This is a genomic window from Streptomyces macrosporus (genome assembly GCF_039533145.1).
GTDB classification, from domain to species: domain Bacteria; phylum Actinomycetota; class Actinomycetes; order Streptomycetales; family Streptomycetaceae; genus Streptomyces; species Streptomyces macrosporus.
In genome coordinates this window covers 104,883-161,110 of record NZ_BAAASZ010000008.1, presented here as the reverse complement: position 1 = coordinate 161,110, position 56,228 = coordinate 104,883, and the positions used below count along the sequence as shown (strand labels likewise).

Genomic DNA, 56,228 nt, shown 5'->3' with positions numbered 1-56,228 from the left:
CGAGCTGCTCGACTTCGCCTGGTGGGAGCTGCGCGGCGGCGACATGCTCTACGAGCGCCAGTTGCGGTACATGATGATGACCGACCCGCTGGAGCTGTACACGCACTTCGTCCGCGCGGGCTACCGGCACGAGCGCCTGGACGCGCTGCTGGAGCACCTGGCCGGGCTGGTCACGGTGGACGCCGTCGAGCAGGTGCCCAACCGCCGGCTCGCCATCGCCAACGCCTCGCGCCTGATGGGCATCGACCGCGACATCGACTGGGACCGGCTCATCGGCGCCACCTGGCTGGGGAACACCCCCGAGCCCTGGGTCATCGACTGGATGACGGCCTACTCCGTGACGCACACCGTCTTCCACATCACCGACTGGGGCGCCCGGCCCTCCGACCTGCCGCCGCGCATCGAGGACCACCTCCGGCTCTGGCTGCCGGTGTGGCTGGACGTGTGGCGGGAGGTCGAGGAGTGGGATCTCTTCGCCGAGCTGCTGATCGTCGGCGCCTGCCTCGGGGAGCCGTACCTCGATCCGGCCGCGTGGGACGCGCTGGCCTCCGCGCAGCACGAGGACGGGCTGGTCCCCCGGGACGGCAAGGAGGTCGGCGAGGACCCCGCCGAGCGGTTCCGGGACCACCACCACCCCACCGTCGTCGCCGCCGTCGCGGGCACCCTGGCGCTCTCCCGCGCCGCCGGCCGGTGACCGCCCTCGCCGCCGCCGGTTCCGGAGCCGGGCCCGAACCCGGCTCCGGGCCGGCGGCGTCCGCTCTCGGCGGCATCCTGGAGACGACCGCCACCGCCGCGCCTGGCCCGGCGGTGGCGGTCGTGGCGCTGCGGGCCGGGGAGTCGGCGACGCTGTGCCGGGGCGCGGCCCCCGACACCCGCTTCGAACTCGGCTCGGTGACCAAGACGTTCACCGCCCTGCTGCTGGCCGACATGGCGGCGCGGGGCGAGGTCGGCCTCGACGACCCGATCGGCGCCCACCTCCCCCGCGCCCTCCTCCCCCACGCCCTCCTGCCCGACGCCTTCCTGCCCGAGGGCCACGGCGACCGGATCACCCTCACCCACCTGGCCACCCACACCGCGGGCCTGCCCAGGCTGCCGCCGGGGCTGATGCTCATGGCCCTGCCCCGCTGGTACACCAACCCGTACGAGACCTTCACCCCCGACCACCTGCTGCGCGCGCTTCCCCGCACCCGGGTGCGCCGCCCGCCCGGCACGCGGGTGCGCTACTCCAACTTCGGGGTCGGGCTGCTGGGCCGCCTGCTGGCCGACGCCGCCGGGACGGACTACGGCGACGCGCTCGCCTCCCGCGTCCTGGAGCCGCTGGGGCTGGAGGACACCACCTGCGACCCCTCGCTCCCCCAGGCCACCGGCCACCTGCGCGGGCGTCCCCGCCCGCCCTGGCTCATCCCGGGCCTGCCCGGCGCGGGCGCGCTGCGCTCCAGCGCCCGTGACCTGAGGCGCTACCTGGAGGCCCTGCTCTCCCCGCCCCCGGCCGTCGGCGAGACGCTGCGCACCGCGCTGTACGAGGTCACCCGGCCGCGCGTCACCGAGCCCGGCGGCGACCGGATGTGCCTGGTGTGGAAGCGGCGCACGCTCCCCGCGGACGACGGCGGCACCCACGACCTGCTGTTCCACTCGGGCGGCACGCGCGGCTTCACCTCGTTCGCCGGCTTCTCCCCCACCGCCCGCACCGCCCTGGCGGCCCTCGCCAACGGCTCCCCGACGCTGCGCGGCACGTTCATCCGCACCGCGTACCGCGTCCTGCGCGGGCTGACGGTCGAGACGCCCTCGCGCCGTCCCGCCCGGTGACGCGGCCCGCACCGCCGCGCCGGGCGCGTGCCGCGTCGCGTCGCCGAGGGCCTCCCGGTCGCGGATTCTCCCGCACCCCCCGTGGAGCTCGCCGGCCCGTGTCGTCAAGATGAGGGCATGACGAACCACCGGGGGCAGCCGAACGAACCGACGAGCTACGAGCTCCAGCCGCCGCGGAGCAATCCGTACGCCGTGCCCGCCCAGGTCCCGCACGAGCCGCAGGGCTCGCCGGCACCGCACCGGCAGCCGGAGCAGCCGTCCCGGGACCGGACGGACCCGGGCGCCGGGCGGCTCATCGCGGGGCGCTACCGGCTGCTCTCCAGGCTCGGGCACGGGGGCATGGGCACCGTGTGGCGGGCGAAGGACGAGACGATCGACCGCGAGGTGGCGGTCAAGGAGCCCCGCCTCCCGGACCACCTGCCCGAACGGGAGCGGGCCAACGCCTTCGAGCGGATGCGCCGCGAGGCCCGCGCGGCGGCCCGGCTCGACCACCCGGCGGTGGTGACCGTGCACGACGTGGCCGTGGAGGACGGCCGGCCGTGGATCGTCATGGAGTTCGTCCAGGGCCGGTCCCTCGGCGACGTGCTGGCCGAGGGCACCCTGGACACCCGCGAGGCCGCCCGGATCGGGCTGGAGGTGCTCGGCGCGCTGGAGGCCGCGCACCGGGCGGGCATCCTGCACCGCGACGTCAAGCCCGACAACGTCATGCTGGGGCCGTACGGGCGGGTCGTCCTCACCGACTTCGGCATCGCCCGGATCGAGGGCGAGACCAGGCTGACCGACACCGGCGGTTTCGTCGGCTCGCCCGAGTTCGTCGCGCCCGAGCGGGTGTTGGGACGCCGCCCGGGGCCGGCCTCCGACCTGTGGTCGCTCGGTGTCGTGCTGTACGCGGCCGTGGAGGGCGTGTCGCCGTTCCGCCGCGCCAACACGCCCGCGACGCTCCAGTCGGTCCTGAACTCCACCCCGGCGGCGCCCGCCTCGGCCCGGGGCCCCCTGGCCGAGGTCGTCAACCGCCTGTTGGACAAGGAGCCGGACCGGCGGCCGAACGCCGCCGAGGTGCGCCGGCTCCTGGAGGAGGCCGCCAGGCCGCCGGCCCCCGCGCCGACCCACGTGGTCCAGGGGGGAGGCGGTGCCGCCGGCGGGGTCCGGATCGGCAGGAAGACGCTGTTCGGCGTGGGGGCGGGGGTCCTCGCCGCGGCGGTCGTGGCGGGCCTGGTGATCGCGGACCCGTTCGCGGGACCGCTGCCGGACGGCTGGCAGACCCGCGAGGAGAAGGCGTTGGGCGCCACGCTCGCGGTGCCCGAGCACTACGTGAGGTCGACGCCGGACGAGATGGACGACGGGCACTGGGTCGCCTACCACGATCCGAGCTACTCGCTCTCCGTCGAACTCGGCCTCTTCAAGAAGGCGGAGGACGGTCTCGACGAGATCGCCGGTTCCGCCACCGCCGAGGCGTACTCCGACGTGGAGGCCATGGAGGACACCGACGACGGCGACTTCTCCTTCATGGCGGAGGACCCCGCGCCGGAGGGGGACACCACCAAGACCTCCTACCGGGAGCGCGAGGCGGCAGAGAGCTCCGTCACCTACGCCGACAAGAACCTGGACTCGGAGAACCCGCGCCCGCGCGAGGCACGGGTCTTCTACTACCGGACCGAGTCCGGCGACATGTACCGGCTGTGGATCGACTATCCCGGCAAGGGCGACTTCACCGCCCGCGGCCGTGAGGTGGCCAGGACCGTCATCGACAACCTGAGCCTCGATCGCCTCTGACGGCCGGTCGACGGCCCGGTCGACCGGGCGCCGTCCTCGTCCCCGTACTTCCTCCACGGAGTCGTGTCGAATTCGCAACGCGAGCGAGCTGGGACGGCACCCTGCGTGACGGTAGCCTGCGATCGGCCGAGGCATGATCGTGGTCCCCGCGCGGTCGCCGCACGTCCTCACAACCGGGGGGGGGGCGGCCCACGCGCGCGGGCGGGAAGGAGCGGGCGCATGAGCGAGAGCCGGACGAGCGATCAGGGGGAGAAGCCCGGCAGGACGCGTCTCACCTTCTCGGACTGGCTCGAAGCCGGCGTCTGGCTCGTCGTCATCGTCGGGTTCGGGAGCTGGCTGATCAGCGGTTAGCCGACCGCGGTCCGAACCGTCCGCACCGGCCTCCGACCCGCCCTCGACGCGCGAGGTGGCCGCCCGCGCCGGTGCCGTCGCGCCGCCCGCTCGTGGCGGGGGCCGGCCGGCACCCGAGCGCCGGGGGCCGGCTCCCGCCCGCGCTCATCCACCCGGCTGCGAGGCCGCGTCCGCGGGGAAGATCCGGGCCAGGTGGTAGTCCAGCACCGCCCGTGCGTCCGCCAGTGAGCGGCGCCCGTGCAGGACGTCCACGCCCAGGCCCGTGGCCCCCGCCACCAGGAGGTCGGCCTCGTGCCGCCGGTCGATGCCCGGCGCCGCGCTCCCGGCCGCCCGACCCGCCTCGATGATGTCCGCGACGAGCCGCTCCAACGGCTGCTCGGCGGAGAGGAAGACCGCCGCGAGCGACGGATCGGTCAGGCTGCGGGCGTAGTACGCCTCGAACACCCGGAGGGCGAAGGCGCGTTGGTCGTCCAGCGGCAGGAACTCGTCCAGCAGCCCCCGCAGCAGTCCGCGCGGGTCCGTCATGTCGTACCGGATGCGCGCCCTGGCCAGCCGCTCGTTCTCCTCGTGCAGCAGGCGCAGCGCGTCGGCCAGGAGGGCGTGCTTGCTGTCGAAGTGGTACTGGACCACCCGCAGCGACACCCCTGCCTCGGCCGCGATCCGGCGCATGCTCGCCGCGTCCAGCCCCTGTTCGGCGGCGATGCGCCACACCGCCTCGGCGATCCGGCGCCGCCGGCGTGCTCGGGTGTCCGTCGGTCGCGTCACGGGCGGCGCGGTCGGGGTGCCCGGGGCGGGCAGGCGCCGTTTGCGGCGGCGGACCGCGGTCAGGAGCGCAGTTCGGCCAGGCGTGCCAGGGCGTCGCGCGCCGACTCCGCCTCCTCCTCCGTGAGCGGGATTCCGGCGGCCCGGTCCAACAGGGTCCGGGCGGTGTCGTCGTCGCCGAGCCGCTGCGCGATGTCCGCGCGCAGCACCAGCAGTTGCAGGTGCCGGCCGGGGGCGGGGCGTTCGTCCTCCCGGCGCAGCACGCGGTCGATGATCCTCGCGGCGCCCGGCAGGTCGCCCTTGGAGTCGGCGAACAGGTCGGCCAGGTGGAGGGCTCGGGCGAAGGTCTCCTCGGGAGCCGGGCGGTGGCGCCCGTCCTCGTCGATGCGTCGGCCGACGCGGACGGTGTTGCCGCCGGGGTCGGTCATCAGGAACTGCCGCATCCCATAGGACATGTCCTTCAGCGGCCCGATGCGCGGCAGCCCTCGGGCGGGGATCTTCCCGTACGCCGCCTTGAGGCCCGCGCGGAACGCCGCGTGCAGCCCGTCGACGTCGTCCGTGAGGACGTAGCAGCCGGAGTAGGACCGGGCGGGGTCGTACCGCTTCATGCCGAAGAACTGGAGCTCGACGGAGCCGCGTCGAACGGCCGCGTACGGATAGGGGCGCTTCTGGAGGAAGGTCGTCTCGAAGCCCAGCGCGGTGTAGAAGTCGACCACCGGCTGGATCTCCCGGCACGGGAGGAGGGGGATGGTCTTCTCGGTCACGCGCCCAGGCTAGTCAAAATTGACCAGAGACTCCGGGGAATTCCGGCACCCGAGCTTCGGGCGACGGGCTTCGGGGGTCGAGCGCCTTTCCCGAGGAATGGGTGGGTTCGCAGAACCCACCCTCCCGCCCTGCGGTTTCACACTCTTCGCGATCGGGTCGCCACGCAGAGCGTCCGCGGTGTAGCGTGCGGGACGACAGACGAAAACGACCCCCGCCGGTGCGCCAACACCGAACGAGGGTCTGACCATCAAGATCGATCGGACCTCGATCCCATGGCTATCGCCAACCCTAGCGCCGCCGCGCGCCCGCACGCCCATCCCATGGCCGCTCCCGGCTACGGAAAGCGCTCCGCCCCCGACCAACTCCCGCGCCGACGGGGCGACTTCGACCACCTCCCGCCCCGCGAGGCGTCCATCGCCGCGTACCTCGACCGATTGCCGGACGGCGCCGCCATCGACGTCAAGACGCTCGCCCGCGAGCTGCCCGACCACGGGCAGCAGGCCGTGCGGTCGGCGCTGAACGCGCTCTCCGAGGCCGGTCACCTGCGGCGCTTCCGGGAGACCGTGGGCGAGGGCCGCACGCAGTGGGTGTACCGGACGTACTTCTCCCGCACCGCCCGCGACGACGCCTGGTGGGCGGCCCTCCACCGGGACGGCGTCCCGCCCACGGCCGAGCCCGAGGCCGAGCCCGGGAACGAGCCCCGGGAGACGGCGTCCGGGAAGACGGCGTCCGCCCGGCCCCGGCGCTCCGAGGCGTACGAGGTGTTGGCCTCCCTCGGGCGCGTCGACGCGCGGATGACGCTCTCGGCCGCCGAGTGCGCCGCGCTGGAGGCGTCGGCCGCCGTGTGGTTGGCGCGCGGGGCGAACGGGGAGCAGATCGTCCGGGCGTTGACGGCCGGGCTGCCGGAGACCGTCCACTGCCCGGCGGCGTTGGCCCGGCGACGGCTGACCGACAAACTGCCGCCCGAGCCGTCCCGGCCGTCGCACGCCCCGAGGACCGGAGTCCGCCGCGTGATGGAGTGCACCGGATGCGGGCGCCCCGGCCGCCCCGAGGCCCTGCCCGGCGGGCTGTGCCGCGTCTGCCGGGGCGTGCCCTCGCCGCCCCCGGCGGGCCTGCCGGCCGCCGACGTCCGCGCCCGCGTCCAACGGCTGCGGGCCGCCGCCCGCACCCCGGCGGCGGCCGCGGGGTGACCGTTCCGGCCACGTGTTCCGCCCCCCGTTTCCAGTACGCTCGTACTAGTACACACGTACAACTCCGAGCGAGGACGGACCCATGGCGTACGTGTTCCTGTGTCTGGCGATCGTGGCCGAGGTGGTGGGCACGAGCCTGCTCAAGGCCACCGAGGGCTTCTCCCGTCTGTGGCCGACGGTGGCGTGCCTGACCTCCTACGGAGCGGCGTTCCTGACCCTGTCGCTGGCGATCCGGAGCGGCCTGAACGTCGGGATCGGGTACGCCGTGTGGTCCGGCCTGGGCACGACGCTGATCGTCGTGATCGGCGCGCTGTTCCTGGACGAGCCGGTCACCGTGGCCAAGGTCGTCGGCGTCGCCCTGGTGATCGCGGGTGTCGTGGTGCTCAACCTCGGAGGTGCCCATTGAGCGGCCGGCGCGATCCCGAGGGGCGGCGTCGCGCGATCGTCGAGGCCGCCTGCGCGCTGATCCCCGAGGTCGGCGTCGGCGGTCTGACCCACCGTCTGGTGGCCGCCCGCGCCGGCGTGCCCCTGGGGGCGACCACCTACTACTTCAAGACCCTGGACGACCTCAGCGAGGCCGCGCTGGAGCACATCGCCCGGTCCTCCGCCGAGGACCTCCGCGCCTGGGCCGAGGCCCTGCGCGGAAGCGCCGACGTCGCGGCGACCGTGGCGGCGCTGACCGAGGAGTACCTCGCGGACCGCCCCCGCGCGCTGGCCGAGATGGAGCTGTACCTGGCCGCCGTCCACCGGCCCGAGCTGCGACCGCTCGCCCGGGCCTGGTTCGACGGACTGGTCGACGTCCTGGGCGGACACGCCGGTCCGGTCGCCGCCAAGGCCGCGGCACACCTCGTCGACGGGGCCCTCCTGCACGCCCTGAGCAACGAACGACCCCTGGACACCGAGGGGCTCGCCACCGCGCTGAGGGCCCTGCTGCGCCCCGCCGCGTGACGCCCCCGGCGGCCACCGGGGGCGAGGGCGCGGCAGCGTCCCGTCAGCCGCCGAAGGAGAGCGGGATGTCCTTGTCCCTCAGCGCCTCGACGGCCGGGCCGTACATCCGGGTCTTGATCGTGCCGAGGGTGGCGCTCGCCTTGGACGTCAGGGCGCCGGCGATCTCCAGGGCGGTCTCGCGGACGGCGCCCTCGGGCACCGCGCGGTCGACGATCCCGGCGGCGAGGGCGTCCCGGCCGCCGTAGCGGCGGGCGGTGGTCATGGCCTCGTGGGCGGTCTGCGGGGTCAGACGGGCCTGGATGAGGGCGGACATCCCCGGTGTGAAGGGGATGTGGATGTCGGCCTCGGGCAGGCACCAGTAGCCGCGGTCCTCGCGCATCACGCGGAAGTCGTGGGCCAGGGAGAACATCGCGCCGGCCGCGAAGGTGTGGCCCTGGAGGGCGGCCACGGTGATCACGGGCAGGGTCAGCGTCCGCGCCAGGAGCGCGTGGACGCTCGCCGCGTAGTCGTGGGCCCGGTCGGCGTGGGCGAAGAGCCAGTCGAGGTCGAGGCCGTTGGAGTAGAACTTGCCCGTCGCCGTCGTGACCAGGGCGCGGGCGCCCTCCGCCTTCTCCACCTCGTCCAGGTGGGCGTCGACCGAGGCGATCCAGTCCGGGTGGAAGCGGTTCTCGTTGTCTCCGAGGTCGAGGACGAAGACGTCGTCCTGGCGCTCCAGCGTGGGCATGAGCAGCTCCTTCGGGCAGGGGACGGCACCGTCCGCTCGCCGCGGACGAGAACCTACCGGCCGGTAACCATATGGGCGGCATACTACCCAGAAGCCCCGGACGCCGCCGCCAGTCCGCGGCGGGACCGCGCGGTGGCCTCGTCCCAGGGGTGGAACAGCTCGATCGCCGGCTCCGAGAGCGTCACGTCGGCCGGGGCGCCGAAGGTGGCCATGGTGCTGGACATCGACAGCTCGCCCAGCGGGGTGCGGACCCGCAGCGGCACCTGCACCGGGCTCGGCGGGGCCGCCGGACCCCCGTCCCCGGCCTCCTCCTCGCCGGGGAGGGCCGGATACCGGCACACCTCCTCGTACAGCGCGCGCAGGTCCGCGTCGCCGGTGGCGTTGACCCGGCGGAGCAGCCGCTCCAGGAACAGCGACCGGACCTGGCCGAGGTTGGCCAGGCGCGGGGCCGGCCCCTCGGGGTGGAGGGTCAGGCGGAACACGTTCGGCCGCGGCTCCAGCAGGCGGGGCGGGACGCCGGCCGTGAGGACGGACATGGCGCGGTTGCCGGTCACCACGTTCCAGCCGCGGTCGACCACCACGGCGGGGTACGGCTCGTGGGTGGTCAGCATCGTCTCCAGCGCGGCGCGGACCGACTCCGTGCCCGCGTCGTCCGGACCGCTCTCCCGGTACTCCGGCGCGTGACCGGCGGCCGGCAGCAGGGTGTTGCGCTCCCGCAGCAGGGCCCCCACCCGCGACGTCCGTTCCGCGTCCATGGCCGGGAGGGTGGTCGGCCGCCGATCACCGCGGCCGTGACCTCGGAGGTCATCGAGTCCGTGCCCCGGCGGTGCCACGGTCCTCACGACCGCGCCCCAGGGAGCGAGGAGATGCGCACGAGCACCCGTACGGCCCGTACGACCACCGCGCCCGCCGCCGTCCGACGCCCCGCCGGGGCCGGTTCCGCGCCGGACGCGCCGCTCCGCACCGTCCCGCGGAGCGACGCGTGGAGCACCGCCGTCTTCGGCGTCGTCCTGCCGGCCGGGGCGGGCTGCTCGACGGACCGCTGGGGCTCCCCGCCACCTGGTCCGTCCCGTTCGGGATCGCCATGCTGGGCGGGGCCGCCGCGCTCGCGCTGATCGCCGGGTACCCGCGGATCCCGTCGCGCCTGTCCGCGACCGTGGTCGTGGGCAACGCGCTGTCCTGCGGGGCGCTGCTGGTCCTCACGTTCGCGGACGTGCTGCCGCTCACCGGTCCGGGCATCGCCTTCATGCCGGTCGGAGCGGTGGTGGTCGCGGTCTACGCCGCACTGGAGTACGCGGCCCGCCGCCGCCCGGAGAGCGCCGGGCCCCGACGCACGGCCCCGCCGCCTGCCGAGGACCGCACGGTCCGCCCGCCCGGGGTGCATGGCATCGCCCAGGCGAGGAACCGGTCTACTCGACCGTCTGGCACGCCACGCCGGGCCGCCGCCCGGCCGGCAGGGACGAGGAGACCCCATGGGGCAGAACCAGGAACCGCCGCGCCGGGAATGGCGCCTGCCCGACCCCCGCCCCGGCCCCCATCCGGACACCGCGATAGAGCAGATCGCCGAGCAGCTCCGGACGCTGGTGCGCGCCCAGGAACGGTTGCAGGGCGTGCTGGGCGCCGTGATGTCCATCAGCCGGGAGCTGGAGCTGCCCGTGGTGCTGCGCCGCGTCGTCACCGCCGCGATGGAGCTGGTCGACGCCCGCTACGGAGCCCTCGGCGTGCTGGACGAGGAGAAGAAGGCGCTGGCGCGGTTCATCCCCGTGGGGCTCAGCCCGGAGGAGGAGGCCGCGCTGGAGGGCGTCGAGCTTCCCCACGGGCACGGCCTGCTCGGGCACCTGATCCACAACCCCGAGCCCCTCCGGGTCGAGAACATCCCCTCCCACCCGCACTCCGCCGGCTTCCCGCCCGGCCACCCGCCGATGCGCACCCTCCTCGGCGTCGCGATCAGCGCGCGGGGCGAGATCTACGGGGACCTGTACCTGTCGGACAAGCGCAACGGGCTGCCCTTCGACGCCCTGGACGAGGACATCGTCGTCGCCCTCGCCGGCGCCGCCGGGGTGGCCATCGAGAACGCCCGGCTGTTCGGGCAGGTCCGCGCCGGCGCCGAGGGCTTCCAGCGCATGCTGCTGCCCCGACTCCCCGACCTGCGCCCGTTCACCGGCGCCGCCGTCTACCGGCCGGCGACCGCCCCCGAACAGCTCGGCGGCGACTGGTACGACGCGATCCTGCTGCCCGACGACGCCTGCGCGGCCGTCATCGGCGACGTCGTCGGGCACGATCTGAGGGCCGCGGCCGCCATGGCCCAGACCCGCAACATGCTCCGCGCGCTGCTCTACGACCGGCGCACCCCGCCCAGCCTGGTCCTCGGCGCACTCGACCGCACCCTGCACGCGATCACCGACAACCCCGTGGCCACCGCCTGTCTGGCCCGCGTCGAGCCCGAGGAGGACGGCTGGACGCTGCGCTGGAGCACCGCCGGGCACCTGCCGCCCCTCCTGGTCCGCCCGGACGGCCGGACGCGGTACCTGTACGCCGAACCCGGTCTCCCGCTGGGCGTCGACACCGGGCAGCCCCGCCCCGACCACACCCGCCCCCTGCGGGGCGGGACCACCGTGGTCTTCTTCACCGACGGGCTGGTCGAACATCCCGCCCGCCCCATCGACGTGTGCATGGACGAGCTCGCCCGGGTCGCCGCCGCCCACGCCGACCGGTCGCCGGACGAGCTGTGCCGCGTCCTGGCCGACAACCGCACCAGCGACGGCCACGACGACATCGCCATCCTCGCCCTGCGCCTCCCCGACCGCCCCTGACGGCCCGCCGGCCGCGCCACCCGGGCGCCGGACGGGGCGGGCGGCGCGGCTCCCGGACCCCCGTCCGGCCCGCGGCGGCACGGGGCGGGACGGGACCGGACGGGACCGGGAGCCGGCGTACGGTCACGACTGCGGCGTCATCAGCGTCCCCCACGAGGTGTCGGTGACGGTGCCGTCCGGCGCGAAGAACACCCGCACCTCGTACAGGCCCGCCACGCCGCTGAGGAAGTCCGGCTCGCCGTGGTGCCACACCTGCATGCCCGCCCGCTCGAAGTAGGCCACCGCCGCCTCGCGCATCACCCGGGGACGGTCCTCCGGCGGGGTGAGGCCCTGGAGCCACCCCGCGCCCGCCCGGATCTCCTCGGCGGCGGCCCCGGGGTCGACGGCCGGGGCGGGCAGCCGCGGGTCCACCACGGCCAGGAACAGGTCGCCCAGCGAGGTGAAGACCCGGCCCGAGACGCGGGCGCCGGTGCGGGCCAGGGCCACGGCGACGGACTCCGGCGCCGCGTACGGGGCCAGGTCCAGGCGTCCGGGGGCCAGTTCGGGCAGGTCGGCGCCGTCCGGCAGCCCGGCCGCCCGCCGCAGCGCCTCGCGGACGTCCTCGGTGCCCGGGGCCCACTCGAACCAGCGCTCCTCCGGTGCGTACCGGCCCAGCGGGCGGCACGCCAGCCCGCCGCCGGGGAAGACGAGCAGGCCCGCCGCCTCGTCCCACAGCGGGGCGCGACCGTCGAAGGCCAGGTGCTCGCCGGCGAACTCGATCATCCCCCGCGTGTCGCGCAGCGAGAAGGCGATCTCGCGCGTCACGACCGGCAGCAGCGCCCGCGGGAACATCCGGACGAGGGACTGCGGGTCGGGGGTGGGATCGATCAGGTGCTGCTCGGGCGCCGCCGCGGAGAGCGGGACGCCGCCGTCCGGACCGGTGACCTCCACCGCCGTGACCGTGCCGCCGTCCAGCCCCACCACGACGCGGTCGCCGTCGGGCAGCGTGCCCACCACGGCCCCCGGGCCGTACTCGGGCTCGACGCCGTGCCGGGCGAACCAGCCCCGCACCGCCGGGAGCGCCGGCCCCGGCAGCATCGCGGGCCCGGCCCGCAGCGCGTGGGCCAGCCGCGCGGGACGCGGCTCGGCCCGCGGCACGGCGGGGTCGTCGACGACGAGGAAGGCCCAGCCCCGCTCGTTGACGGCCGTCACCGCGGCGCCGCGCCCGTCCAGCAGGCCCATGCAGATCAGCAGCAGGTGGTCGGCGGCCAGCCGGGCGTTGGGGAAGCCGTTGAGGTCGAGCAGGGGCTTGGTGAGCTCGGACACCCCCTGGCGCTCGCCGATCGCGCGCAGTTCGCGCGAGGCGGCGGCCCCCGGGGTGTCGGCTATGCCGTTGTTGGCCCAGGCCCACAGCCAGGTGCCGTCGGCGGCGTAGCTGGCGACGAGCTGCCCGGACAGGGCCACACCGGACCGGCCCACCAGGGGCGCCTCCAGGTCGAACCGGGTCGGGCCGTGCGGCACGAGCCGGTCGAACAGGTCCATCTGTTCGACGGTCCAGGCGAGGTTGGGGCGGGCCAGTGCGAGCAGTTCGTCGCTGAAGGAGTCAGGGAGGGTGGTCATGGTGACAATCGTGGTCGAGTCGTGGTCGGGTGTCGGTGTAGACGGGCCGGGTGTCGGTGTACACAGGGCGGGACTCGCCCGCCACCGCCCCCGGTTCCGCTGTCGGTGGCCGCCCCTACCGTGACGGCCATGGATCACGGAGCATCGCCGTCCCCGCACCCCACGCCGTCCGTCGACGAGTCCTGGGACCGGATCGAGGCCTGGCTGGCCGAGCACGCCCCCGTCACGTACGGAACGCTGCGCCCGCCCGCCCGCGAGGAGGACGTCGAGGCCGCGCAACGGGAGTTGGGCGTGGCCTTCCACCCCGACCTGATCGCCTCGCTGCGCCGCCACGACGGCACCGCGCGACGGGACGACCGGCGGAACGCGGAGGACGTGCTGGAAATGCCCCGGCCGTACGGGCCCCTCGCCGGGCTCGACGACCTCGTCCACGGCACGCTGTTCCTGCGGAGCTTCGGCGCCGACCCGGCCGAGGACTTCGGCGCCGACCCGGCCGAGGACTTCGGCGCCGATCCGGCCGAGGACTTCGCCCACGACGGAAGCGACCGGGAGGAGGACGCGGGTTGGCGGCGCGCATGGCTGCCGATCACCCTCGGCATCGGCCGGGACACCCGGGGCGGACTCTTCCTCTCCTGCCGCGAAGGCGCCCGGTACGGGGCCCTGGGCCGGTACTCCGACGAGGAACCGCCGAGCTTCACCCCGTGGACCTCGCTGCGGCGGTTCCTCGCCGCGCTCGCCGACTCCCTGGAGACGCGGCGCCCGATCGACGGCGCGGTCCCGGTGGCGTTCGACGGCAGGCTGCTGTGGGAGGACGTCCCCGAACCCCTGGTCGAGCCCCGCTCGGCGCTCGCCGAGGCCGAACGGCACGCGGAGCCCGAGCCCCCGGTCCGCGAGTACACCGCCGAGGTGCCCCGTCCGGGGCCGGACGGCGGGAGAGCCATCGCCTTCTTCCTCCGGCGGATCACCGCCCCCACCCCGCCGGACCGGCCGGACGTGGTCTTCGTCGAACACCTGGAACCGGCCGAGGTGCTCCGCCGCGTCGGCGTCGTCCCCCACACCCTCCGCGACCGCTCGCGCGCCCGGGCCCGCGCCGCCGGGGAATCCGCCTGGGCCGCCTTCCGCCCCATGGTCCGCGCCGGCGCCCTCGGCACCTGGTCCTGCCTCCTGGACGAGACCGGGGAACCGCAGGGCCGCCGCCCCGAGGTCCTGCGCCGGCTCTCCACGGGCACCCGTGCCGTCGCCCTGTGGCGACAGGGCCGCGGGGAGGTCCACCTGGCGGCGTACGAGGACGGGCGGCCGGTCCGGACCGAACGCCTCCACCGCCGCCCGTCGCCCTCCCGGCCCGGCCGCCCCCACCGGGCGGTCCTCTCCTCCTCCCTCCCGCCCGAGGAGGACGAACCCCACGGCCCCTACGAGGAGATGCTCGACCTCGTCCGCGAGACCTGGGGCATCGACTTCCACCCCGGCGAGACGGACCTGGGGGTGCTGCCCGGCGGACTCGTCCTGCCCCTGCTGGACGACCTCCCGCAGCCCGCGCCGTACTCCACCGTCCACCACCTCGACCTGGGACCGGCCGTCGAGCGGGCCGACGAGGCGACCCTGCGCGCCGCGGTGGCCGCCCAACTCCGCCGCCTCGCCGCCGAGACCGGCATCGACGCCCATCCCGAGATCGCCGACGCCCTCCGCCTCGTCGACGCCGGACGGCCCCCGACCGTCACCGACGACGACCCGCTGGGGGTGCGGCTGCGGACGCTGAACGCCGAGGCCCACGCCGCCCACCGCTCCCTCGTCGGCCACGACCGGTGGACGCGGCCCGGTTTCCGGCCCGCGATCACCGAGAAGGACCGGCGGGCCTGGACGAGCCGCGCCCGGGCGGGTCGGGCGCTGCGGCTGTTCCTCGAACAGCCGCCCCACGTCGCGGGGGCCGCCGTCCTGGAGCAGAGGACGTCCCCCGACTGGCGCGCGGAGTTCCTCCACGACCTCGACCACGCGCGTGGAGCCCGCGCGGTCGACGGGTGATCCGCCGGCCGCGCCCCGCCGGCGCGCGGCGGCGGTGACGCCCGCCCGGAGGGGCACCCGGCGGAAGGGATCACCGGCAGGCGACCGAACTCCCGGACACCGGGCGCCGGCCGCCCCCCTCGATCCCTCCCACGGCAGCCGGGCCGGGCGGCGGCGCCACCACGGGTTCTTGCCCGCCAGGGCGTCGGACGGCAGGCCCAGGGCCTCCGCGAGGGCCCGCCCGCCGTCGTCGCGCGTCACCCGCCCGAACCGCTCGTCCAGGTCGGCGACGGCGCGGCGCAGCGGTTCGGCGGCCGGCCGCGGGAGGACGTCCGCCAGGACGCCGACGGGTTCCCCGCCGTCCGGTCCGAGATCGCGCAGGGCGGCACGGAAGGCGTCGGCGAGCGGCGTCGGAACGGGCTGCTCCCGGACGGCCTCGCGGATCACCTCGACGCGCACGCCCGGCAGCCGGGCGACGGGCACCTCCACCGCGTCGATCCGGTACCCGCGCTCCCCGCCGGCCGGCGGGCGAGTTCCGGCTCGTCGGGACGGTCGGGGACGCCGTCCCGGGCGTGGAGGCTCAGGCTCCACGCGACGTCACCGCGCAGGACCTCGTACTCGCACGAGACGAGGGCGTCCCACGCCCGCGTATCCGGGTCGGCGTCGGCGCCGGACACCTCGACCGTCTCCGGGTCCGTCCGGAAGCACTCGGCGAGCACGGACGCGAGCTTCTCCGGGCTCGGCTCCTCCACGGTGAGGAGGGTGTACATCACGGTGCCGGTCCTTCCCGTGCGCTCCACAAGGGCGGTGCCCCCGAGAAGATAGCCGGGACCGGCTCGTCGGTGGCAGGTGCCGAGCCGCGCTCTCGGGCCCTCCGGGCCGGACCGGGGCCGGGCGGGGAGACTCCGCCCGGCGGGCGGGACCGTGGGGTGCGCGGCGTGGACGGCCCCGCGCTGCGCGCCCTTCGCCGTGGAGGCGACCGACCGCTTCCCGGCCCGTGCCCGGCGTGGGACGGGCACCCCGCGGAGCGGAACGCCGTCGAGGAGGCCGAGCGTCCGGAGCCCCGCCGCGCGGGGCCTCAGCCCCGCAGCCCGCCGAGCCGTCCCTCCAGCAGCACCAGCAGGTCGGAGAGGATCGCGGAGAGGTCGGACCGCTGCGCCTCGGTGAGGCCGGACAGCAACTCGGACTCGTACGCGAGTTGGTCGGGCAGCAGCCGGTCGATGAGTGCGCGGCCCTCGGCGGTGAGCGAGAGCTCGAAGACCCGGCGGTCCCGGGCGCTGGTGCGGCGCTCCACCAACCCCCGCTCCTCCAGCAGGCGCAGCCGCTTGGTGACCGCCGCGCCCGACGCGAACGTCTCGCGGGCGATCTGCCCGGGCGTCATCTCCCGGTCCTCCCGCCGCAGCGTGGTGAGGACGTCGAACTCCGGCCGCGCCAGCCCCTCCCGGACCAGCGGCGCCTCCTCCGCCTGCTGGAGGAGGGCGACACAGCGGGTGAGCCGGCCGATCACGGCCATGGGCTCCGTGTCGAGCTCGGGGCGGACCCGCCGCCACTGCGACAGGACGCGCGCGACGATGTCCTTGGCGCCGTCCCCGGAGCCGTCCCCGGCACCGTCCTTGGCGCCGTCCCCCGCGCCTCCGGCGTCCCTGCCGTCCTCCGCCGCCACGTGGTGCTCCTCCCGTCCGTGCCCGCGGTCAATTCTGCCGCTCGGCCGGGGCCGGTACGCCGAGTGCGTCCAGTCGGCGCCCGAGGTCCGCGAGCGCCCGGTGCCCCTCCCGTTCGGCGGCCGCGATCCGCTCCCGGGGCAGGGCGCGCAGCCACCACTCCCCGGAGGCGGTCTCCGTCGCGTCGCGCAGCTCCACCAGGGCGGCGGTGAGCCGGCCGACGGTCCGGTCCGCCTCGCGCCTCGCCTCGGGGGTGTCGGCGACCGGGCGGAGGGCGTCCTCGCGCGCCCGCTCCACCTGGCGCAGGGCCTTCTCGACCCGGCCGCCGGCGGGGCGGTTGACCACCAGCAGACACACCAGCAGGCCCAGGACCGCGCCGAGCAGGGTGTCGATCAGCCGGTCGCCGATCAGCTCCTCGGCCGGACGCCTCTCCCCGAACTCGGTCAGCAGCAGCGCCAGCGACGTCACGCAGATGGTGCCGAGCCAGTAGTTCCGGGGGATCAGGGCCTCGGCCCCGACCTGTGCCAGGAAGACCAGCAGGATCAGGGCGAGGTCGCCGGCGCGGGCCAGCGGCAGCACCAGGGCGAAGACCAGCAGTCCGGGGAAGCTGCCGAGGACGCGCTGCACGGCGCGCTGCCAGGACAGGACGGTGTTCGCCTGGAAGACGGACGCCGCCACCACCACCGCCCAGTAGGGGTGGCCGACGCCCAGGCCCATCGACGCCCAGCCCGCCAGGGCGCACCCGACGGCCACGCGCAGCCCGATCGGCAGCAGCGGGGACCCGGGGCGCAGCCGCCCCGGCACGGCCCGCACGCCCCGCGGCCGGTGGGCGGCCCGGTCGACGGCGATGCCGGTCAGCTCGTCGCTCTGCTCGGAGGTGAGCGCCACCCGGGGCAGCGGCCGGTTCTTGCGCAGGTCGTGCGCCCAGACGGCCAGACGTCCGGCCTCCGCCTCGGCCGCCGCTCCCGTCGGGCCGTGCGCCGCCGACTCGGCGCGCACCAGGAGGCGTTCGAGACCGGCGCGGGACGCGGCCGAGGCCGAGGAGCGTCCGCCGACCAGGAAGAGCGTGTGCCACGCGGCGTTGACCGCGGCGGCGGCCGCCCCGCGGGCCCGCGCGACGGCCTCGGCGTCCCCGGCGGGCGTGCGCAGCAGCCCGGCCGCCGCCTCCAGGGCCCGCGCGACGGCGATGCGCTCCGGCCCGTGGGGCCGCACCAGGCCGGGCGCCATGCACACCAACCACGCCACCACGCCCCCGAGCAGCGCCAGGAAGAGGTGGAAGGGCACGTCCGACAGCCGCTGCGGCAGGAAGAAGCCGCCGGCGGCGATGAAGGTGAAGATCAGGTTTCCGGGCGGCCCGATGCGCGTCGCGTCGCAGAGCATCTTGTGCGCGGCGGCGACCAGCGCGGCCCCCAGGACGAGCAGCGGGCCCGAGTCGGTCAGCGCGGCGGTGGTCAACGCCACGCCGAAGCCCGCGAGCATGCCGGCGATCACCCACAGCAGCGTCCGCGCCCTGACGGCGTACGGGAGGCTGTGGGCGTACAGCGCGCACATCGAACCGGCCGAGGTGTGGACGGCCAGGTCGAGGCGGCCGACGGCGAGCAGCACGAGTTGGGGGATCAGCAGGGCGGTGGCCGCGCTGAACGCCGGCTTGTGCCAGATGTCGCTCGCCCTGTTCAGCCGCACGGTGCTGCGGATGGGCAGGGGACGTAGGCGCCCGCCGGACGGGGTCTCGGTCTCGGCGGGCGCTTCCAGGACGGCCTCGGAACGTTTCACTCGTAAAAGATTAACAGGTATTTCACCAGTAAAATAAATATGCCGTCCGCGTGACGGACCGTGTCAGACTCGGCGCGTGCCGTTCGACCACAACGACCACTACCACCGACTGCTGCTGCGCCGGCTGCCCCACGACTGCCGAACCGCCCTGGACGTCGGCTGCGGGACCGGACGCTTCGCGCGCCTGCTCGCGGAACGGGGCATCGAGGTCGACGCGATCGACGTCTCGGCGGAGGCGATCGAGGCCGCCCGCTCGCTGTCGCGGAGCCTCGGCGACGGCCGTCCCGCGCCGCGCTTCCGCCGGGCGGACGTCACCCGGATCACCCTGCCCCGGGAGCACTACGACGTCGTCTCGTGCCTGGCGAGCCTCCACCACATGCCGTTCGACACGGTCGCCGCGCTCCGGGACGCCCTGGCCCCCGGCGGCGTCCTGCTCGTCCTGGGCTGCCACCCGGAGGTCTCGGCGACGGACCGGGCCCGGAGCCTGGTCGCCGTCCCGGTCAACGCGGTGGCCCGGCTCGCGGTCGCGATCCGGGAGCGGGTCCGCCCGGCCCGCGGCGGGACCACCCCCGTCCGGGCGCCGGTGAAGCGCCCCGAGAAGCCGCTGGAGGAGATACGGCGGGAGGCCGCCGTGCTGCTGCCCGGCTCGACCCTGCGCAGACTCCTCTTCTGGAGGTACCTGCTGGTCTACCGCAAGCCGGGCAGCAGCCGTCGGGGCCGGTAGGCGCGGCGGCTCAGGAGAAGTTCACGTCACTACAGATGTAGTAGACCTGATCCGCGTGCGAGGCCTTCCAGATCGTGTACACGACGTGGTGCCCGCTGCGGCCGGGGGCACTGACGTCGACCCTGATGTCCGAGGTGGGGGCGTAGCGCCCGGTCGTCTTGATCAGCTCCAGGTCGCCCCAGCCCAGTCGCTCGGTGGTGGGGTCGAAGCCCTGCCTGGTGACGTAGATCTGGAGGTAGTCCGCGCCGTGCAGGGCCTGGTCGCGCAGGTGCACGGTGAAGTCGCGGCGGACATCGGTCTTCTTCCACCGGCCGGGGACGTCCATCGACTTGTAGCGGCCGTCCGCGGTGTGACCGGCGCTGCACAGCTGCCCGTCGGGGATGAACGCCCGGTGGTTGCCGCCGACGTTCTCCCGGTACAGGCCGTTCCAGTTCCACATGGCGTTGGTGTCGTCCTGCCACGCCTGCCAGCACATCGGGTCCTGCTGCTGCATGGCCGGGTTCTGGAAGTCGCTCCCCCAGCGCAGCCAGCAGCCGTAGTTGCGGGAGGCGGGGTCGATGACCGACCCGTGGGCGGACGCGGTGTCGGTCCAGGGCACCAGCCCGACCACGACGGCGGCCAACACGGCGAGCGCGCGGAGCGCCCAGCGGGGCGCTAAGACATGATCATGACAACTCATGGGGGGTCTCCACTCTCGTTCGAGAATGCGCGGTTCCACCTGGGAGCGCTCCCAGGTGCTACGGGCGCGTTACCCGCGGCCCTTTGACCGAAACATGTTCGATAGAAATTCGACAGAAATCCACGTCGCGGATCACTCCGGAGCCGCCCTCGGGGACCTGTCCCACGGTGCGGCCCATGGCGTTGGCGGACAGCACGGCTTCCGAAATCCTGCGCGCGATCGAGGAGTTCGACCGCCTCGGCCGCGAGAGGTTCCGGGGACGTACGGCTTCCGCGGGGCACGCCGTCGCCGTGCTCCGCGCCCCCGGACTCACCCCCGCACCCGGCTCGCGTCCATCCCCGGTACGCCCGCCAGGGCCGGGTGGACGCGGCCCGGGTCGATCGTGGTGATCTCGTACCGGGCGACCCCGGCCACCACGAACGGGTCCTCGGCGGCGATGCGTTCGGCCGTCGCCCGGTCGACGCCGCACGCCACGATCGCGCCCCCGCGCTCCGCGGGCACCGTCTGCCCGGAGACCAGGAACGTGCCCTCCCGGTGCCGGCGTTCCAGGTACTCCACGTGCGCGGCGACGAACGGCTCCGCGGCCTCCGCCGAGTCCGTGTACTCCACCATCATCAGGTGCAGCATCCGCTCCCCCGGTGCGTCCCGGCCGTCCGGCCGTCTCGGCAATCGTCCGGCGCCCACCCTACGAGCACACCGCCGACGCCACGAGTGCCGCCACGAGTACCGCCGAGTCGCGCCCTACCGCCCCCGGTGGAGGCGGTCGAGGTCGACGAGGACCACGTCCCCCCGCGCCTCCGCCTCCCGGAGCGCGGGAGTGAAACCCGCGCCGCCGTAGCAGGCGGGCCGGGTGCGGCCGACGTCCTCGCCGCGGGCGGCGAGGAGGGCGAGGAGCCGGCGGAGCCGCTCCAGGTGGGGCAGGTCCATGGTCTCGTGCAGGCGCGCCGACCCGACCGACAGCAGGGCCCCGGGCCGGTCGTCGGCACGGTGACCGCGCACCACCACCTCGGCGTCGAGCGCGGCTCCCGGCTCCGGGCGGGGCAGTGAGCCGTGGGACGCCGAGCCGGGCTCCCCGCCGAAGGTGTCCGGGGCGGCGAACCCCACCGCCCAGTCGCGGCAGACCTGGGCGAAGTGCGGCGCCGCCACCGCGGATTCGAAGACGGCGCGGGCCCGCCGCCAGACGTCGGCGGCACCCTCCTGCTCCAGCGCCGAGCGCTGCGGCCAGACCACCGCGTGCTCGAAGGCGAGCAGTGGCTCGGCGATCCTCAGCCGGGTCAGGCTCGGGCGGAAGGCGTCGGCTTCGTGGCGCAGCAGGCCGCTCGCGCGCAGCAGTTCCAGACAGTGGGAGACGTCGGCCAGTCCGGTGTCCAGGCAGTCGGCGACCCCGCCGATGGTGGCGCAGCCCAGGGAGACGGCCGCGAGCGCGGAGTGGCACAGCGCGCGGTCCTGGTGGTCCGCCTCCTCCTGGAGCAGGTGGTGCGCCTCCCAGAAGATCGGCGTGCGGGAGTCGAGGACCGTCCTGCACACCCAGGCGTCGAAGTCCTCCGGGCCGGCCGGCGCGTCGTCGCGGACGAGGTCCCGCCGGTAGGCGGGGGTGCCGCCCACGATCGCGTGGACCGAGAACGCCAGGCGGGGGTCGTCGATGCCCCAGAACGCGGCGGCCTGCCGGAAGTCCAGCGGACGCACCTCCAACTCCAGGTCCGCGAGCCCGTGCAGCGGCGAGGGGCGGCTGAACAGCCTGCGCATCATCGGCAGGTCGCTGCCGCAGAGCAGCAGGCGCGCGTGGTTGTCCCGGCCCTCGTCGCGCAGGCGGCGGTAGGCGCCGTGGACGACGGAGGGCAGCGAGGGGCACTGCCGCACGAGGTGGGGGAACTCGTCGACGACGACCGGCAGCGGACGCCGGTCCCCCAGCGCCAGCAGGGCGTCGACGGTGTCCTCCCAGGTCCGCGGGCGGTCCGCCGAGGGGGTGCCGGTGTGGAGGGCGAGCTGGTCGCCCAGGCGGTTGAGGGACTCCGTCCCGGCCGCCTCCTGGGCGCCGAAGTAGAAGCCGTCCAGAGCCCTGGTGAGCGCTTCGAGCAGGTACGTCTTGCCCTGCCGGAGCCGCCCCGAGACGATGCCGAGACCGGGTACGGGCCGCGGGTCGCGGGCGAACGCGGTGAGGGCCTCCCATTCGGCGTCGCGGTCGAAGACCACGGCCGGTTTCCGGATGTCCGGCCGGGCGTGCCGGAGGACGTCGGTTCGCGACACGGGCCGCTCCCCTCGCTCGGTGTCCCTCCCCTGTCCGTCTCCTTCCACCATCGCACCGCCGGGCGCCGCCCGGCACGCTGCGCGGACCTCCCCGCGGGGCGACGATGGAGGCACGGGCCGCGGGCGCGAGAGGAGCCTGCCATGACGCGACCGGACGACGCCGCACCGCGCGGCGGGCACCGCGGCGTGCCACACACCGCCGACGTACGGGTGGAGGCGTGGGCCCCGACCCGCGAGGAGTGCCTGGCGCAGGCGGTGCGCGGCGCCTGCGCGTCGTTCCTGGACCTGACGGACGCGGTCCCCGTCCGCCGGCGGGACGTCGAGGTGCGGGCGGACACGGACGAGGACCTGCTGGTGGCCCTGTTGGACGAGGTCGTGTACCGGCTCGACACCGACGGGGAGGTCCCGGTCGGCGTGGACCTGGAACCCGTCCCCGGCGGCCTGCGGGCCGGGTTGCGCATGGCCGACGCCGACGCGCTCCCGGTGACGGGGGCGGCTCCGAAGGCGGTCACGCTGCACGGGCTGCGCCTCGCCGAGGGCCCGGACGGCTGGACGTGCTCCGTGACGCTCGACGTCTGAGGCGGCTCCGGCTGCCGCTCGTCCCCACCCGCAATACCCTGGACAGCAGAGCGCGACAAAAATCTACATTCTACGCATACGTGGCATACGGGCCGCACCTCCGATGCGACGGCCGCTCGACGTCCCACAATCCCATCCCGCGACCTCATGCCGAGGGGGAAGATCCATGTCCGCCACGCACACGGCCGAGTTCGAGCACGTCATCCACACGGCGAACATCTGGCTGAAGGCGGTGACGGAGGCCCTGGGAACCGAGGACCGCCACCTCGCCCACCGGGCCCTGCGCGCCTGGCTGCACACGCTTCGCGACCGACTCACCGTCGACGTCGCGGCACATTTCGCGGCACAGCTCCCCGAGCTGCTGCGCGGGATCTACTACGACGGCTGGGTCCCCAGCAACGTGCCGATCAAGTACGACCGCGAGGCCTACGTGAACCGCTTCGTCCAGGAGGCCAGGGTCGGCACCGGGGACGTCTCCCGGATCATCCCGGCGATCACCGCCGTCGTCCGCGAGCACGTCTCGCCCGGCCAGCTCGACAGGGCGCTCGACCAACTGCCGCACGACGTCCGCGCCCTGCACGAGCGGACCCCGGTCCCGGCCGGCTGACCGGGACCGCCCGACGACCGAGCGGAGGGCCACCGTGGACATCTCCCTGGTGGCGGAGAGCCCGTTCCGCTTCCGCATCGAGCGGCGGGCCCCGATGCGCGTGCCCGGGGTCGTGTTCGCCACGGCCGACCTGCTGCCCCGGGCGGCGAGCGGCGAGGCGCTGGAGCAGGTGGCGAACGTGGCCACCCTGCCCGGCGTCGTCCGCGCGTCCTACGCCATGCCCGACGTGCACTGGGGGTACGGCTTCCCCATCGGCGGGGTGGCGGCGACGGACGTCGAGGACGGCGGCGTGGTCTCGCCCGGCGGGGTGGGCTTCGACATCTCCTGCGGCGTCCGGCTGCTCGCCGCCGACATCGACCGCGCCGGGCTGGAGCCCCGCCTGCGGAAGCTGATGGACATCCTCGGCGACACCATCCCGCGCGGCATGGGGCGCGGCGGCCTGTGGAAGCTCTCCGGACGCGCGGAGATGGAGAAGCTGCTGGTGGGCGGCGCCGGGTACGCCGTCGAGCACGGCCACGGCGTACCGAGCGACCTGACCTTCTGCGAGGACGAGGGGGCGCTGGAGGACGCCGACCCGTCCCAGGTCGGGGCACGGGCCGTGGAACGGGGGCTCCAGCAGGTGGGCAGCCTGGGATCGGGCAACCACTTCCTGGAGGTGCAGGCCGTGGACCGGGTGTACGACGAGAGGACCGCGTCCGCCTTCGGCCTCCGCCCGGGCCGGATCTGCGTGATGATCCACTGCGGCTCGCGGGGCCTGGGCCACCAGGTGTGCACCGACCACGTCCGCGTCATGGACCGGACGCTGGACCGGTACGGGATCTCCCTCCCGGACCGGCAGCTCGCCTGCGCCCCGGTCGAGTCCCCCGAGGGCCGGGCCTACCTGGGGGCGATGTCCGCCGCCGCCAACTACGGCCGCGCCAACCGGCAGTTGCTCACCCAGGCCGTGCGCCGCGCGTTCGCCACGGCGGCGGGCGTGGGGGTGGACCTCGTCTACGACGTCTCCCACAACATGGCGAAGATCGAGACCCACCGGGTGGACGGGGCGCGGCGTCGGCTCTGCGTCCACCGCAAGGGCGCCACCCTGGCCCTGCCGCCGGGCGACCCGAGCCTGCCGGAGGAGCTGGCCGAGGCCGGGCAGCCGGTCCTGGTCCCCGGCACCATGGGCACCGCCTCCTACGTGCTGGTCGGCGAGAAGGGCAACGACGCGTTCCACTCCGCCTGCCACGGTGCGGGACGGGTGTGGAGCCGCCACCAGGCCCTGCGCGAGGTCCGCGGCGAGGCCCTCCGCGACGACCTGGAGTCCAAGGGCATCGCCGTCCGCCCCTCCTCCTGGCGCGGTCTCGCCGAGGAGACGCCCGAGGCGTACAAGGACGTCGACGCGGTCGCCGGCGCCACCGAGGGCGCGGGCCTCGCCCGTCTGGTGGCCCGTCTGGTGCCGGTCGGCGTCGTCAAGGGGTAGCCGGACGGCTCGGTCTCCGGGCTCGGTTCGCGGGTTCGGTCTCCGGGGCGCGGCCCGCGGCCTCCGTCACCGCTCCAGGAGGGAGCGGGCGTGGAGCTGCGCGGCCGGGGGGAACCGGAGGGCGTTGTGGCCCGCGCCGCAGGTGACGTCCCGCCAGAGGCGCTGGAGTTCCTCGCCCTCCGCGTGGCCCCGGGTGCCCGCGCTGTGCAGCAGGCGGTCCACGGCGGTCGTGAGCAGTTCGGCCGCCAGGGCGCAGTCCCGGACGTTGCGGGCGACGTCGGGGCCCGGCGCCCCGGAGTCGGCGGTCCGGGCCGCGCGTGCCAGGAGCAGGCCCGCCGCGTCGATCTCCCCGTCGCACCGGGACAGGACCTGCTCGTACGCGCCCTGGTCCACGGCGCCGGACACCGATCCGGCGGCCGGGCCGGGCCGGCCGCCGACCAGTTCCGTCCAGCGGCGGAGGGCGCCGCGGGCGGCGCCGAGGAGCGGAGCGGCCAGGGTGAGCCCGTTGCCGGCCTTCAGGGGGGTGCGGTGGCAGGGGGCCGAGGGTTCGGGAGCCTCGCCCGCGACCACCCTGTCGAGCGGCACGGAGCGGTCCCGGGGGACGAACACACCGTCGACGACGACCGTGTTGCTGCCCGTCCCCCGCATGCCGAGGGTGAACCAGGTGTCCTGGACGGCGATGTCGCCGCGGGGCACGGCGACCAGTACGGTCCCCGGTGTCCCCGCGTCCCCGGCGCGTGCCGCGACGAGGACCCAGTGGGCGAAGTCGGCGCCGCTGACGTAGGGCCACCTGCCGTCGACGCGCCAGCCGCCGGGGACCGGTTCGGCGGTGCCGGCGGGTATCAGGCCGGCGGCGACCACGGTGTCGGCGCCCTTCTGCCAGACCTCCTCCCGGCCGGCGGCCGGCAGGTGCGCGGTGAGACGTCCGGCGCTCGCCGTGACCGATGCGACCCAGCCGGCCGACGCGCACGCCCGGGCCAGGACATCGGTCGCCTCCAGGAGCTCGGCGAACGTTCCGGCCGTCTCTCCCGGGGCGAAGTGGCGGGCGAACCCGGCGTCCACGATCGCCTCGACGACGGCGGGGTGGAGACGGCGTTCCGCGTCCGCCTCCGCGGCGTGCTCGGCCGCCGGCACGGCGGCGTCGCGGGCCGCCGCGACCAGTGGCGGTGTCTCTGCCCGGTTGCTCACGGGTTCTCCTCGGTGTCGGGTCGGGACAGTGGGTGCGAGAGGTGGTGCGGGGTGGTGCGGGACGTTTCCGGGAGCCCGCCGCGCGGCCCGGCCCGGCGACACGGGCGGGCGGGGAGGACCGCCGTGCGGCCGGCGGCGCGGTCGCCGGGGCCGCGCCGCGCGTTCTCAGCTCTTCAGGCCCACCCGCCGCGCGGCGGCCGTGAACACGTCCACGGTGTCGGGCAGCCGGTCCAGGGCGGCGTGGTAGCGGGCCCTGCCCTCCGCCAGCCCGTCCCGGACGGCCCGGTCGTAGAGCATGGCCTCCAGGCCGGCGACCACCGACTCCTCGTCGAACAGCTCCGCGCGCAGGACGGCGTCCGTGAACGGGTTGTCCTCCAGCAGGGGGCCGACGACCTCGTTCCAGCGCAGCGGCCACATGTGGAAGGGCGGCACGCTGCCCGGGAAGTCGGCCAGCCACCGGCGGACGGTCGGCGACAGCGCGCCGGGCTCCCGCGGCCCCCGGGCGCCGGCCGGGTCCGCGACCTCCCCGGGCCGCTCCGCGGACCCGGCGCCCTCCAGGGCGAACCCGTTGACGGTGAACATCCCCGGCACGTCGGCCAGGATCGCCCGCTCCAGCGCGAAGGACGGCAGGAACAGCGACCACACCCCGTCCGAGGCGCCGATCAGGTCGGTGTACCGGCGGGCGGTGTAGGTGGTCTCCCGCCTCACCCGGTCGGCGGGCAGCCGGTCGAACCCCTCGAAGCGCGGGCCGATGAACAGCAGACGGGTGTCGCGCGGCAGCGCGTCGAGGTAGTGGGCGACCAGGTACGGGACCCGGCGTGCCAGTTCCCGGGTCCCCGGCCCCGCCCGGGTCTGCATCAGGTGCTGCCAGGGCAGGGTGGGGATCGCCAGCAGACGCTCGGCGTCGCCGACGCCCAGCGACGCGCGCACCTCCCGGCGCGCACGCTCCGACAGCGGTACGACCGTGGGGTCGGCCCGGTAGGGCAGGGCGGGGCCGTCCGGGTCGGCGTGCGGCCGGACGCCGGGCACCGGCCACAGGTGGGCGGGCATGTCCAGGATCCGGTCGTCGATCCGCATGGTCCGTCCCATGATCTCCACCTCGCGGCTGGTGCGCGTCAGGTCGTACAGGTCGATCGGGACGACCGGGACCCCGAACTCCTCGACGTACCAGGGGTCGGTTCCGTAGCTGACGACGTGCGTCATCCAGTGGGCCGTGTAGTCGCAGAGCACGATCGCGTCGGGCCGGAAGCCGCGCACGACCTCGGCCACGACGTTCCGGACCTCGGCGCCCAGCGCCGAGGTGACGACGGTGTACGGGTGGCGCGTGGTCCGCACCTGGTCCTCGTTGTACGCGTCGATCACGAAGTGGCTCACCACTCCGGCCGGCGCCAACTGGTCGGCGAGGTCCAGGCCCGTGGTCGTCTCGTGCAGGGTCAGGGCCAGCGAAGACATGAACAGCAGTCGCACGGTCCTCCTCCGGTTCCGGTCAGCCGACGCCGAGGAGTCGGGTCCGCGACGCCACGGACTCGCGCAGCAGGGCCGCCACCGTCCGGACGTCGTCGTCGGTCAGGCCGGGGTGGATGGGGAGGCAGAGCGTCCGGCCGGACGCGTGCTCGGTGCCGGGCAGCACCCGGTGGGTCTCCCCGTAGGTGGGCACCTTGTGCAACGGCGCGTAGCGGAAGGTGGTGTAGACCCCGGCGGCGAGGAGGTCGGCGGCGACCTCGTCGCGGATTCCGGCGTCCATCTGCACCCAGAAGAAGTAGTGCGAGGTCTCGTGCCCCGCCGGCAGCGGAGGCGGAAGCAGCAGTTCCTCGACGTCGGCCAGTTCGTGCCGGTAGAGGGCGGCGATCTCCCCGCGCCTCGCGGTGAACTCGGGGAGCCGGCGCAACTGGATGCTGCCGATGGCCGCGGTCAGGTCGTTGCCGATGAGGCGCCGGCCGACCTCGGGCACCTGGAGTTCCCACCAGCGGTGGGAGACGCGCGCGTAGCCGAGGCCCGACGGGTGGACGAGCCCGTGGTACGCCAGGCGCCGGGCCCGTACGGCGAGTTCGGGGTCGCGTACGTACATCAGCCCGCCGTCCCCCGTGGTGAGGATCTTCGCGGCGTCCAGGCTCCACACCGCCAGGTCCCCCAGGCTGCCCGGGCGGCGGCCGTCCACGACCGATCCCAGCGAACACGCCGCGTCCTCGATCAGGGTGATGCCGCGCTCGCGGCAGCGCTCGGCGATCTCCACGATCTCGCCGGGGTAGCCGCCGTAGTGGAGGACGATCACGGCTCGGGTGCGGGGTGTGAGCACCGCTTCGATGTCCCGCCAGGACGGGTTCATCGTGCGGCTGTCGACATCGCAGAACACCGGCCGTGCCCCCGACACCACGACGGCGTTGGCCGCGGCGAGGAAGCTCATCGACGGGAGGACGACCTCGTCGCCCTCGCCGAGGCCGAGGGCCTCGACGCAGAGGAAGAGGCCCGAGGTGCCGGAGTTGAGGAAGAGGACGTGGTCGGCGGGCACGCCGAGGTGTTCGCCGAACTCGGCCTCGAACGCCTTGGTGCGCGGTCCGTGGCCCAGCCACTTGCTGTCGAACACCTCTGCCACCGCGGACAGTTCCTCTTCACCGACCTGCGGCTGAAACAGGTTGATCATGTGTTTCCTTTCGACGGGACGGGAGGCGGGGCCGACGCCCGCGGCACCGGCGGCGACTCAGAAGTGCTGGTCGTGGGTGATCCGCCGGGACTTCAGCCGTATTCCGTCCGGGCCGTCGACGAGGACGTCGTGCACGACGCAACTGGGGGCGATCTCCGGCCTGCCGCCGGGGCGCACGGTCACCACCAGGGCGTAGACGGTCGAACGGACGCTGCCGTCCTCCTGGCGTTCCAGGGCGATGTGGTCGAACCAGTGCCGCCGCCGTACGGGGTCGCCGTCGAAGCGCTTGTGGAACTCGACCAGTTCGCGGACGATGCCGGGCCGGGTGCGGGCCGGCTCGACGCCCGGCGAGTGCTGGAACTCCCCGTCCTCGGTGAAGGTGGCGGCGTACTCCTCGAACCGTCCGTGGTCGAGGTGCTGCATCTGGTGCGCGTAGAAGTGCTGGACACGGACGTAGAGATCGGTCGGGACCTCGGGGGTCGCGGGGGTGGTCGCGGTCGCGGGGGTGGTCGTCGTGGTCATGGGTGTCCCCTGGGAGTGGTCGGCGGTCCGGGAAGAGGTCCGGGAGGCCGGGTCTCCGGCCCCCGGGACGGCCGGTCGGGCGGTCGGGTGCTTCGGGCGGTGCCGTCGCCGGCGCGGCTCACGCGGCCGTCCGGTCGTCGGCCGCCTTCAGGACGACGGCCGCGTTGAAGCCCCTGCGCCCGCGGGCGAGTACGAGGACGTTCCGCACCGGGCGTTCGCGGGGCTCGTCCCGCACGACGTCGATGCCGTAGTGCTCCGGCACCTCGGTGACCCCGTGCGTCGGCGGGATCACCCCGTCGCGGATCGACAGCAGGGCGGTGGCCACGTCCAGGGGGCCGCCCCCTCCGTACAGCCGTCCGACGAGCGACTTGGGGGCGGTGACCGGGACGGCTCCGGGGCCGAACAGCCCGCTGATGGCCTCGGCCTCGGCGGCGTCCAGGTGCGGTACGCCCGCGCCGTCGGCGAACACCACGTCGATGTCGGCCGGGCCGAGTCCGGCGTCGGCGATGGCCGCCTCGGCGGCCCTGCGCAGGGCGGGGGGACGCCCCGATCCCGGCGGCGGGTCGAAGGTGGCGGCGTGACCGGCCAGTTCGCCGTAGACGCGGTCGACCCCGCGGCGGCGCGCGCTCTCCGCCTCCTCGACGACGAGCAGCGCGCCCCCCTCGCCGGGGACGTACCCGGAGGCCGCGGCGTCGAAGGGCAGGTAGGCGCGGCGCGGGTCGTCGACGGTGCTGACCAGTCCGCCGCTGAGCTGGGAGACGTAGCCCCACGGGTCGAGGGCCGAGTCCACTCCGCCGGTGACGACGAGTTCGGTGCCCGACCGTATGGTGCGCCGGGCGTGGCCCAGCGCGTCCAGCCCGCCGGCCTGCTCGCCGACCAGCGCCGCGGAGGGCCCGCGCATCTTGTGGCGGATGGATATCTGGCCGGTGTTCACGGCGTAGAACCAGGCGAAGGACTCGTAGACGCTGACGTACTTGGGGCCCTGGCTCCACAGCTTGTGGAACTCCCGGTGGGTGAACTCGAAGCCGCCGAGGGCGTTGGCCGTGACGACTCCCATGTCGTAGTCCCGGAGCTCGCCCGCCTCCACCCCCGCGTCGTCGAGCGCCCAGTCGGCGGCCGCGAACGCCAACCGGGTGGACCGGTCGGTCTGGGGCAGCAGACGGTCCGGCAGGTGCTCGGACGCGTCGAAGTCGTCGATCTGGCCGGCCAGCCGGGAGGCGTAGCGGGAGACGTCGAACCGGGTCACCGTGCCGATGCCGCTCCGCCCGGCCAGGACGGACTTCCAGTAGACGTCGTGGCCGAGCCCGTTCGGGGCGGCGACCCCCAGGCCGGTGACGACTGCCGTGCGTTTCATCGTTGCGCTTCCTCCGGGGCGCGCAGGACCATCGCGCTCTGGAACCCGCCGAAGCCGCTGCCGACGGTGAGCACGGTGTCCACGCGCTGCTCGCGTGCGGTCAAGGGGACGTAGTCCAGGTCGCACTCGGGGTCCGCCTGGTGCAGGTTGGCCGTCGGAGGGACGACGTCGTGCTCGATGGCCAGGGCGCAGGCCGCGATCTCCACGGAGCCGATGGCGCCGAGCGAGTGCCCGACCATCGACTTGATGGAGCTCACCGGGACGGCGTAGGCGTGTTCCCCGAGAGCGGCCTTGAAGGCGGCCGTCTCGTGCCGGTCGTTCTGCCGGGTCCCGGAGCCGTGGGCGTTGACGTAGTCGACGCGCGTGGGGTCGATCCGCGCCTCGTCGAGCGCGACCCGGATCGCCTCGGCCATCTCGCGTCCGTCCTTCTTCAGGCCGGTCATGTGGTAGGCGTTGCACCGGGTGGCGTAGCCGCCGATCTCGGCGTAGATCCGCGCACCGCGCCGGCGCGCCGACTCGTACTCCTCCAGGACGAACACGGCGGCCCCCTCGGCGAGGACGAAGCCGTCGCGCGTCGCGTCGAACGGCCGGGAGGCGTGCTCGGGGTCGTCGTTGCGCGTCGTGGTCGCCTTGATCGCGTCGAAGCAGGCCACGACGATCGGGGTGATCGGGGTGTCGGCCGCGCCGGCGACCATCACGTCGGCCGATCCCTCACGGATGAGCCGGGCGGCGTAGCCGACGGCGTCCAGGCCGGAGGTGCAGCCGTCGGACACCAGCGTCACCGGCCCCTCGGCGCCGGCCGCCCAGGCGACCTCGGCGGGCATGGCCCCCGGGCTGAGGTAGTCGAACATGTGGGGGGAGAGGTAGTCGGGGTCGACCAGCCACTCACGGCCGCGGTCCGACATGACCAGGTACTCGTTCTCCAGGCTGGTCGCCGCCGCGACGGCGCTGCCCAGGCTCACTCCCACGCGGTGGGGGTCCAGTCCGCCGAAGTCGAGACCGCTGTCGGCCACCGCCTCCCGGGTGCAGGCCACCGCGAACTGGGTGGCTCTGTCCATCCGGCGGATCTCGCGCGGGCCGAACCCCTCGGCCTCGGGGTCGAAGTCGGCCTCGGCGGCGACCCGGGACCGGAAGGGGGAGGCGTCGAAGAAGGAGATGTTGCGGGTGGCGGTGCGTCCTTCGGTGAGCAGGTCCCAGAATTCCTTCCGGCCGATCCCGCCCGGGGTACGCACACCGATACCGGTCATCACTACGCGCCTGCTCATCGTCAACTCCTCGTGTCGTCGGGCGACCACGGGCACGGGCCCGGGGACGTCGTCGGCGGGTCGTCCTCGCGGCGGGTCAGTAGGTGCCCAGGCCGCCGCAGACGTTGAGCGCTTGGGCGGTGACGGACGAGGCCGCGTCGGAGGCCAGGTAGCCGACCATCGCGGCGACCTCGTCGACGTCCACGTAGCGGCCGATCGGCACGCGGGTGGTGATCCGCTCGGCCGCCTCCTCCTCGCTGATGTCCCACATGTCGGCGTAGTGCCTGCGGACCCGTTCCGCCATGGGGGTCTCGACGAAGCCGGGGCAGACGGCGTTGACGGTGATGCCGGTCTTGGCGAGGTCGAGGCCGAGGGCCTTGCCGAACCCGACGACACCGTGTTTGGAGGCGGAGTAGGGGGCCGCGGTGACCGCTCCCTGCTTGCCGGCGGTGGAGGCGATGTTGATGATGCGGCCCCAGCCCTTGTCCCGCATCCCGCCGGTCGTGAGCACCTCGCGCGTCATCAGGAAGACGCTGTTGAGGTTGGTGTCGATGACGTCGTACCACAGCTCGTCGGTCATCTCCGCGACGTCGCCGCCACCATTGCGTCCGGCGTTGTTGACCAGGATGTCGATGGTGCCGAAACGTTCCACCGCGGCGCCGACGAAGCGGTGGACGTCCTCCCGCCTGGTGACGTCGCAGGTGGTGCCGTCCACGTCGAGCCCCAGGCCCTGGAGCCGCTTGACGGTGTCGGCGAGCCGCGCCTCGTCCCGGCCGCACAGGTACACACGCGCGCCGTCCCGGGCGAGGTGGGTGGCCACCGCGAGACCGATGCCGCTCGTCGCTCCGGTGACCAGTGCGACGCGCTGGTCGTGGATTCCCATTGGGCGCCCCTCCACAGGGTCGAGTCCGGTGGGGCCTCGGCCGAGGTCCCCCTTCCGGGAAGTGTGGCGGTGGCGGCTCAACCCGGAGTCAAGGCGGATTAGAGGGCACGCGCCCCGGAGACGCGACCGCCCGGCCGCTGCCACGCGGCCGGGCGGGAACGCCTCCGCCGTCACCGGGCCGTGGCCCGGGCCTCGGCCCGGTGACGGCCCGGTGACGGCCCGGACTACGGCGTGCAGACGGGAAGCCGGGGCGGTGGGACGGTCGTGCGGTGCGCACTCCTCACCACCGGTCTGTCGGCCGGTGGGCGCCCGGACCGGTCCGGGGCGAGGAGTTCGTGGTAGAGGCGCTGGACCTCCGCGGAGGGGTCGACGCCCAGCTCCTCCCGGAGGGTCCGACGCAGGTCCTGGTACGCCTGCAGCGCCTCGGCCCGGCGGCCCGACCGGTACAGGGCGCTGACGAGCTGCCCGTGGAACCACTCGTTGAGGGGGTGCTCGGCCACCAGCTCGCGCAGCTCCGCGACGGCCTCCCGGTGCCGGCCGAGCCGTATCTCGGCGTCGACGCACAGTTCGAGCGCACGGATGCGGAGTTCCTCGAGACGGGCGATGCGCCCCTTGAGGATCCGGCCCGCGTGGACGCTGCCAAGCACGGGACCGCGCCAGAGGGCCAGGGCCCGTCGGAGCAGCCCGAGGGCCGCCTCCAGTTCCCCGTTCTCCGCCGCCGCCCGTCCCTCGGCCACCAGCCGCTCGAAGACCACCGCGTCGACCCGGTCCGCGTCCACCTGGAGCACGTAGCCCTGCGGACAGGTGACCAGCGGGTTCCGGTCGGCCGGGACCAGCCCCTCGGTCACGAACATCTTCCGGGCGTAGTAGATGTAGGTCTGCAGGGTCGTGGTGGCGGTACGGGGAGGACTGTCCCCCCACAGCTCCAGGATGAGGGAGTCGATGCCGGCCACCTCTCCGGGACGGGTCAGCAGGACCGCCAGGGTCTGGCAGACCTTCGGCATCCCGGGCGAGTGGACCTTCCCGTGGTCGTCGATGATCTCGAATGAGCCCATGACGTTGAACCGCATGGCGCGCTCCTGTCTCCTCCGGCCCGGTCAGGCCCGGCATTCCGGCAGTTTTCCGTGGTAGTCGACCATGTCCGAGAACATCTCCTCGATGTCCAACGGCTCTCCTGGAGCAGCGCCTTTCGCCTCCGCGTACGCCCGGTGCAGGTTGGGGACGAGCCTTTCGGAGTCGAGCAGTTCGGCCCACTCGCCCAGACCGGCCTCCCGCGCCGCCTGCAACGGGGTCAGTCCGGCGGCCAGCCCCCACACGGCGAGGTCCTGCAGCCAGCGGAAGTACCGCTCCGCGGTGTCCAGCAGCTCGGGCCCGGCCGGCGGACCGTGTCCGGGCACGACGGTCCGCGCCCCCAGCTCCCGCAACCGGGCCACCGCGGCCAGGGAGCCGCTGATCGAGCCCATCAGGCAGAACGGCGTGGCCCCGGACATCAGCAGGTCGCCGGCGAACAGCACCCGCCGGTCGGGAAGCCACACGACCGTGTCGGCGGACGTGTGGGCCGGTCCCAGCGGGATCAGCTCGACGGGGCCCGCGTCGGTGTGCAGGACGGTGGTGTCCCGGTAGGTCAGGGTGGGGGGCACCACCGACACGTCGCCCCAGTGGACGTCGGGCCAGAGCGTCGTCATGTGGAGCCCGACCCTCTCCATCTCGGCCCGGGTCCGCTCGTGCGCCAGGACGACCGCGTGGTCGGCGAAGAAGCGGTTGCCGAAGGTGTGGTCGCCGTGCGAGTGGGTGTTGACGACGAAGCGCGGCGGCTCGGCGGAGACGGAGGCGACGGCCCTCTTCAACGCGAGGGCCCGTGCCTCGGTGGCGGCCGTGTCGACCAGGACGGTGGACCCGCCGGACACGATGAGGCCGGCGTTGTTCAGGCACCAGCCGCCGTCCGGCTGGACGTACGCGAAGACCCCGTCCGCGACCTCGTGCAGGCGCGGCGCGGCGGGGCCGACCGCCCCGCCGGAGGAGTCGGGGGCGGTGGTCCCGGGGAGTTCGCTCACCATGACCGGGACGCCGCCCTCGCACACGTCCGCAGGATCTCCAGCCTCCCCCGGAGCGACACGTCGGGCGCCGACACCATGATGCTCAGGGTGGTGACCCCGGCCCGCGCGTACTCCCTCATCCGGTCGGCGATGCGCCCCTCGGGCCCCACCAGGGCCGTCATGTCGACGAAGTCCGCCGGAACGGCGGCCTCGGCGGCCGCGCGGTCGCCCGCCTTCAGGTGGGAGGCCATCTCCTCGACGGAGTCCCCGAAACCGAGCCGCCGGGCCAGCCCGCAGTAGAAGTTGGTGGCCGGATCGCCGATCCCCATCAGGTAGCAGTACTGGCGGCGCAGTCGGTCGACGGCCTCGCCCACGTCGTCGGCGACGGCCGTCGGCAGGCAGGGAACGACCTCGAAGCCGTCGAGCCCCAGTCCGCGGGCGGCGCGCCCCCGGCCGATCTCCCGCACGGCCTCCCGCACCCCGTCGGGGGAGGTGAACACGCCGATCCAGCCGTCCGCCGTCTCCCCGGCCAGCCGCAGGCTGCGCGGACCGACCGCCGCCAGGTAGATCGGCAGGTCGGGCCGGTGGTCCTCGGAGTAGAGGTGGAGAGGAGCGGCCGACCGGTCGGCGGGCGGCAGGACGAAGTGCTCGCCCCGGTACGTGACCGGACCGCCGGCCAGCGCCGCCCGGACCACCTCGACGTACTCGCGGGCCCGGGCGAGCGGCCGGTCGAACGGAACGCCGTACCAGCCTTCCGACACATCCGGGTTGGACAGCCCGAGGCCGAGCCTGAACCGCCCCTGTGACAGGGCGTCGAGCGTGGCCGCGGTCAGCGCGGCGGAGGCCGGTGGACGGGCCGGGATCTGCATCACGGCGGATCCGATGCCGATGCGCCGGGTGCGGCCGGCCACGAGGCCCAGCACGCTGACGGCGTCGTTGCGGTAGCCCTCCGGGGCGAGGGCCAGGTCGTATCCCAGGGCCTCGGCCGCCTCGGCGAGCGGTGCCGCCTCCCGGGCCACCAGGTTGACTGCGAGTTTCACGCTGTTCCCCCTCATATCAGCCGTGCGCCGCCGTCGACCGGCAGGACCGCACCGGTCATGTGGCGCATGCGCAGGACCGCCAGCACGGCCTCGGCCACGTCGTCCTCGGTGCCGACCCGGCGCAGCGGGGTCTCCTGCCGCACCTTCTCGGCGACCTTCTCGAAGAAGGGGTCGTCCCGGGTCCACGGCGTCTCGGTGAGGGCCGGCGCCACGGAGTTGACCCGGACCTCGGGGCCGAGCGCGGCGGCCAGCAGCCGCGTCATGTGGTCGACGGCCGCTTTGCTGACCGCGTACGGGATCGAGCTGCCGACCGGGCGGTCGCCCGCCACGGACGAGATGTTGACGATGTTCCCCGCTCCGGAAGCGGCCAGGTGCGGGGCCGCCGCCGCGCTCACCTGCCATGTTCCGATGACGTTGACGCCCAGGACGGTCCGCCACACCTCCGAGGTCGCCGCCTCGATGTCGGTGTGCGGGATGACCCGGGTGGTCCCGGCGTTGTTGACGAGGACGTCGAGCCGTCCGTAACGCTCGATCGTGCTGTCGACCAGGCGCCGCGCCTGCCGTTCGTCCGCGATGTCCGCCTGCACGTAGTCGGCGTCCGGCAGGGTCCGGGCCAGAGCACGTCCCTGTTCGGCCGATCGTGCCGAATTCACGACGACGCTCATGCCTTCTTCGGCGAGGCGTGCGGCGATGACAGCCCCGATCCCCGACGAGGAACCGGTGACCAGGGCGACCTTCTTTTCTACCATTCGAAACCCCCCTGTGGCCGGCCCGGCACCCACCGGGCCGCCGATCCGGACAGCGAACAATAAAGAACATCGAACATCCGGGGACAAGCGGCCTTTACATGGATTTGTAATTGCATGTAACAGAGATAAAGAATTTGTTTCGTTCCTGAGATTCCGCCGGCACGGATCACGCGCCTCCCGTCCCCGCTGGACCGGTTTTCGAGCCGATCAGGATGGATTTTCGAGCGGATCTGGACGGACTTTCGAAAGAATCTGGACAGGCGTCGCGCACGCTCGCGCTCGGACCGCGAACGCGTCCGCGCGGTGCGCCGGCCGGACTTGACTTGAACCGAAGTTCAACTTCGAGCATGAAGGCGGCACCTCCCCCACCAGGACCCGATCCGCCCTGCTCACCTGGAGGTCGTGTTGACCACACCCACGCCGTTCCCCAGTGCGGGCCGTCGCCGCATGACCATGGCCGCGCTCCTGCTCGCCTCGACCCTGACCGTCATGGCGGGAACCGTCCTCACCCCGGTCGTGGCGACGATCCGCGACGACCTGGGCGTCAGCGGCACGGCCGCCGGTCTGATCCTCACCGCGCACGGCCTGTCCCTCGCCGTCGCCAGTCCGCTGGTCGGCTGGACGATCGACCGGTGGGGGCTGCGCACCCCGATGGTGGCCGGACTGCTCCTGTACGGGATCGCCGGCGGTGCGGGGCTGTTCACCACCTCCTACCCGGCGCTGATCGCGAGCCGCTTCCTCTTCGGCATCGGCGCGGCGGCGGTCTTCGCGGGCACGACGGTCGCCCTGATGGCCCTCTTCCACGGCCCGGAGCGTGACAAGGTGGCCGGGTGGCGCTCCACCGCCATCGGCCTCGGCGGAGTGATCTGGCCGCTGATCGCCGGAGCGCTCGCGGTCCTCTCGTGGCACGGCCCCTTCGCCGTCTACCTCATCGGCATCCCCACGGCCGTGATCATGCTGCTGGCCATGCCCGACGTCCCCCCGGCGGGGCGCGGCGCCAAGGGCGGCGGGACGTTCGCCCTGCTGCGGTCGACCCCCCGGCTGCTGCTGCTCTACGCCCTCTCCCTCGTCTCCTCCTTCCTCCTGTACGTCGTGATCGTCTTCCTGCCCCAGCGCTTCGACCAGATCGGCGTCGACGATCCGCTCGTCATCGCGGTGATCACGGCGAGCATCTCCCTCGCGGGCAGCGTCTCCGGCTTCTTCTACGGCACGATGCGGGCCCGTCTGGGGTACACCCCGCTGCTGCGCGTCGCGCTGGCCCTGTGGGGCCTCGCCCTCCTGATCGGCGCCTTCGCGGACCAGCCGCTCCTGCTCGCGCTGTCGGCCGTGTCGTTCGGGGCCGGCAGCGGGATCTCCGTCCCCGCGCTGGCCATGCTGACCGGGGAGACGTCACCGGCCGCGATGCGCGGCCAGGCGATGGCCCTGTCGGGCACCGCCAACTTCGCCGGCCAGTTCGCGGCGCCCGTCGTCGTCGGCCCGCTGGTGGCGTCCACGTCCATCACGACCGGCTTCCTGGCCGCGGCGGTGTTCACCGGGCTCGTCCTGCTGGGACTGGCCGCGCTGAGCCTCGACCCCGCGCCGGCTCCGACGGGCTCTCCGACCCCGGAGCCGGAGAGCCCGTCGGAGGAGGGCGCCGCGGCGGGCTCGAACCGGTCTTGAGCGGCCCTTGAGACCGACTCGGGACGATCACCCCCATGAGAATCCTCTTCGTGTGTGGAGGCACCTCGGGGGTGATCTTCTCGATCGTCCCGCTGGCGCAGGCCGCCCGCAACGCCGGCCATGAGGTCTTCATGGCCGGCCCCGAGGACGTCATGCCGATCGTCACGCGCGCCGGGCTCCCCGGCGTGCCGGTGACGCGGACGTCGATGATGGACACCCTGCTGGACGACGACGGCAACCGCATCCCGATCCCGACCGACCTCCACGAGCGCTACCTGTTCAACGGGCGGTGCTTCGGCCGCTACGCCGCCAACTGCCTGGAGGGGCTCTACCCGCTGGTCGACCGCTGGCCGCCCGACATCGTGGTGGGCGGCGCCCTGGCCTTCGCCGCCCCGCTGATCGCCGCGTACGCGGGCGTCCCCTACGTGAAACACGCCGTGGACATGGGCGAGCCCCGGACCATCGACCTCGCCGCGGCGGCCGAGCTGGGATCCTCGCTGGAACGCCTCGGCCTGTACGACATGCCGCGCTGCGACCTCTTCGTGGACACCTGTCCGCCGAGTCTGCGCACCTGGGACGCGCCCCCCGCCCAGCCGATGCGGTACGTGCCGTACACCACGCCCAAGGCACTGGAACCGTGGATGTACACCAAGGGCGACCGGCCGCGGGTCATGGTGACCGCCGGCAGCCGCATCACCCCGGACTACTACTTCGACGTCCTGGCCTCCCTGGTGAAGAAGGTCCAGCACATGGACGTGGAGCTGCTCGTCGGCGCCCCCGACGACATGGCCGCCCGGCTGGGACCGCTGCCGGACAACATCCGCGCGGGCTGGCTGCCCCTGGACGTCCTGGCCCCCACCTGCGACGTGATCGTGAACCACGCCGGCGGCAACACCGTGCTGGGGAGCATGGCGCACGGCGTGCCCCAGGTCCTCATCCCCTACCTCCCCTACGTCGTGGACTACTCCACCCGTCTCACCGAGTTCGGCGCGTCGAAGATGATCCGGCCCGGCGACGACACCGCGGAGACCATCACCGACGCGGTGCGCGAGGTCCTGGACACCCCCTCCTACCGCGAGCGGGCCGGGGAGTTGCGCGAGGAGATGCTCGGCATGCCCACCCCCGCCGACGTGGTCCCCGTACTGGAGCGCCAGGCCGAGCGGGGCCGGAACGAACCCGGCGCCCCCGCCCGAACGCGGTTGACTTGAACTTGAGTTCACCTTTCACCATGAGGCCGGAGCACGGCGTCGGCGCCGCCGCTCCCTCCCGGCCCGTCCCCGGGGCGGGGCCTCGCGCCCGGCGACAGAGACGGCGACAGAGACGGCAGAGACAGGAGAGAGGCATCTGATGAAGGCAGCAGCGATCAACTCCTTCGGCGGGCCCGAGGTGGTCGAACTGCTCGAAGTCGAGACCCCGACCGCCGGCCCCGGGCAGGTGCGCGTCCGCGTCAAGGCCGCCGGCATCCAGGCCTCGGACTGCGCCGTGCGCGGCGGTTGGGCGCCCCCCGGGCAGACGCTGGCGTTCCCGCAGAAGATCGGCAACGAGTTCGCGGGGATCGTCGACCAGGTCGGCGAAGGAGTCGACGGTTTCGAGGTCGGCAGCGAGGTGCTGGGCTGGGCCCTGCTGTCCTGCCACGCCGAGTACCTGGTCGTCCCCACCGACCAGATCGTGGAGAAGCCCGCCGAGATGCCCTGGGAGGTGGCCGGTGTGCTCTCCGCCTCCGGGCAGACCGCCCACACCGCGCTGGAGCGGCTGAAGGTCGGCGAGGGCGACACCCTGCTGGTCCACGCGGCGGCCGGCGGCGTCGGCACCGTGGCGGTCCAACTGGCCCGCGTCTACGGCGCCGACGTCATCGGTACCGCCAGCCCGCGCAACCACGACTACCTCCGCTCGCTGGGCGCCACCCCCGTCGCCTACGGCGAGGGGCTGGTCGAGCGGGTGCGCGACCTGGCGCCCAAGGGCGTCACCGCGATCCTCGACGGCGCGGGCGGCGAGGCGCTGGACGCCTCGGTGGAACTGCTGGAGGACCGCGGCCGGATCGGTACGCTGGTGGGCTTCGACCGCGTCGAGGAGCTCGGCATCCTCGGGATCTTCTCCCAGCGCTCCGTCACCCGGCTCAAGGCCCTCGTCGACCTCTACGTCCAGGGCAGGCTGCACATCGAGATCGCCCGCGCCTACCCCCTGGAGCGGGCCGCCGACGCACACCGCGAGGTCGAGACCCGGCACGTGCGGGGCAAGCTCGTCATCACCGTCGACTGAGGCCGCGCCAAGACCCCGGCCCGACACGCCCGTCGGCCCGGGCCCGGCACTCGCCGGGCCCGGGCCGACGGGCTTCCCTCCGCGGCGCGCGCCGTCAGCGGCTGCCGAACGTCGCGGTGTGCCTCTTCCACTCCTCGTGGAGCGCGGCGAGTATCGCGTCGGAGTCCGCCATGCCGTGGACGACCTCGCGCCCGTCCACCACGAACGACGGGACCGAGGTGACCCGCACCTCCCTGGCCCGCGCCTCGTCGGCGCGCACCTCGTCGGCGTACCGGTCGCCGGACAGCACGTCCTCCACCGTCCGCGCGGGGAGACCCGCGTCCACCGCGAGGGCGCGCAGCACACCGTGGTCGGCGATGTTGGCCAGTTCGGAGTGGTAGGCGCGCAGCAGACGCTCCTGCATCGCGTCCAGGAGACCGTGGGCGGCGGCGGCGTGCTGCAACCGGTGCGCGTCGAAGGAGTTCACCGGCCGGTACTCGCCGGGCCGGAGCACGATGCCCTCCTGCTCGCCGAGGTCGGCGATCCACCGGAATATCCCGTCGAGTTCCTCCTGGGAATGGCCGTCGCGCCTCATCATGTCGCGCAGGGTGTCGCCCGGAACGGTGGGCTGGTCCACGCGCAGTTCGAAGGACCGCCATACGGTCGTGACCCGGTCCGCGTGGGGAAAACGCTCGAGCGCGGTTTCCCATCTGCGCTTCCCGAGATAACACCAGGGACACACCACATCGGACCACACTTCCACTGTCAGCACGACGACTCCTCACCCGTCCTCACCCGGACATCGGAACAGCGGTGACATTCTGCGGCCCGCAATGCTCCCCGGGTCAAGGCGGCCGATATCTTTCACGCCATTCGCTTTCGCAGCGTGTACGGAACTTCGAGTCCGCTTCGAGCCCGCCGGACGAAACTGATGGCGCATTCCCACCCGGAACCGAAAAGACCCGGGCGGGATTCCCTGTCCACCGGTTTCCCCCCGTCCACCGGGGTGGGAGCCCACCGAACCAGGAGAGAGCCTTGCGCATCAGACGCACCATGAGGCGCCTCGCGGTCGCCCTCGCCTTCGCCACCGCCGGTGTTCTGGCCGCTCCGGGCGGCGCGTCCGCCGCCGAGTCCACGGTCCCCTACCTGTGCCCCGTGGAATTCCTGGGCGAGAGCTTCGTCCTGAACTACAGCCGCAGCTTCGATGTGACCGCCCCGGCGACCGTCGCGCCGAACCAGGTGTTCACCGTCTCCTTCGACCCGGAGCCCATCAACCCGCTGCCCCAGTTCAACACGAAGGTCTGGGACGTCAAGTTCGTCTACAACCTGCCGGCCGGCGCCCGGGTCCTCGGCTACGCGTTGGTCGGCGGATACAACCTCGGCGACTCCCAGCAGAAGGTGGAGTTCTCCGACGGCCGCGTCTCCCTCTACGCCTCCGGCCCCTTCGCCGCGGGCGTCGACTCCGACGTCCCCACGCTCAAGGTCTTCCTGCGCGCTCCCTCCAGCGGCGTGCTGACCACCTCGGTCGCCGGTACGAGCCGCGAGGACCCGGGCTTCCGCTGGACGGCCGAGGACCCGGCCACCGGCGAGGTCGGCGAGCTGCCCTGCTACCCGGACCCGGCCCGGCCGGTCGTGCTGTCCAGCACCACCGTCTCCTGACACCGCTCCAGCACCCGTCGGCCCCGCCACCGGGGCCGACCGTCCTCACCGCCGCGGCGTCCGCGCCGCACGGCGGCGTGCCGGGCGGGAGACCGACCGCTCCGTGAGGACGGCGGCCCCGCCGGGCCGTCCCCGAGGAGGCCCCGCACATGGCAAAGATCGCTCTCCTGTCGGGAAGTCTGCGACGCGAGTCCGCGAACTCCGCCGTCCTCTCCACCGTTCAGCGCCTCGTCACGAGCCGCACCGGCGGACACGAGGTCATCCGGCTGCGCCTGCGCACCTTCCCCCTGTTCAACGAGGACCTCGCACGGGTCGGCGGCACGGCCGCGCTCCGGTCGCTCCTGGCCCGGTTCTCCACCGCCGACGCCCTGATCGTGAGCAGTCCCGCCTACAACGGGTATCCGCCCGGCGTCCTGAAGAACGCCCTCGACTGGCTGTCGGTGGGCGGCGCGGACAGCCCGCTGTCCGGTCTCCCCGCGGCGGTCGTCAGCGCCTCCCCCGGCCCGGCGGGAGGCGCAAACGTGCTCCCCCACCTGCGCCGCATCCTCGCCAACTCCGGCGCCTCGGTGATCGAGCACACCGATGTCGCCATCGGCGACGCGGTCCGGCTGCGCACCCCGGAGGGCCTGATCGCCGCCCCCGACGTCGTCGACCGCCTCGACCGGCTGGTGGACACCGTCCTCGCCGCCGTCTCCCGCGCGAACCGGCGGGAACAGGCCCCGGTGCCGGCGCTCGCACGGACCCCGTGAGGTCCGGCCGGCGACCGCCGGACACGGAACCGCCGGCAAGACCACGAGCAAGACCGCAGGCAAGAAGCCAGGTCGGACAATGTCCGACCTGGCTTCCGAAACGAGCCGCCTGAGGGAATCGAACCCTCGACCTACGCATTACGAGTGCGTCGCTCTGGCCGACTGAGCTAAGGCGGCAGTGCGTGCGGCGGTGCCGCAGCGCGGTTAAGTCTACACAGTGCGCGGGGGTGCCTCGTACCGGGTTTGGGGCCGGGTCAGGAACACGTGGTCCCGTCCTTGGGCACCGTGCCGCGGATGAGGTAGCCGTTGACCGCCGAGTCGACGCAGTCGCTGCCGCGCACGTACGCCGTGTGACCGTCGCCGTCGTACGTCAGGAGGGTGGCCGAGGAGAGCTGGCCGGCCAGGCCCTCGGCCCACTTGTAGGGGGTGGCCGGGTCGCGGGTGGTGCCGACGACCAGGATGGGCGCGGCGCCCTTCGCCTCGATGCGGTGGGGCTCGCCGGTGGGCTCCTGCTGCCAGTAGGTGCAGTTCAGCGCGGACCAGGCGAAGTTGCGGCCGAAGACCGGGGAGTGCTTGCGGAATTCCGCGACGGCCCTCTTCGCCTCGGCCGGGCCGTCGAAGGGGGCGGGGAGGTCGAGGCAGTTCACGGAGGCGTTGGCGTACATGATGTTGCCGTAGGAGCCGTCCGCGTCCCGCTCGTAGTAGTCGTCGGCGAGCGAGAGCAGTTCCGCGCCGTCGCCGTCCTTCATGGCGGAGGTGAGCGCCGAGCGCAGCTTCGGCCAGTAGTACTCCGTGTACATGGCGTTCAGCACGCCGACGGTGGCCAGCGACTCGGTCAGCTCGCGCGGCTCGCCCGTCTTCAGCGGTCGGGTGTCCAGACGCTCCAGGAAGTCGCCCAGGCGCCGCTCGGCCTCCTTGGGGCTCTTGCTGCCCAGCGGGCAGTCGTCGCGCCCCACGCAGTCCTCGGCGAAGGCGGTGAAGGCGGTGTCGAAGCCCGCCGTCTGGTCGCGGTTGAGCTGCTCGGAGGAGAGCGAGGGGTCCATCGCGCCGTCCAGGACGAACCGGCCGACGCGGGACGGGAAGAGCCCGGCGTAGGTGGCGCCGAGGTAGGTGCCGTAGGACGCGCCGACGTAGGTGAGCCTGTCGTCGCCGAGCACCGCGCGCAGGACGTCCATGTCGCGGGCTGCCTCGACGGTCGAGACGTGGCCGAGGAGTTCGCCCGCCCGCTCCTTGCAGCCCTTGGCGAACCTCTCGAACGCGGCGGTCAGCTTCTCGATCTCGCCCTGGTCGTCCGGGGTGACGTCGGTCCGGGTGTAGGCGTCCATCTCCTTGTCGCTCAGGCACTCGATGGGCTCGCTGCGGGCCACGCCGCGCGGGTCCATGCCGACGATGTCGTACCGGGCGCGGACCGGGGCCGGGTAGCCGACGCCCGCCGCGAGCTGGACGTAGTCGACGGCGGAGCCGCCGGGGCCGCCGGGGTTGACGTGCAGGGAGCCCAGGCGCTCGCCCGGTCCGGATGCCTTCTTGCGGGTGACGGCCAGTCGGAGGTCCTTGCTCCGGTCCGGGGCGTCGTAGTCCAGCGGCACTCTCAGCCTGCTGCACTGGAAGCCGGGGACGCCGCAGTCCTTCCAGGTCAACTTCTGCTCGTAGTACGGCTCGAGGTTCGCCGGGATCTCCTCCGGCAGCGCCTCCAGCGGCGTGGCGTCCCGGGTCTCGCGGTCGTCCGAGAGTCGCGACGACGGCTCGGCGGCGCCGGAGCTGCGTCCGGGGTCCGGGTCGTCCGAGCCGGAACAGCCCGACAGCAACAGCGCGGCCGTCGCGAGCGCGACGCCACCGGTACGGAGCAGACGCCTGGTGTCCATGCCCCGGAGCGTATACGGGACGGAGTCGTACGGGGGTGAGCCGCCGCGAAAGGGGAGGCCGGCGCGTCAGCCGCGCCGGCCGCGTCAGCCCGCGCGGAGCGCCACCGTCATCGCCTCCACGGCGAGCAGCGGCGCCACGTTGCGCTCGATGGCGCGGCGGCACTCCAGCACGGCCTCCATGCGGCGCAGCGTCTGCTCCGGGCGGGTGGTGGCGGCGATCCGCTCCACCGCGTCCCGGACGTCCTCGTTGGCGATGGCGACCGAGGAGCCGAACTGCCGGGCCAGCACGTCGCGGTAGAAGGCGGTGAGGTCGACCAGGGCGAGGTCGAGGGAGTCGCGCTGGGCGCGGGTGGCGCGGCTCTTCTGCCGCTTCTCCAGCTCCTTCATCACGCCCGCCGTGCCGCGCGGCAGCCGACCGCCCTCGGAGGCGCCGAGCGCGGCGCGCATCTCCTCCGTCTCCTTGGCGTCCACCTCCTCGACGGCCTCCTTGGCGTCCTCGCCGGCGGCGTCGATCAGCTCCTGCGCGGCCCGCAGCGCGTCCCCGACCTGCTCGATGCGGGTGGGGAGCCGCAGGACGGCGGCGCGGCGGGCACGCGCCCGCTCGTCGGTGGCCAGGCGGCGGGCCCGGTCGATGTGGCCCTGGGTGGCGCGGGCGGCGGTGGCGGCCACGTCCGGTTCGATGCCGTCGCGCCGGATCAGCATGTCGGCGACGGCGTCCACCGGCGGGGTGCGCAGCACCAGGTGGCGGCAGCGGGAGCGGATCGTCGGCAGGACGTCGTCGGCGGAGGGCGCGCACAGCAGCCACACCGTGCGGGGGGCGGGCTCCTCGACGGCCTTGAGGAGGGCATTGGCGGCCTGCTCGGTGAGCCGGTCGGCGGTCTCGTGGACGACCACCTGCCAGCGGCCTCCCGACGGGGAGAGCTGGGCGCGGCGCACCAGGTCCCGGGTGATGTCCACGCCGATGCTGAGCCCGTCGGTGCGGACGATCTCGACGTCGGCGTGCGTGCCGATCAGGGCCGTGTGGCAGCCGTCGCAGAAGCCGCAGCCGGGCGCGCCGCCCAGGGCGCGGTCGGGGCCGACGCACTGCAGGGCGGCGGCGAAGGACCGGGCGGCCGTGTCCAGGCCGGAGCCGGGCGGGCCGGTGAACAGCCAGGCGTGGGTCATCGCCGAGCCGGACAGTCGGGGCGCGTCCCCGGACGCGGCGGCCGTGACGTGGGCGTCCGCGTCACGGGCGGCCGCGACGAGCTGCTCCACGACCCTGTCCTGCCCGATCAGGTCGTCCCACACGGCCATGGCTCCACCGCCCTCCTTCCCGTGTCGCGTCGGTGCCGCTCATTGTTCCGCACGCCACCGACATCCGACGGCGCGGCGGGCCCCGCGGGGTTCCGAGGAGCCCCGCGGGGCTCCTCGGGGTTCAGTCCCGGCGTCCGCGCCGGCCGCGGCGGCCCTCGTCCTCGTCGCCGACCTCGTCCCCGACCCACTCCTGGTGGGGGCCGAGCAGCTCGTCGGCGAGGGTGGGCAGGTCGTCCATCGGCGTCTCCTCGGCCCACTCGGGGCGGCGCCGGGGCCGGCCCCGCTCGTCGACCTGCGGCAGCTCGCGCGTCCGCTCCTCGCCGTCCGATGCGGACCCGCCCGTTCCGGCGCCCGTTCCGGGCTCCTCGGGGCGGTACAGCCACGGCATCCGGTTCGCCGGGTCGTCCTGGGCGGGAGCGCCGGGCGCCGGGGGTCGGGCCTGCGGCAGGACGGCGGTCTCCTCGGCGTCGGGGCCCGACGGCGGGACGGGCGGCTGGGCCTGCGGCAGGACGATCGTCTCCTCCGCGTCCGGCGAGACCTGCGGCAGGACGGCGGTCTCCTCGTCGTCGCCCGGGGCCTCGTCCTTGCGGAGCGAGTGCCGGTGCCCCGGCCGGTCACCGGGCAGACCGCCGGACGGGGCGTCGTCCTTGCGGAGCGAGAGCCTGCGCTGCTGCTCCTCCTCGGCGACCTTGCGGGCCTGCTCGGCGCGGAGCAGCGCCTCCTCGGCCCTGCGCTGCTTCTCCCGGCGGCGCTCCTCGGCCTCGGCCCGCAGCCGGGCCTCCTCCTCGGCGAGACGGCGCCGGCGCTCCTCCTCCTCGCGGCGGGCGCGCTCCTCGGCCTCCCGACGGACGCGCTCCTCCTCCGCCAGGCGGCGCGCCTCCTCGGCACGGCGACGGGCCTCCTCGGCCTGGCGCAGCTCCTCGCGGCGGCGGGCCTCCTCTTCCTCGCGCCGGCGGCGTTCCTCCTCCTCGGCGCGGAGCCGGGCGAGCTGCTCCTGGCGCTCGCGCTCCAGGCGCTCCTCCTCGGCCTTCCGCGCGGCCTCCTCCTCCGCGCGCCGGCGGGCCTCCTCCTCGGCGCGGCGCCGGGCCTCCTCGCGGGCCGCGATCTCGGCCTCGGACAGCGGCAGCATCCGGTCGAGCCGGTGCCGTACGACCGTGGTGATCGCCTCCGGCTCCAGACCGGCGTCCACCACCAGGTAGCGCGTCGGGTCGGCGGCGGCCAGGGCGAGGAAGCCGGCGCGGACCCGCCGGTGGAACTCGGCGGACTCCGACTCCAGCCGGTCGGGCGCCTCGGTGAACCGTTCGCGGGCGGTCTCGGGCGAGATGTCCAGCAGCACGGTCAGGTGCGGGACGAGCCCTTCGGTGGCCCAGCGGGAGATGCGGGCGACCTCCGTCGGCGACAGGTCGCGTCCGGCGCCCTGGTAGGCGACGGAGGAGTCGATGTAGCGGTCGGTGATGACGACCGCGCCGCGCTCCAGGGCGGGCCGCACCACGGACTCGACGTGCTCGGCGCGGTCGGCGGCGTAGAGCAGGGCCTCGGCGCGGTGCGACAGTCCCGCCGAGGAGACGTCGAGCAGGATCGAGCGCAGCCGCTTGCCGATGGGGGTGGCGCCCGGCTCGCGGGTGACCACGACCTCGTGGCCCTTGGAGCGGATCCACTCCGCCAACGCCTCCACCTGCGTGGACTTGCCCGCGCCGTCGCCGCCCTCCAGGGCGATGAAGAAACCGTTCGGCGCCGGGGCGGGACGCGGCTCGGCGCCGCCGCCGAACGCCTCGCGCAGATCGCGCCGGAGCGGCACGCCCTGCCGGTCGTCGAGGCGGACCAGGACCAGGGCGGCCACCGGCAGCAGCAGCGCGCCGACGAGCATCAGCGTGAAGGCGGCACCGCCGTGGGCGAAGACGAAGTCGCCGTTCTCGACCCGGTGCGGGCCGATGAGGGCCGCCAGCACGGGCGCGACGACGGCGGCGAGCGCGATGCCGACCCGTACGACCGCGTTCAGGTGGTCGGTCATCCGGGCGCGGCGGGACTCCTCGGTCTCCTCGTCCAGCAGGGTGTGGCCGGTGTTCGCGGCGACCCCGGCGGCCAGGCCGGCGAGCAGGAGCAGCAGCAGGACGGTCGTGGTGTCGGGGGTCAGTCCGGCCGCGAGCAGCGCCAGACCGGCCAGCGCGGTGGCCAGGGCGAGCATGCGGCGCCGGGACAGGGCCGGGAGTATGCGCGGCGCGCGGCGGATGCCAGCGCCGGTGCCGCCGGTCAGCGCGAGGACGAACAGGCCGAAGAGGACCGGTCCGCCGCCGAGGTCGGCCGCGTGCAGCGCGGCGAGCGCCACGGCCGCGGCGATGGCGGCGGCGACGGAGGCGCAGACCAGGACGAGCAGCGGGGCGGCGCCGGTGCGGCCCTTGTCCACCGCCTTGCGGGCGCTCTTGTCGCCCTTCTCGGCCTTGCCGAGCCGGGGCCGGCGCAGCCCCTCCAGCGGGGAGCGGGGCCGCGGGGCGGCGCCGCCGGGGAGGCGGAGGAAGTACAGCAGGCAGGCCGACGCGGCGAACAGGCCCGCGGAGGTGTACGACGCCAGGGCCGCCTGGTGGGTGGTGAACCACTCGACGCCCGCGCCCAGCAGGTTGCTCACCAGGGTGACCGCGACCAGCGCCGCGGCGGCCAGCGGGACGGCGCCGAAGCCCGTCCGCAGCCACAGGCGGCGCAGCGCGTCGTGGTGGTCCGGCAGGGGGCGCACGGCGGCGCCCTCGGGTGGCGGGGCGGGCAGGAGGGTGGGGGCGGCGCTGTCCTTGGCCACGGCCCGGAAGCGTTCGGCGACGCCGACGAGGAAGACGGTGACCAGCAGGAACGCGAACGCCTTGTCCGGGGTCCAGTCGATCCACAGCGGCGCGACGATCATCAGCGCCAGTCGGACGCCGTCCGTTCCGATCATGGTCCAGCGGCGGTCGAGCGCGCCGGAGGAGTCGGCGGTGAGGGAGGACAGCGGGCCCAGCAGGACGGCCCCGAACAGCAGTGTGGCCAGCAGCCGGACGCCGAGGACGGCGGCGACGGAGAGTGCCACGCCGCGGTAGCCGCCGCCGAGGACGGGTTCGCCGCCCGTGGCGGGCACGACGATGGCCGCCTGGAGCGCGAGGAGGATCAGGACGAGCAGGGCGAGGGCGTCACCGACGCCGGCGGCGAGCTGCGCGCCCCACAGCCGTCGCAGGGGGGCATGCCTCAGCAGGGCCCGTACGGCGCGCTCGCGGGAGTCCGCGGCGAGGGCGTCGGAGGTGGGGGGCACGACCGGTGGCTGCTCTGCACGCGTCATTCCGCCAGCCTAGCGGGCGGGGACGCGGGAATGGCGGACCGCTCCGAACAGGCGAGCGATGTCGCTCGCGCGGAACGGTCCGCCGCGTTCGCCTCCCCGCCGCTCACCCCACGCGGCTCACTCCGCGGTCTTCTTGGCGGCCGCCTTCCTCGTCGTCGTCTTCTTCGCGGCCGTCTTCGCCGCCGTCTTCTTGGCGGCGGGCTTGGCGGCGGTCTTCTTCGCGGCCGTCTTCTTCGCGGCCGTCTTCTTGGCCGCCGTCTTCTTGGCGGTCTTCTTCGCCGGTCCCTTGGCGCGCTTCTCCGCGAGCAGCTCGTACCCGCGCTCCGGCGTGATCGTCTCCACGTCGTCGTCGCGGCGCAGCGTCGCGTTGGTCTCCCCGTCGGTGACGTAGGGGCCGAAGCGGCCGTCCTTCACCACCACCGGACGCCCGCTGACCGGGTCGGTGCCCAGCTCCTTCAGCGGCGGCTTGGCCGCGGCCCGGCCGCGCTGCTTGGGCTGGGCGTAGACGGCCAGCGCCTCGTCGAGGGTGATCGTGAAGATCTGGTCCTCGCTCTGCAGCGACCGCGAGTCGGTGCCCTTCTTCAGATAGGGGCCGTAGCGACCGTTCTGCGCGGTGATCTCCTGGCCGGTCTCGGGGTCGGTGCCGACCACGCGCGGCAGGGAGAGCAGCTTCAGGGCGTCGTCGAGGGTGACGGTGTCCAGGGACATCGACTTGAACAGGGAGGCCGTGCGCGGCTTCACCGCGTTCTTCCCCGTCTTCGGCGTGCCCTCGGGCAGCACCTCGGTGACGTACGGACCGTAGCGGCCCGCCTTGGCGACGATGGTGTGGCCGGTCTCCGGGTCGGTGCCCAGCTCGACCTCGCCGCTGGGCTTGGCCAGCAGCTCCCTGGCGTACTCCACCGTCAGCTCGTCCGGCGGCAGGTCGGCGGGCACGTCGGCGCGGCGGCCGGACTCGCCGTCGGGGCCCACCTCCTCGACGTAGGGGCCGTAGCGGCCGACCCGCAGCACGATGCCGTCGCCCACGGGGAAGGAGGAGACGCCGCGGGCGTCGATCGCGCCGAGGTCGGAGACCAGGTCCTTCAGGCCGCCGAGGTGGTCGCCGTCGCCGTTCCCGGCCGCGGCGGCGTCGCCCGAGCGCGGGTCGTCGGTGCCGAAGTAGAAGCGGCGCAGCCACGGCACGGCCTCGGCCTCACCGGCGGCGATGCGGTCGAGGTCGTCCTCCATCTTCGCGGTGAAGTCGTAGTCGACCAGCCGGCCGAAGTGCTTCTCCAGCAGACCGACGACGGCGAAGGAGAGGAAGGAGGGGACGAGCGCCGTGCCCTTCTTGAAGACGTAGCCGCGGTCGAGGATGGTGCTGATGATCGACGCGTACGTCGAGGGGCGCCCGATCTCGCGCTCCTCCAGCTCCTTGACCAGCGTGGCCTCGGTGTAGCGGGCCGGGGGCTTGGTGGCGTGGCCGTCCACCGAGATCTCGGTGGCGGTCAGCGGGTCGCCCTCGGCGACCTGCGGCAGCCGGCGCTCGCGGTCGTCGAGGTCGGCGCCGGGGTCGTCGACGGACTCGACGTACGCCTTGAGGAAGCCGTGGAAGTCGATGATCTTGCCGGAGGCGCTGAACTCCACGTCCCGGCCGTCCGCGCTGCGACCGCCGACCCGCACGGTGACGGACTTGCCGGTGGCGTCCTTCATCTGGGAGGCCACCGTCCGCTTCCAGATCAGCTCGTACAGCTTGAACTGGTCGCCGGTCAACCCCGTCTCCGCGGGGGTGCGGAAGCGGTCGCCGGAGGGGCGGATCGCCTCGTGCGCCTCCTGCGCGTTCTTGACCTTGCTCGCGTAGGTGCGGGGGCGGTCGGGCAGGTAGTCGGCGCCGTAGAGCTGGGTGACCTGGGCGCGGGCGGCGGCGATCGCCGTGTCGGAGAGGGTGGTGGAGTCGGTTCGCATGTAGGTGATGAAGCCGTTCTCGTACAGCTTCTGCGCCACCTGCATGGTCACCTTCGCGCTGAAGCCGAGCTTGCGGCTCGCCTCCTGCTGGAGGGTGGTCGTACGGAAGGGAGCGTAGGGCGACCGACGGTAGGGCTTGGACTCCACCGAGCGGACGGCGAAGTCGGTGCCCTCCAGGGCGGCGGCCAGCGCGCGGGCGGCGGCCTCGTCCAGGTGGAGCACCTGGCCCCGGCCGCCGTCCTTGAGCCGGCCGTCGGGGCCGAAGTCGCGGCCCTGCGCGACGCGGCGGCCGTCCACCGCGGTCAGCCGGGCGGCGAAGGAGGACGGGTCGGCGGCGTCGACGGCCCCGTGGCCGCGGCCGGTGGAGAAGGTGCCGGTCAGGTCCCAGTACTCGGCGGGGCGGAACGCGATGCGCTCGCGCTCGCGCTCGACGACCAGCCGGGTCGCGACGGACTGCACGCGGCCCGCCGAGAGCCTGGGCATGACCTTCTTCCACAGCACCGGCGAGACCTCGTAGCCGTAGAGCCGGTCGAGGATGCGGCGGGTCTCCTGGGCGTCGACCAGTCGCTGGTTGAGTTCGCGGGTGTTGGAGACGGCCGCGCGGATGGCGTCCTTGGTGATCTCGTTGAAGACCATCCGGCGGACCGGGACCTTGGGCTTGAGCACCTCCTGGAGGTGCCAGGCGATGGCCTCGCCCTCGCGGTCCTCGTCGGTGGCCAGGAACAGCTCGTCGGACTCCGCCAAGAGCTGCTTGAGCTTCTTGACCTGGTCCTTCTTGTCGCTGTTGACGACGTACAACGGCTCGAAATCGTGGTCGACGTCGACGCCGAGCCGGGCCCACGGCTCGCCCTTGTACTTGGCCGGGACCTCGGCGGCCCCGTTCGGCAGGTCGCGGATGTGCCCGACGCTGGCCTCGACCACGTAGCCAGGACCGAGGTAGCCCTTGATCGTCTTGGCCTTGGCCGGCGACTCGACGATCACGAGTCGGCGCCCGCCGTGTGTGGTCCTGCTGGTCGGGGACAACTTCTTCTCGCTCTTCTCTCCGGTTCCGTGGCTTCCTGGTTCCGGTCCGTGGTCGGCTCTGGGTTCTGCTTGCGCTCTCGCTGCGGAGTGTGACGGTACCTCCCGCCCCCGTGTCAAACGGGAAAAGTCCGCAACGCCACTCGAACGGTAACCCGACAACCACCATTCCTGCCGCCCGGTGGCGACTGGCAAGATGTGGCCGTCTGTCTGTCCCAGCGATCCACCACTCGGGGGAATTCCATGTCCGACCCGTACCAGCAGAACCCGTACGGCCAGCCGCAGCAGCCGCAGAACAACCCCTACGCCCAGCAGCCCGGCCAGCCCGGCCAGCCGGGCCAGCCCGCGTACGGCTACCCGCAGCAGACCCCGCCGCCCGTCGCGCCGGGGCCCTACGCCGCGGACCCGAACGCGCCGTACGGGTACGACGCCTACGGCCGTCCCTACTCCGACAAGTCCAAGGTCGTCGCGGGCGTGCTCTCCCTCTTCCTGGGAGGCTTCGGCATCGGACGCTTCTACACCGGCCACACCGGCCTGGCCCTGGGACAGCTGTTCACCTGCGGCGGCTGCGGCATCTGGTCGCTGATCGACGGCATCATGCTGCTCACCCAGGACGGCGCCACGGACGCGCAGGGCCGCGTGCTGCGGAGCTGATCCGCGGTGACCAAGGCGTCCGCCCGGTTCCGCGCCCTGCGCTCCCACCCGGCCGCGCCGCCCCTGACGGCGCTCGCGGCCGGGCTCGCCGGGGCCGGCTACCTGTGGGGAACCAACCCGCACGAGTCCGGGCAGCTCCTGCCGCGCTGCCCGTTCAACTGGACGACCGGGCTGCTGTGCCCGGCGTGCGGCGGTACGCGCATGGCGTACGACCTGATGCACGGGGACGTCGCCGCCGCCTTCCACGACAACGCCCTGCTGTTGACGCTGGGGGTTCCGGCGGCGGCGTACTTCGGCGGTCGGTGGCTCGTGGAGGGGTTGCGCGGGCGCCGCTACCGGCCGTCGCCGGGGAAGGCGGGCACGGCGGTGATCCTGGGGGTGGCCGTGGTGTGGGCGGTCGCGCGGAACCTGATCGGCTGACCTCTTCCGCCCCTCGCTCCCCTTTCCTCCCCCTCTTCTCCGGCTCTCTCCCCACGCCCCACGAGTCGCCCCGAATAACCGTTCGATCACGACTCCGGGGCGACGGCAACCCTCGGGGCCCGTCGACGGTCAGGGATGTCGCCGCGGCACGACGGGCGTGTACCAGGAGATCGCGGCCGTACCCGACGAACCACGAAGGAGCCACCCATGGCGTTCACCGGCACCGCGCCCAACGGTCAGCCGTACTCCGACAAGTCCAAGATGACCGCCGGCCTGCTGCAGATCTTTCTGGGTGGCCTGGGCATCGGCCGCTTCTACACCGGTCACACCGGCATGGCCATCGGGCAGCTTCTGACCTGCGGCGGCTGCGGCATCTGGTCGCTGATCGACGGCATCCTCTTCCTCACCAGCGACGACCGCACCGACAGCCAGGGCCGCGTCCTGCGCGGCTGACACCGCCGTGCGGCGACCGCGTTCCGCGCGGTCGCCGCACGGCAGCGCGACGGCCCGCGTCCCGAGGGGGACGCGGGCCGTCCGCGTTCACCGGCCGGACGCCGGCGGAAGGGATCGGGAGGGGCTCAGGGACGGGTGAAGGCCCAGACGCCGACAGCCAGGGAGACCACGCCGAACAGGGAGGTGAGCACGGCCGCCACGGCCGGGTTCGCCCCCTCCGCCACGGGCTCGCGCATCCGTACGCGTATCGAGGTCCACAGCAGGAGTCCGACGCCGAACAGCGTGAAGGCCGCCCCGGCGAAGACAGCGGGTCCACTCTCCATGCGGAGCACGGTGACACCCGCGGGGGACCCGCGGGCGAACACGGGGTGAACGCCGCCGGCCGGCCGGCGGATGAACGTCCGCGCGCGCCGCGCGTCCGTCCGCGTCCGTCCGCGTCCGTCCCGTTTCGCGCCGTCCGTCACATGTCCCGCAGGGGCAGCAGGAAGCCCTGCTCGACCAGCAGCCGGATCGACTCCGGGGTGCGGTCGCGCAACTCGACCGGGTTCTCCCCGAGGAGCTGGGCGATGGCGTCGACGATGCGGCCCGCCGGGAGCGAGCCGTCGCACACGCCCGCGAAGCCCGCGCCGACCGTGTCCACCCTCGTCGCTCGGCGCATGCCCCGGTTCTGGCGCAGCACCACGTACTCCGGATCGTCGGCGCCGGGCTTGCCGATCTGCTCCTGCACCACCTCGTCCACGAGCCGGAAACGGGTGGCGAGCAGGGCCGCGTCGTCCATGGCGCGCAGGAAGTCCCGGCGCTCGAAGTGGGCGCGGACCGTCTCGCCGAGCGGCTGCTCGACGGGGTGCGGCCACTCCTCGACGGTGACGGACGGCCGCTCGGCGCCCGACTTGCGCAGGGTGATCCAGCCGAAGCCGACGGCCGTGGTGCCGCGCGCCTCGAACTCGTCCAGCCAGGCGTCGTACTTCGCGGCGTACACCGCCGGGTCGCCCAGGTGGTCGCCGCCGTCGCGCAGCCACAGCTCGGCGTACTGGGCGACGTCCTGCACCTCGCGCTGCACGATCCAGGCGTCGCAGCCGCGCGGCACCCAGGAGGCCAACCGCTCGCGCCAGTCCCGGCCGTCGGCGTGCTCCCAGTTGGCCAGGAGCTGGCAGTAGCCGCCGTCGGCGAGGTGGTCGGCGGCGTTCTCGACGAGGGTCCGACACAGGTCGTCGCCGCCCATGCCGCCGTCCCGGTAGGTGAGGCGCGCCCCGTCGGCGGCGCGGGGGGAGATGACGAAGGGCGGGTTGGAGACGATCAGGTCGTAGGGCGCCTCCCCCTCGACCGGCTCGAAGAGGGACCCCTCGCGCAGCTCGGGCTCGGGCGCGCCGGAGAGGGCCAGGGTGAGGCGGGTGAAGCGCAGGGCGCGGGGGTTGACGTCGGTGGCGGTGACGTGGTCGGCGTGCCGGGCGGCGTGCAGCGCCTGGATGCCCGAGCCGCTGCCGAGGTCCAGGGCACGGGCCACCGGGGTCCGCACCGTGATGCCCGCCAGGGTCGTCGAGGCGCCGCCGACCCCGAGGACGAGCCGCGAGCGGTCCACCGCGTCCGTCGCCGCGACCGTCCCCGTGTCCTTGGCGGTACGGATGCCGCCGGCGCCGCCGACCGCGCAGCCGAGGTCGGAGACGATCCACCAGTTCCGCCCCTCGGGGCCGCCGTAGGGCCGGACGTCCACCGTCGCCCGCACCCCGTCCGGGCCGGCGCCGTCCTCGTCGCGGAGCAGCCAGCCGTCGGCGAGCGCGTCGTCGACCGGGAGCGCGGCGCGGGCCCGCCCGTACGGCACCGGACGCTGGAGCAGGAACAGCCGCACCAGCGTCTCCAGCGGTCCGTCGCCGCGCGTGGCGCGCAGCGCGGGCACGGTCTCGCCGCGGGCGAGGGCGGCGTAGGCGGGGGCGCCGAGCAGTTCCAGCAGTCCGTCGGGGGTGAAACCGGCGGCGAGGAAGGCGTCGCGCAGTCGGGGAAGGGCAGGGCCGGGGGCGGGGAGGCGGTCCGTACTCACCTCCCCATTGTCACGTGGACGGTCACGTGGAGACACCGGCCCCGTGCCGGGCGCCCGCCGCTACGCCGCCGAGGCGCTCGGCGACGTCGAGGGCTTCCGGCAGCCTTCCTGGTTGGCCATGGCGGCGCCGAGCTCGCCCTCCTGGAGCCTGTCCAGCGCCCGGTCGCCGCTCTTGCCGAGCTTGCCCAGCTCGTCGGCTATCTCCCCGAGGCCGTCGGCGAACTTCGCCCGGTCCTTGGTGTCCAGTTCGTCGGCCTGCTTCTTGAGGTCGGCGTACTTGCCGGACATGTCGTCGAGTTGGCGGACCGCGTCCTTCTGGAGCTTGGCGCCGTTCTCCACGGGCGGCGCGCCCGCCTTGTCCACGGCTCTCGCCAGCGCGCCGTACGCCTGGGAGATGTCCCCGAACGCCTTCGCGTCGATCTCCTTGACCTCCGCCGGGGACCTCTCGCCCTCGGTGGCCCGGGTGATCTCGGTGTTGGCCTGCTGGATCTTCTTCACCTGGGGCTGGACCTGGTCGCAGACCTTCCGGGCCCACGCGTTGGTCTTCTCTTCCTTGTCGTCGCCGCACCCACTGAGCGCGAGCACGAGCACCGCGCTGCCGGCCAGGGTGGTCGCAAGCTTCTTGTTCACTCCGGATCGGTCCCTTCGTGGCTGTCCGGGCCGGAACATACACGCAGACGGCCCAACGTCCGGTGTGCGCGCCACACCCTGTGAGGTGTTTTGGTGTGTTATGTGACCACTTGAGGCAAGCGCATCTCACACGGCTCGGGCGTGTCTCCCGGCCGCCGCGCCCCGGCCGTGCCCGGTCCGCGCCCGAGCCGGCCGGGGCACGCGG

The 56,228-nt window shown here is 74.1% G+C and carries 51 protein-coding genes and 1 tRNA gene (1 of these 52 only partly in view); 21 read left to right on the top strand and 31 right to left on the bottom strand.

Annotation, left to right across the window (positions count from 1 at the left end):
• The 4 genes from ABD335_RS05870 to ABD335_RS05855 all read left to right on the top strand — a co-directional run.
• Positions 1-694, top strand: partial view of a DUF6895 family protein gene (locus ABD335_RS05870; protein WP_344321003.1) — the 3' portion only. It extends 239 nt beyond the left edge of the window; the window shows 694 of its 933 coding nt (coding positions 240-933); its start codon lies beyond the left edge, outside the window; the stop codon is at positions 692-694.
• Positions 695-807: 113 nt separating this feature from the next.
• Positions 808-1,806: a serine hydrolase domain-containing protein gene (locus ABD335_RS05865; RefSeq protein WP_486387921.1), complete on the top strand. Its 999-nt coding sequence runs from the start codon at positions 808-810 to the stop codon at positions 1,804-1,806.
• A 117-nt stretch (positions 1,807-1,923) separates the two neighbouring features.
• Positions 1,924-3,579, top strand: a complete 1,656-nt coding sequence (locus tag ABD335_RS05860; protein WP_344321001.1) for a serine/threonine-protein kinase — start codon at positions 1,924-1,926, stop codon at positions 3,577-3,579.
• Positions 3,580-3,798: 219 nt separating this feature from the next.
• A complete protein-coding gene (locus ABD335_RS05855) occupies positions 3,799-3,930 on the top strand; it encodes a hypothetical protein (protein WP_344321000.1) in 132 nt (43 codons plus the stop codon).
• Positions 3,931-4,074: 144 nt separating this feature from the next.
• Here ABD335_RS05855 and ABD335_RS05850 read toward each other — a convergent pair whose 3' ends face one another.
• Complete coding sequence (locus ABD335_RS05850) at positions 4,075-4,695, bottom strand: TetR/AcrR family transcriptional regulator (protein WP_344320999.1); 621 nt, start codon at positions 4,693-4,695, stop codon at positions 4,075-4,077.
• 59 nt (positions 4,696-4,754) lie between these two features.
• Entirely contained in the window at positions 4,755-5,456 is a 702-nt protein-coding gene (locus ABD335_RS05845; protein ID WP_344320998.1) for a bleomycin resistance protein, read from the bottom strand.
• A 273-nt stretch (positions 5,457-5,729) separates the two neighbouring features.
• Here ABD335_RS05845 and ABD335_RS05840 point away from each other — a divergent pair, with 273 nt between their 5' ends.
• From ABD335_RS05840 to ABD335_RS05830, 3 genes are all read left to right on the top strand, one after another.
• Complete coding sequence (locus ABD335_RS05840; RefSeq protein WP_344320997.1) at positions 5,730-6,647, top strand: hypothetical protein; 918 nt, start codon at positions 5,730-5,732, stop codon at positions 6,645-6,647.
• Positions 6,648-6,729: 82 nt separating this feature from the next.
• Complete coding sequence (locus tag ABD335_RS05835; RefSeq protein ID WP_344320996.1) at positions 6,730-7,053, top strand: DMT family transporter; 324 nt, start codon at positions 6,730-6,732, stop codon at positions 7,051-7,053.
• Entirely contained in the window at positions 7,050-7,595 is a 546-nt protein-coding gene (locus tag ABD335_RS05830; RefSeq protein WP_344320995.1) for a TetR/AcrR family transcriptional regulator, read from the top strand. The genes ABD335_RS05835 and ABD335_RS05830 overlap by 4 nt, the downstream gene beginning before the upstream one ends.
• Positions 7,596-7,638: 43 nt before the next feature.
• Here the strand turns inward: ABD335_RS05830 and ABD335_RS05825 are convergent, their stop codons facing one another.
• A complete protein-coding gene (locus ABD335_RS05825; RefSeq protein WP_344320994.1) occupies positions 7,639-8,319 on the bottom strand; it encodes an enoyl-CoA hydratase-related protein in 681 nt (226 codons plus the stop codon).
• Positions 8,320-8,402: 83 nt separating this feature from the next.
• A complete protein-coding gene (locus ABD335_RS05820; protein ID WP_344320993.1) occupies positions 8,403-9,074 on the bottom strand; it encodes an MmyB family transcriptional regulator in 672 nt (223 codons plus the stop codon).
• A gap of 717 nt (positions 9,075-9,791) precedes the next feature.
• Between ABD335_RS05820 and ABD335_RS05815 the strand changes: the two genes are divergently transcribed.
• Complete coding sequence (locus ABD335_RS05815) at positions 9,792-11,132, top strand: PP2C family protein-serine/threonine phosphatase (RefSeq protein ID WP_344320992.1); 1,341 nt, start codon at positions 9,792-9,794, stop codon at positions 11,130-11,132.
• A 123-nt stretch (positions 11,133-11,255) separates the two neighbouring features.
• On the opposite strand, the gene ABD335_RS05810 is transcribed toward ABD335_RS05815, so the two are convergent.
• The gene (locus ABD335_RS05810; RefSeq protein ID WP_344320991.1) at positions 11,256-12,731 is read right to left on the bottom strand and encodes a DUF6882 domain-containing protein; all 1,476 of its coding nucleotides are present in this window, start codon (positions 12,729-12,731) and stop codon (positions 11,256-11,258) included.
• 129 nt (positions 12,732-12,860) lie between these two features.
• On the opposite strand from ABD335_RS05810, the gene ABD335_RS05805 reads away from it, so the two are divergent.
• Positions 12,861-14,750, top strand: a complete 1,890-nt coding sequence (locus ABD335_RS05805; RefSeq protein WP_344320989.1) for a hypothetical protein — start codon at positions 12,861-12,863, stop codon at positions 14,748-14,750.
• A gap of 422 nt (positions 14,751-15,172) precedes the next feature.
• On the opposite strand, the gene ABD335_RS05800 is transcribed toward ABD335_RS05805, so the two are convergent.
• The 3 genes from ABD335_RS05800 to ABD335_RS05790 all read right to left on the bottom strand — a co-directional run bounded on the left by ABD335_RS05800 (position 15,173) and on the right by ABD335_RS05790 (position 18,163).
• On the bottom strand, positions 15,173-15,502 hold the full coding sequence (locus ABD335_RS05800; protein ID WP_344320988.1) for a hypothetical protein: 330 nt from the start codon (positions 15,500-15,502) through the stop codon (positions 15,173-15,175).
• Positions 15,503-15,807: 305 nt separating this feature from the next.
• A complete protein-coding gene (locus ABD335_RS05795) occupies positions 15,808-16,392 on the bottom strand; it encodes a MarR family winged helix-turn-helix transcriptional regulator (RefSeq protein ID WP_425583551.1) in 585 nt (194 codons plus the stop codon).
• A 28-nt stretch (positions 16,393-16,420) separates the two neighbouring features.
• The gene (locus tag ABD335_RS05790; protein WP_344320987.1) at positions 16,421-18,163 is read right to left on the bottom strand and encodes an FUSC family protein; all 1,743 of its coding nucleotides are present in this window, start codon (positions 18,161-18,163) and stop codon (positions 16,421-16,423) included.
• 76 nt (positions 18,164-18,239) lie between these two features.
• Here ABD335_RS05790 and ABD335_RS05785 point away from each other — a divergent pair, with 76 nt between their 5' ends.
• Positions 18,240-18,887: a class I SAM-dependent methyltransferase gene (locus ABD335_RS05785; protein WP_344320986.1), complete on the top strand. Its 648-nt coding sequence runs from the start codon at positions 18,240-18,242 to the stop codon at positions 18,885-18,887.
• 10 nt (positions 18,888-18,897) lie between these two features.
• Here the strand turns inward: ABD335_RS05785 and ABD335_RS05780 are convergent, their stop codons facing one another.
• From ABD335_RS05780 to ABD335_RS05770, 3 genes are all read right to left on the bottom strand, one after another.
• Positions 18,898-19,566: a lytic polysaccharide monooxygenase auxiliary activity family 9 protein gene (locus ABD335_RS05780; RefSeq protein ID WP_344320985.1), complete on the bottom strand. Its 669-nt coding sequence runs from the start codon at positions 19,564-19,566 to the stop codon at positions 18,898-18,900.
• 309 nt (positions 19,567-19,875) lie between these two features.
• Entirely contained in the window at positions 19,876-20,193 is a 318-nt protein-coding gene (locus tag ABD335_RS05775) for a YciI family protein (protein WP_344320984.1), read from the bottom strand.
• A 114-nt stretch (positions 20,194-20,307) separates the two neighbouring features.
• Complete coding sequence (locus ABD335_RS05770) at positions 20,308-21,813, bottom strand: AAA family ATPase (RefSeq protein ID WP_344320983.1); 1,506 nt, start codon at positions 21,811-21,813, stop codon at positions 20,308-20,310.
• Positions 21,814-21,954: 141 nt separating this feature from the next.
• Here ABD335_RS05770 and ABD335_RS05765 point away from each other — a divergent pair, with 141 nt between their 5' ends.
• The 3 genes from ABD335_RS05765 to ABD335_RS05755 all read left to right on the top strand — a co-directional run bounded on the left by ABD335_RS05765 (position 21,955) and on the right by ABD335_RS05755 (position 24,458).
• The gene (locus ABD335_RS05765) at positions 21,955-22,392 is read left to right on the top strand and encodes an archease (protein WP_344320982.1); all 438 of its coding nucleotides are present in this window, start codon (positions 21,955-21,957) and stop codon (positions 22,390-22,392) included.
• A 166-nt stretch (positions 22,393-22,558) separates the two neighbouring features.
• Positions 22,559-22,999: a DUF2267 domain-containing protein gene (locus ABD335_RS05760; protein ID WP_344320981.1), complete on the top strand. Its 441-nt coding sequence runs from the start codon at positions 22,559-22,561 to the stop codon at positions 22,997-22,999.
• A gap of 34 nt (positions 23,000-23,033) precedes the next feature.
• Entirely contained in the window at positions 23,034-24,458 is a 1,425-nt protein-coding gene (locus ABD335_RS05755) for an RtcB family protein (protein ID WP_344320980.1), read from the top strand.
• Positions 24,459-24,524: 66 nt separating this feature from the next.
• Here the strand turns inward: ABD335_RS05755 and ABD335_RS05750 are convergent, their stop codons facing one another.
• The 11 genes from ABD335_RS05750 to ABD335_RS05700 form a co-directional block, all read right to left on the bottom strand.
• Positions 24,525-25,646: an acyl-CoA dehydrogenase family protein gene (locus ABD335_RS05750; protein ID WP_344320979.1), complete on the bottom strand. Its 1,122-nt coding sequence runs from the start codon at positions 25,644-25,646 to the stop codon at positions 24,525-24,527.
• A gap of 165 nt (positions 25,647-25,811) precedes the next feature.
• Positions 25,812-27,113, bottom strand: coding sequence for a DUF6365 family protein (locus ABD335_RS05745; RefSeq protein ID WP_344320978.1), 1,302 nt, complete (start codon positions 27,111-27,113; stop codon positions 25,812-25,814).
• A 19-nt stretch (positions 27,114-27,132) separates the two neighbouring features.
• Positions 27,133-28,287: a DegT/DnrJ/EryC1/StrS family aminotransferase gene (locus ABD335_RS05740; RefSeq protein WP_344320977.1), complete on the bottom strand. Its 1,155-nt coding sequence runs from the start codon at positions 28,285-28,287 to the stop codon at positions 27,133-27,135.
• Positions 28,288-28,344: 57 nt separating this feature from the next.
• Complete coding sequence (locus ABD335_RS05735; protein WP_344320976.1) at positions 28,345-28,809, bottom strand: nuclear transport factor 2 family protein; 465 nt, start codon at positions 28,807-28,809, stop codon at positions 28,345-28,347.
• Between the two features lie 118 nt (positions 28,810-28,927).
• The gene (locus tag ABD335_RS05730; RefSeq protein ID WP_344320974.1) at positions 28,928-30,163 is read right to left on the bottom strand and encodes a ketosynthase chain-length factor; all 1,236 of its coding nucleotides are present in this window, start codon (positions 30,161-30,163) and stop codon (positions 28,928-28,930) included.
• On the bottom strand, positions 30,160-31,428 hold the full coding sequence (locus tag ABD335_RS05725; protein ID WP_344320973.1) for a beta-ketoacyl-[acyl-carrier-protein] synthase family protein: 1,269 nt from the start codon (positions 31,426-31,428) through the stop codon (positions 30,160-30,162). Before ABD335_RS05725 ends, ABD335_RS05730 begins: the two co-directional genes overlap by 4 nt.
• A gap of 76 nt (positions 31,429-31,504) precedes the next feature.
• The gene (gene fabG / locus ABD335_RS05720) at positions 31,505-32,290 is read right to left on the bottom strand and encodes a 3-oxoacyl-ACP reductase FabG (RefSeq protein ID WP_344320972.1); all 786 of its coding nucleotides are present in this window, start codon (positions 32,288-32,290) and stop codon (positions 31,505-31,507) included.
• 224 nt (positions 32,291-32,514) lie between these two features.
• Positions 32,515-33,360 carry an AfsR/SARP family transcriptional regulator gene (locus ABD335_RS05715; RefSeq protein ID WP_344320971.1) on the bottom strand — a complete coding sequence of 282 codons (846 nt, stop codon included), beginning with the start codon at positions 33,358-33,360 and terminating at the stop codon, positions 32,515-32,517.
• Between the two features lie 27 nt (positions 33,361-33,387).
• Positions 33,388-34,347, bottom strand: a complete 960-nt coding sequence (locus tag ABD335_RS05710) for an MBL fold metallo-hydrolase (RefSeq protein WP_344320970.1) — start codon at positions 34,345-34,347, stop codon at positions 33,388-33,390.
• A complete protein-coding gene (locus ABD335_RS05705) occupies positions 34,341-35,366 on the bottom strand; it encodes an LLM class flavin-dependent oxidoreductase (protein WP_344320969.1) in 1,026 nt (341 codons plus the stop codon). The genes ABD335_RS05710 and ABD335_RS05705 overlap by 7 nt, the downstream gene beginning before the upstream one ends.
• Positions 35,367-35,377: 11 nt before the next feature.
• Complete coding sequence (locus ABD335_RS05700) at positions 35,378-36,115, bottom strand: SDR family NAD(P)-dependent oxidoreductase (protein ID WP_344320968.1); 738 nt, start codon at positions 36,113-36,115, stop codon at positions 35,378-35,380.
• A 405-nt stretch (positions 36,116-36,520) separates the two neighbouring features.
• Between ABD335_RS05700 and ABD335_RS05695 the strand changes: the two genes are divergently transcribed.
• The 3 genes from ABD335_RS05695 to ABD335_RS05685 all read left to right on the top strand — a co-directional run bounded on the left by ABD335_RS05695 (position 36,521) and on the right by ABD335_RS05685 (position 40,033).
• Positions 36,521-37,774: an MFS transporter gene (locus ABD335_RS05695; protein ID WP_344320967.1), complete on the top strand. Its 1,254-nt coding sequence runs from the start codon at positions 36,521-36,523 to the stop codon at positions 37,772-37,774.
• A 35-nt stretch (positions 37,775-37,809) separates the two neighbouring features.
• A complete protein-coding gene (locus ABD335_RS05690; RefSeq protein WP_344320966.1) occupies positions 37,810-38,982 on the top strand; it encodes a glycosyltransferase in 1,173 nt (390 codons plus the stop codon).
• 139 nt (positions 38,983-39,121) lie between these two features.
• A complete protein-coding gene (locus tag ABD335_RS05685) occupies positions 39,122-40,033 on the top strand; it encodes an NADP-dependent oxidoreductase (protein WP_344320965.1) in 912 nt (303 codons plus the stop codon).
• A gap of 94 nt (positions 40,034-40,127) precedes the next feature.
• Here the strand turns inward: ABD335_RS05685 and ABD335_RS05680 are convergent, their stop codons facing one another.
• Positions 40,128-40,769, bottom strand: coding sequence for a DsbA family oxidoreductase (locus tag ABD335_RS05680; protein WP_344321086.1), 642 nt, complete (start codon positions 40,767-40,769; stop codon positions 40,128-40,130).
• Between the two features lie 278 nt (positions 40,770-41,047).
• On the opposite strand from ABD335_RS05680, the gene ABD335_RS05675 reads away from it, so the two are divergent.
• Both ABD335_RS05675 and ABD335_RS05670 read left to right on the top strand, forming a co-directional pair.
• Positions 41,048-41,671: a hypothetical protein gene (locus ABD335_RS05675; RefSeq protein ID WP_344320964.1), complete on the top strand. Its 624-nt coding sequence runs from the start codon at positions 41,048-41,050 to the stop codon at positions 41,669-41,671.
• A 149-nt stretch (positions 41,672-41,820) separates the two neighbouring features.
• The gene (locus ABD335_RS05670) at positions 41,821-42,420 is read left to right on the top strand and encodes an NADPH-dependent FMN reductase (RefSeq protein WP_344320963.1); all 600 of its coding nucleotides are present in this window, start codon (positions 41,821-41,823) and stop codon (positions 42,418-42,420) included.
• A 103-nt stretch (positions 42,421-42,523) separates the two neighbouring features.
• Here the strand turns inward: ABD335_RS05670 and ABD335_RS05665 are convergent.
• From ABD335_RS05665 to topA, 5 genes are all read right to left on the bottom strand, one after another.
• Positions 42,524-42,597: transfer RNA gene (locus tag ABD335_RS05665), tRNA-Thr, on the bottom strand.
• Positions 42,598-42,674: 77 nt separating this feature from the next.
• The gene (locus ABD335_RS05660; RefSeq protein WP_344320962.1) at positions 42,675-44,282 is read right to left on the bottom strand and encodes an alpha/beta hydrolase; all 1,608 of its coding nucleotides are present in this window, start codon (positions 44,280-44,282) and stop codon (positions 42,675-42,677) included.
• An 84-nt stretch (positions 44,283-44,366) separates the two neighbouring features.
• Positions 44,367-45,575 (bottom strand): DNA polymerase III subunit delta', encoded by a 1,209-nt coding sequence (locus ABD335_RS05655; protein WP_344320961.1) that lies wholly within the window; start codon positions 45,573-45,575, stop codon positions 44,367-44,369.
• A gap of 121 nt (positions 45,576-45,696) precedes the next feature.
• Positions 45,697-48,873 carry a dTMP kinase gene (gene tmk / locus ABD335_RS05650; RefSeq protein ID WP_344320960.1) on the bottom strand — a complete coding sequence of 1,059 codons (3,177 nt, stop codon included), beginning with the start codon at positions 48,871-48,873 and terminating at the stop codon, positions 45,697-45,699.
• Between the two features lie 117 nt (positions 48,874-48,990).
• Entirely contained in the window at positions 48,991-51,834 is a 2,844-nt protein-coding gene (topA, locus tag ABD335_RS05645) for a type I DNA topoisomerase (protein WP_344320959.1), read from the bottom strand.
• Between the two features lie 240 nt (positions 51,835-52,074).
• Here topA and ABD335_RS05640 point away from each other — a divergent pair, with 240 nt between their 5' ends.
• The 3 genes from ABD335_RS05640 (at position 52,075) to ABD335_RS05630 (ending at position 53,358) form a co-directional block, all read left to right on the top strand.
• Positions 52,075-52,485, top strand: coding sequence for a TM2 domain-containing protein (locus ABD335_RS05640; protein WP_344320958.1), 411 nt, complete (start codon positions 52,075-52,077; stop codon positions 52,483-52,485).
• Positions 52,486-52,491: 6 nt separating this feature from the next.
• On the top strand, positions 52,492-52,905 hold the full coding sequence (locus tag ABD335_RS05635) for a DUF2752 domain-containing protein (protein ID WP_344320957.1): 414 nt from the start codon (positions 52,492-52,494) through the stop codon (positions 52,903-52,905).
• A gap of 207 nt (positions 52,906-53,112) precedes the next feature.
• Positions 53,113-53,358 (top strand): TM2 domain-containing protein, encoded by a 246-nt coding sequence (locus ABD335_RS05630; protein WP_344320956.1) that lies wholly within the window; start codon positions 53,113-53,115, stop codon positions 53,356-53,358.
• Positions 53,359-53,483: 125 nt separating this feature from the next.
• Here the strand turns inward: ABD335_RS05630 and ABD335_RS05625 are convergent, their stop codons facing one another.
• The 3 genes from ABD335_RS05625 to ABD335_RS05615 all read right to left on the bottom strand — a co-directional run bounded on the left by ABD335_RS05625 (position 53,484) and on the right by ABD335_RS05615 (position 56,023).
• Positions 53,484-53,681 (bottom strand): hypothetical protein, encoded by a 198-nt coding sequence (locus ABD335_RS05625; protein WP_344320955.1) that lies wholly within the window; start codon positions 53,679-53,681, stop codon positions 53,484-53,486.
• Positions 53,682-53,818: 137 nt separating this feature from the next.
• On the bottom strand, positions 53,819-55,393 hold the full coding sequence (locus tag ABD335_RS05620; protein WP_344320954.1) for a DUF7059 domain-containing protein: 1,575 nt from the start codon (positions 55,391-55,393) through the stop codon (positions 53,819-53,821).
• 60 nt (positions 55,394-55,453) lie between these two features.
• Positions 55,454-56,023: a small secreted protein gene (locus ABD335_RS05615; RefSeq protein ID WP_344320953.1), complete on the bottom strand. Its 570-nt coding sequence runs from the start codon at positions 56,021-56,023 to the stop codon at positions 55,454-55,456.
• Positions 56,024-56,228: the final 205 nt, after the last annotated feature.

Bases quoted from the DNA above. Each gene is read 5' to 3' on its own strand.
- ABD335_RS05625 (WP_344320955.1), bottom strand. From the start codon at position 53,681: ATGGAGAGTGGACCCGCTGTCTTCGCCGGGGCGGCCTTCACGCTGTTC.
- ABD335_RS05725 (WP_344320973.1), bottom strand. From the start codon at position 31,428: ATGAGCAGGCGCGTAGTGATGACCGGTATCGGTGTGCGTACCCCGGGC.
- ABD335_RS05660 (WP_344320962.1), bottom strand. From the start codon at position 44,282: ATGGACACCAGGCGTCTGCTCCGTACCGGTGGCGTCGCGCTCGCGACG.
- ABD335_RS05730 (WP_344320974.1), bottom strand. From the start codon at position 30,163: ATGAAACGCACGGCAGTCGTCACCGGCCTGGGGGTCGCCGCCCCGAAC.
- ABD335_RS05825 (WP_344320994.1), bottom strand. From the start codon at position 8,319: ATGCCCACGCTGGAGCGCCAGGACGACGTCTTCGTCCTCGACCTCGGA.
- ABD335_RS05630 (WP_344320956.1), top strand. From the start codon at position 53,113: ATGGCGTTCACCGGCACCGCGCCCAACGGTCAGCCGTACTCCGACAAG.
- ABD335_RS05840 (WP_344320997.1), top strand. From the start codon at position 5,730: ATGGCTATCGCCAACCCTAGCGCCGCCGCGCGCCCGCACGCCCATCCC.
- ABD335_RS05855 (WP_344321000.1), top strand. From the start codon at position 3,799: ATGAGCGAGAGCCGGACGAGCGATCAGGGGGAGAAGCCCGGCAGGACG.
- ABD335_RS05640 (WP_344320958.1), top strand. From the start codon at position 52,075: ATGTCCGACCCGTACCAGCAGAACCCGTACGGCCAGCCGCAGCAGCCG.
- ABD335_RS05820 (WP_344320993.1), bottom strand. From the start codon at position 9,074: ATGGACGCGGAACGGACGTCGCGGGTGGGGGCCCTGCTGCGGGAGCGC.
- ABD335_RS05860 (WP_344321001.1), top strand. From the start codon at position 1,924: ATGACGAACCACCGGGGGCAGCCGAACGAACCGACGAGCTACGAGCTC.
- ABD335_RS05735 (WP_344320976.1), bottom strand. From the start codon at position 28,809: ATGACCACGACGACCACCCCCGCGACCGCGACCACCCCCGCGACCCCC.
- ABD335_RS05765 (WP_344320982.1), top strand. From the start codon at position 21,955: ATGACGCGACCGGACGACGCCGCACCGCGCGGCGGGCACCGCGGCGTG.
- tmk (WP_344320960.1), bottom strand. From the start codon at position 48,873: ATGACGCGTGCAGAGCAGCCACCGGTCGTGCCCCCCACCTCCGACGCC.
- ABD335_RS05685 (WP_344320965.1), top strand. From the start codon at position 39,122: ATGAAGGCAGCAGCGATCAACTCCTTCGGCGGGCCCGAGGTGGTCGAA.
- ABD335_RS05810 (WP_344320991.1), bottom strand. From the start codon at position 12,731: ATGACCACCCTCCCTGACTCCTTCAGCGACGAACTGCTCGCACTGGCC.
- ABD335_RS05805 (WP_344320989.1), top strand. From the start codon at position 12,861: ATGGATCACGGAGCATCGCCGTCCCCGCACCCCACGCCGTCCGTCGAC.
- ABD335_RS05740 (WP_344320977.1), bottom strand. From the start codon at position 28,287: ATGATCAACCTGTTTCAGCCGCAGGTCGGTGAAGAGGAACTGTCCGCG.
- ABD335_RS05690 (WP_344320966.1), top strand. From the start codon at position 37,810: ATGAGAATCCTCTTCGTGTGTGGAGGCACCTCGGGGGTGATCTTCTCG.
- ABD335_RS05670 (WP_344320963.1), top strand. From the start codon at position 41,821: ATGGCAAAGATCGCTCTCCTGTCGGGAAGTCTGCGACGCGAGTCCGCG.
- ABD335_RS05715 (WP_344320971.1), bottom strand. From the start codon at position 33,360: ATGCGGTTCAACGTCATGGGCTCATTCGAGATCATCGACGACCACGGG.
- ABD335_RS05760 (WP_344320981.1), top strand. From the start codon at position 22,559: ATGTCCGCCACGCACACGGCCGAGTTCGAGCACGTCATCCACACGGCG.
- ABD335_RS05775 (WP_344320984.1), bottom strand. From the start codon at position 20,193: ATGCTGCACCTGATGATGGTGGAGTACACGGACTCGGCGGAGGCCGCG.
- fabG (WP_344320972.1), bottom strand. From the start codon at position 32,290: ATGGGAATCCACGACCAGCGCGTCGCACTGGTCACCGGAGCGACGAGC.
- ABD335_RS05710 (WP_344320970.1), bottom strand. From the start codon at position 34,347: ATGGTGAGCGAACTCCCCGGGACCACCGCCCCCGACTCCTCCGGCGGG.
- ABD335_RS05700 (WP_344320968.1), bottom strand. From the start codon at position 36,115: ATGGTAGAAAAGAAGGTCGCCCTGGTCACCGGTTCCTCGTCGGGGATC.
- ABD335_RS05815 (WP_344320992.1), top strand. From the start codon at position 9,792: ATGGGGCAGAACCAGGAACCGCCGCGCCGGGAATGGCGCCTGCCCGAC.
- ABD335_RS05655 (WP_344320961.1), bottom strand. From the start codon at position 45,575: ATGGCCGTGTGGGACGACCTGATCGGGCAGGACAGGGTCGTGGAGCAG.
- ABD335_RS05780 (WP_344320985.1), bottom strand. From the start codon at position 19,566: ATGAGTTGTCATGATCATGTCTTAGCGCCCCGCTGGGCGCTCCGCGCG.
- ABD335_RS05835 (WP_344320996.1), top strand. From the start codon at position 6,730: ATGGCGTACGTGTTCCTGTGTCTGGCGATCGTGGCCGAGGTGGTGGGC.